This is a genomic window from Citrobacter sp. wls711 (genome assembly GCF_005281055.1).
Classification (GTDB): domain Bacteria; phylum Pseudomonadota; class Gammaproteobacteria; order Enterobacterales; family Enterobacteriaceae; genus Citrobacter; species Citrobacter gillenii.
Window position 1 is genome coordinate 1 of the sequence record NZ_SZXC01000029.1, and the last position, 48,423, is coordinate 48,423.

Annotated in this window: 38 protein-coding genes, 1 other RNA gene, 2 pseudogenes and 1 other annotated feature; of the genes and pseudogenes, 15 read left to right on the forward strand and 26 right to left on the reverse strand. The window is 53.7% G+C overall.

Going from position 1 to position 48,423, the window contains the following annotated elements:
- Positions 1-74: 74 nt before the first annotated feature.
- The 6 genes and pseudogenes from FDW98_RS13965 to FDW98_RS13990 all read right to left on the reverse strand — a co-directional run bounded on the left by FDW98_RS13965 (position 75) and on the right by FDW98_RS13990 (position 5,396).
- Positions 75-1,184, reverse strand: a complete 1,110-nt coding sequence (locus tag FDW98_RS13965) for a hypothetical protein (protein ID WP_137398868.1) — start codon at positions 1,182-1,184, stop codon at positions 75-77.
- A 512-nt stretch (positions 1,185-1,696) separates the two neighbouring features.
- Positions 1,697-4,023: pseudogene (locus tag FDW98_RS13970) on the reverse strand (primase-helicase zinc-binding domain-containing protein).
- An 11-nt stretch (positions 4,024-4,034) separates the two neighbouring features.
- Entirely contained in the window at positions 4,035-4,355 is a 321-nt protein-coding gene (locus tag FDW98_RS13975) for a DUF5375 domain-containing protein (RefSeq protein ID WP_004098169.1), read from the reverse strand.
- Entirely contained in the window at positions 4,352-4,579 is a 228-nt protein-coding gene (locus tag FDW98_RS13980; RefSeq protein WP_096756059.1) for a hypothetical protein, read from the reverse strand. Before FDW98_RS13980 ends, FDW98_RS13975 begins: the two co-directional genes overlap by 4 nt.
- Positions 4,576-5,133 (reverse strand): host cell division inhibitor Icd-like protein, encoded by a 558-nt coding sequence (locus FDW98_RS13985; protein WP_096756060.1) that lies wholly within the window; start codon positions 5,131-5,133, stop codon positions 4,576-4,578. The genes FDW98_RS13980 and FDW98_RS13985 overlap by 4 nt, the downstream gene beginning before the upstream one ends.
- The gene (locus FDW98_RS13990; RefSeq protein ID WP_023339334.1) at positions 5,130-5,396 is read right to left on the reverse strand and encodes an AlpA family transcriptional regulator; all 267 of its coding nucleotides are present in this window, start codon (positions 5,394-5,396) and stop codon (positions 5,130-5,132) included. Before FDW98_RS13990 ends, FDW98_RS13985 begins: the two co-directional genes overlap by 4 nt.
- A 560-nt stretch (positions 5,397-5,956) precedes the next feature.
- On the opposite strand from FDW98_RS13990, the gene FDW98_RS14000 reads away from it, so the two are divergent.
- The 3 genes from FDW98_RS14000 to FDW98_RS14010 are packed head-to-tail and all read left to right on the forward strand — an operon-like array spanning position 5,957 to position 7,520.
- Positions 5,957-6,694, forward strand: a complete 738-nt coding sequence (locus tag FDW98_RS14000; RefSeq protein ID WP_096756061.1) for a glycoprotein 3 — start codon at positions 5,957-5,959, stop codon at positions 6,692-6,694.
- Positions 6,691-6,936: an ogr/Delta-like zinc finger family protein gene (locus tag FDW98_RS14005; protein WP_004185270.1), complete on the forward strand. Its 246-nt coding sequence runs from the start codon at positions 6,691-6,693 to the stop codon at positions 6,934-6,936. Before FDW98_RS14000 ends, FDW98_RS14005 begins: the two co-directional genes overlap by 4 nt.
- 17 nt (positions 6,937-6,953) lie before the next feature.
- Positions 6,954-7,520, forward strand: a complete 567-nt coding sequence (locus tag FDW98_RS14010; RefSeq protein ID WP_096756062.1) for a phage polarity suppression protein — start codon at positions 6,954-6,956, stop codon at positions 7,518-7,520.
- Between the two features lie 525 nt (positions 7,521-8,045).
- Here FDW98_RS14010 and FDW98_RS14015 read toward each other — a convergent pair.
- The 8 genes from FDW98_RS14015 to smpB all read right to left on the reverse strand — a co-directional run bounded on the left by FDW98_RS14015 (position 8,046) and on the right by smpB (position 28,358).
- Complete coding sequence (locus tag FDW98_RS14015; RefSeq protein WP_096756064.1) at positions 8,046-9,389, reverse strand: hypothetical protein; 1,344 nt, start codon at positions 9,387-9,389, stop codon at positions 8,046-8,048.
- Positions 9,390-9,420: 31 nt separating this feature from the next.
- Positions 9,421-10,620 carry an integrase domain-containing protein gene (locus FDW98_RS14020; RefSeq protein WP_096756065.1) on the reverse strand — a complete coding sequence of 400 codons (1,200 nt, stop codon included), beginning with the start codon at positions 10,618-10,620 and terminating at the stop codon, positions 9,421-9,423.
- A gap of 184 nt (positions 10,621-10,804) precedes the next feature.
- Positions 10,805-11,167, reverse strand: a transfer-messenger RNA (tmRNA) gene (ssrA, locus tag FDW98_RS14025).
- Positions 11,168-11,238: 71 nt separating this feature from the next.
- Positions 11,239-12,402: an HlyD family efflux transporter periplasmic adaptor subunit gene (locus FDW98_RS14030; protein ID WP_096759346.1), complete on the reverse strand. Its 1,164-nt coding sequence runs from the start codon at positions 12,400-12,402 to the stop codon at positions 11,239-11,241.
- A gap of 7 nt (positions 12,403-12,409) precedes the next feature.
- On the reverse strand, positions 12,410-14,596 hold the full coding sequence (locus tag FDW98_RS14035) for a type I secretion system permease/ATPase (protein WP_096756085.1): 2,187 nt from the start codon (positions 14,594-14,596) through the stop codon (positions 12,410-12,412).
- Complete coding sequence (locus tag FDW98_RS14040) at positions 14,593-16,002, reverse strand: TolC family outer membrane protein (protein WP_096756086.1); 1,410 nt, start codon at positions 16,000-16,002, stop codon at positions 14,593-14,595. The genes FDW98_RS14035 and FDW98_RS14040 overlap by 4 nt, the downstream gene beginning before the upstream one ends.
- A gap of 93 nt (positions 16,003-16,095) precedes the next feature.
- Positions 16,096-27,294 (reverse strand): BapA/Bap/LapF family large adhesin, encoded by an 11,199-nt coding sequence (locus tag FDW98_RS14045; protein WP_096756087.1) that lies wholly within the window; start codon positions 27,292-27,294, stop codon positions 16,096-16,098.
- Positions 27,295-27,875: 581 nt separating this feature from the next.
- Positions 27,876-28,358: an SsrA-binding protein SmpB gene (gene smpB, locus FDW98_RS14050; RefSeq protein ID WP_096759347.1), complete on the reverse strand. Its 483-nt coding sequence runs from the start codon at positions 28,356-28,358 to the stop codon at positions 27,876-27,878.
- Between the two features lie 154 nt (positions 28,359-28,512).
- On the opposite strand from smpB, the gene ratA reads away from it, so the two are divergent.
- Together ratA and FDW98_RS14060 are read left to right on the forward strand one after the other, a co-directional pair.
- Positions 28,513-28,956, forward strand: a complete 444-nt coding sequence (ratA, locus tag FDW98_RS14055) for a type II toxin-antitoxin system toxin RatA (RefSeq protein ID WP_096756088.1) — start codon at positions 28,513-28,515, stop codon at positions 28,954-28,956.
- Position 28,957: 1 nt separating this feature from the next.
- On the forward strand, positions 28,958-29,236 hold the full coding sequence (locus tag FDW98_RS14060) for an RnfH family protein (RefSeq protein ID WP_217439082.1): 279 nt from the start codon (positions 28,958-28,960) through the stop codon (positions 29,234-29,236).
- Positions 29,237-29,290: 54 nt separating this feature from the next.
- Here FDW98_RS14060 and bamE read toward each other — a convergent pair whose 3' ends face one another.
- The 3 genes from bamE to nadK all read right to left on the reverse strand — a co-directional run bounded on the left by bamE (position 29,291) and on the right by nadK (position 32,410).
- On the reverse strand, positions 29,291-29,635 hold the full coding sequence (gene bamE, locus FDW98_RS14065; RefSeq protein WP_096756089.1) for an outer membrane protein assembly factor BamE: 345 nt from the start codon (positions 29,633-29,635) through the stop codon (positions 29,291-29,293).
- A gap of 149 nt (positions 29,636-29,784) precedes the next feature.
- Positions 29,785-31,446, reverse strand: coding sequence for a DNA repair protein RecN (gene recN / locus FDW98_RS14070; protein WP_096756090.1), 1,662 nt, complete (start codon positions 31,444-31,446; stop codon positions 29,785-29,787).
- Between the two features lie 85 nt (positions 31,447-31,531).
- On the reverse strand, positions 31,532-32,410 hold the full coding sequence (gene nadK / locus FDW98_RS14075; protein WP_096756091.1) for an NAD(+) kinase: 879 nt from the start codon (positions 32,408-32,410) through the stop codon (positions 31,532-31,534).
- 121 nt (positions 32,411-32,531) lie between these two features.
- Here nadK and grpE point away from each other — a divergent pair, with 121 nt between their 5' ends.
- Positions 32,532-33,125, forward strand: coding sequence for a nucleotide exchange factor GrpE (gene grpE, locus FDW98_RS14080; RefSeq protein WP_096756092.1), 594 nt, complete (start codon positions 32,532-32,534; stop codon positions 33,123-33,125).
- A gap of 49 nt (positions 33,126-33,174) precedes the next feature.
- On the opposite strand, the gene FDW98_RS14085 is transcribed toward grpE, so the two are convergent.
- A complete protein-coding gene (locus FDW98_RS14085; protein ID WP_135911576.1) occupies positions 33,175-34,467 on the reverse strand; it encodes an HlyC/CorC family transporter in 1,293 nt (430 codons plus the stop codon).
- Between the two features lie 18 nt (positions 34,468-34,485).
- Positions 34,486-35,277 carry an inner membrane protein YpjD gene (locus FDW98_RS14090; protein WP_096756093.1) on the reverse strand — a complete coding sequence of 264 codons (792 nt, stop codon included), beginning with the start codon at positions 35,275-35,277 and terminating at the stop codon, positions 34,486-34,488.
- A gap of 165 nt (positions 35,278-35,442) precedes the next feature.
- Between FDW98_RS14090 and ffh the strand changes: the two genes are divergently transcribed.
- From ffh to FDW98_RS14130, 7 genes are all read left to right on the forward strand, one after another.
- Positions 35,443-36,804, forward strand: a complete 1,362-nt coding sequence (ffh, locus tag FDW98_RS14100) for a signal recognition particle protein (protein WP_096756094.1) — start codon at positions 35,443-35,445, stop codon at positions 36,802-36,804.
- Between the two features lie 251 nt (positions 36,805-37,055).
- Positions 37,056-37,304, forward strand: a complete 249-nt coding sequence (gene rpsP / locus FDW98_RS14105; protein WP_003031228.1) for a 30S ribosomal protein S16 — start codon at positions 37,056-37,058, stop codon at positions 37,302-37,304.
- Between the two features lie 18 nt (positions 37,305-37,322).
- The gene (gene rimM / locus FDW98_RS14110) at positions 37,323-37,871 is read left to right on the forward strand and encodes a ribosome maturation factor RimM (protein ID WP_096756095.1); all 549 of its coding nucleotides are present in this window, start codon (positions 37,323-37,325) and stop codon (positions 37,869-37,871) included.
- Positions 37,872-37,915: 44 nt separating this feature from the next.
- Positions 37,916-38,695 (forward strand): tRNA (guanosine(37)-N1)-methyltransferase TrmD, encoded by a 780-nt coding sequence (gene trmD / locus FDW98_RS14115; RefSeq protein ID WP_096756096.1) that lies wholly within the window; start codon positions 37,916-37,918, stop codon positions 38,693-38,695.
- 152 nt (positions 38,696-38,847) lie between these two features.
- On the forward strand, positions 38,848-39,195 hold the full coding sequence (gene rplS / locus FDW98_RS14120) for a 50S ribosomal protein L19 (protein WP_002914145.1): 348 nt from the start codon (positions 38,848-38,850) through the stop codon (positions 39,193-39,195).
- Between the two features lie 141 nt (positions 39,196-39,336).
- Positions 39,337-39,741 carry a DUF2946 domain-containing protein gene (locus FDW98_RS14125; RefSeq protein ID WP_226794659.1) on the forward strand — a complete coding sequence of 135 codons (405 nt, stop codon included), beginning with the start codon at positions 39,337-39,339 and terminating at the stop codon, positions 39,739-39,741.
- Between the two features lie 63 nt (positions 39,742-39,804).
- On the forward strand, positions 39,805-41,166 hold the full coding sequence (locus tag FDW98_RS14130; RefSeq protein ID WP_096756097.1) for a PepSY domain-containing protein: 1,362 nt from the start codon (positions 39,805-39,807) through the stop codon (positions 41,164-41,166).
- A 4-nt stretch (positions 41,167-41,170) separates the two neighbouring features.
- Here the strand turns inward: FDW98_RS14130 and FDW98_RS14135 are convergent, their stop codons facing one another.
- The 4 genes from FDW98_RS14135 to FDW98_RS14150 form a co-directional block, all read right to left on the reverse strand.
- Positions 41,171-41,653 (reverse strand): OmpA family protein, encoded by a 483-nt coding sequence (locus FDW98_RS14135; protein WP_096756098.1) that lies wholly within the window; start codon positions 41,651-41,653, stop codon positions 41,171-41,173.
- 12 nt (positions 41,654-41,665) lie between these two features.
- A complete protein-coding gene (dgcN, locus tag FDW98_RS14140; protein WP_096756099.1) occupies positions 41,666-42,892 on the reverse strand; it encodes a diguanylate cyclase DgcN in 1,227 nt (408 codons plus the stop codon).
- Positions 42,885-43,403 (reverse strand): YfiR family protein, encoded by a 519-nt coding sequence (locus FDW98_RS14145; protein WP_096756100.1) that lies wholly within the window; start codon positions 43,401-43,403, stop codon positions 42,885-42,887. Before FDW98_RS14145 ends, dgcN begins: the two co-directional genes overlap by 8 nt.
- Before the next feature lie 158 nt (positions 43,404-43,561).
- Positions 43,562-43,936 carry a DUF2799 domain-containing protein gene (locus tag FDW98_RS14150; RefSeq protein ID WP_096756101.1) on the reverse strand — a complete coding sequence of 125 codons (375 nt, stop codon included), beginning with the start codon at positions 43,934-43,936 and terminating at the stop codon, positions 43,562-43,564.
- Positions 43,937-44,151: 215 nt separating this feature from the next.
- Here FDW98_RS14150 and aroF point away from each other — a divergent pair, with 215 nt between their 5' ends.
- Positions 44,152-45,222 (forward strand): 3-deoxy-7-phosphoheptulonate synthase AroF, encoded by a 1,071-nt coding sequence (aroF, locus tag FDW98_RS14155; RefSeq protein WP_096756102.1) that lies wholly within the window; start codon positions 44,152-44,154, stop codon positions 45,220-45,222.
- Positions 45,223-45,232: 10 nt separating this feature from the next.
- Positions 45,233-46,354 carry a bifunctional chorismate mutase/prephenate dehydrogenase gene (gene tyrA, locus FDW98_RS14160; protein ID WP_096756103.1) on the forward strand — a complete coding sequence of 374 codons (1,122 nt, stop codon included), beginning with the start codon at positions 45,233-45,235 and terminating at the stop codon, positions 46,352-46,354.
- A gap of 47 nt (positions 46,355-46,401) precedes the next feature.
- Here the strand turns inward: tyrA and pheA are convergent, their stop codons facing one another.
- From pheA to raiA, 3 genes and pseudogenes are all read right to left on the reverse strand, one after another.
- Entirely contained in the window at positions 46,402-47,562 is a 1,161-nt protein-coding gene (pheA, locus tag FDW98_RS14165) for a bifunctional chorismate mutase/prephenate dehydratase (RefSeq protein WP_096756104.1), read from the reverse strand.
- A 22-nt stretch (positions 47,563-47,584) separates the two neighbouring features.
- Positions 47,585-47,710 (reverse strand) — a sequence feature (Phe leader region).
- A pseudogene (pheL, locus tag FDW98_RS23665) lies at positions 47,665-47,709 on the reverse strand (pheA operon leader peptide PheL); the annotation flags it as partial. Its footprint overlaps the feature before it by 45 nt.
- Before the next feature lie 103 nt (positions 47,711-47,813).
- A complete protein-coding gene (raiA, locus tag FDW98_RS14170) occupies positions 47,814-48,152 on the reverse strand; it encodes a ribosome-associated translation inhibitor RaiA (protein WP_096756105.1) in 339 nt (112 codons plus the stop codon).
- Between the last annotated feature and the right edge of the window lie 271 nt (positions 48,153-48,423).

Here is a 48,423-nt window from a genome sequence, read left to right on the forward strand (position 1 = left end):
TTGTCGAATGTCTCAGGGCGTGAAGCGGAAATTAACGCCGCCGTCTACGGCAAATTTTCACCATCAGCTCCATGTTAGTCGCTGTATACTTGGTCATGAACATATTGTTTAATATTTTCTAAGCCCTGATAAAATCTAACCTCTTCCACTTCTTGAACCGAGTAAAGCGGGTAGTACTCTGGGGACGGGTGCGGTTCTCCGAAAAGCGGATAATTATAGTTAAAGTTCTCAATGAAACCTATAAAATCCAATGTTCGACTGCTATCGAAGTGCAGAGAATTACGGATGTGGATTACATAATTGGCAGCTTTCACAAGATTGTAAAAAAGAACCTTAAGGACTCCTTTTTTAAACTCAATGAACTCCCCTTGCTTATTATATGGATGACCTTTGGTATCAATCCAGTAAGTGTAAACATCAGACTCAATATCGTATCTATTTTCAAATTCATGGCACGATTTCAACACGTCAGTAGCAACATGGTTAAAATTAACAATAGCATCCCTAAGGTTTTGGCTTGCAGAGTTTGAAGGAAATGTTCTTAAATTGGTTTCAATTTTCATCAAATACGAATGAAGGGTGTTTAAAAAGCCACCAGTAAACCTGATATTAAAAAGCTGAAAGGGAATAATGTTGGAGTTTTTTTGCAGATTTTTTATATCGGCATCTCTATACCATGATTCAAAAAGCTTTTTGTTCGGATCGTTAGATGGTACAGCCCAAGAATAGTATTTATCCATAACTTCTGGATGTTCGGATAATTTTTCTACTATGTCAGCCCATCCAAATACATGAACCGTGAAACTGTCTTTCTTTCTATTTTCTTCAGTTATTTCTCTTGCCCTCATTTCAATGACAGCATCTTTTACTGACGTTGTAGCAATGATAAAGCACTCAATACTAGGCAGGAAATTTGAAGCTTTCTCTACTTCTGAGTTTAGTTCACTAATTGTAAGGATGCTTCCGCTGTAATTATCCTTTCCTTTACACTGAATTCCATAATATTTTCCATAAGCATTTGATGGACTACCAAAAATATCAACGCCATGTTGACTTTGGCCGCCCCTGCCATTTTTTTGAGTGTTTGGATCATTCCATACTCTCGCCCACAAGTCGCAGCATAAACTCTCAAAGTCTTGCCAGTTTCTTGGTGGCGGTATTTGAAATGGAGGAGTTTTTTTCACTTTCAATACCTGTAGGTTGAGATTGGATTGGGTAACAGTATTTTTCAAAAGCAAAACACACGCAAGAAGAAAATCATATTACCTTCATTCATGAATTTTACTCATAAGAAATTAACCTTTAACCTGCGCCCATTCAACCGCTTCCAGATATATTTACCAAAATAGGTGAGTGCTGGAACGGTTTCGAGCCCGCAAGACGGGGGTTAAAAGCTAAACGTTAAATCAGTTTTCACTGTTGATGAAAAGCTTAGGCATTTGGGATATTTATTCATGGATTATCTAAAAACTGCTATTCAGTCGTAGTCAATTTCCGCTTCTGGCACTGAGCGGTCTGATCACTTTGGAGGGTAAAAAGTTTTTTCTGGAAAAACTGTTCACACTGTTCACTCGGTGTTTTTGTTGTTTATTTTCATGATGTTAGTTAGTGAATACTCGGTGAACAGTGAACACTTTACTGTTCACTCGGGCCGGTATGCAGGTAAAAAAAGACCGGCAATGCCGGTCCGGGTAGGTTATGTTGCGGTGGGTTCATCGCACTTCGGCAGCCAGTCGGCGTTGCTTTCCTCCCTGAGGGCGAGATTGGTCTGCATGCCCTGATTTGTGCGGCGTTTATCGTAATTCAGACCGTACTCTTTCAGCATGGCTGAGAGCCCCTTGCCGAACATGGTCAGGCTGAGTGCGTTCCTGTAGCCATGGGCCTCCATGTACACCAGATAGGCGTGATACAGATACAGGCGCGGCTGGCGCGGAATAATGTTGGCGTTCCCCATATACATCCCATCCGGCTCCGGCAGTGCCTCCAGATAGCCGCAAAAATCAAACGTCGGGTCAGCATCACGCTTGATGCTCAGCGCCTCGTCGGAGTTCTGCTGCGCAGCGCGCGGGCACTCATCGGGTCGCTGAACTGCTGCATCAACTGGCGCACGATGACGGCCAGCTCGCGGGCGATTTTATCCCTGAGCTGCGGGTCGCGCTCCTCCGGGGCTATCTGCTCCGGGAAGTGGATAATCACCCGGCGACGTGACACGCCGCCGCTGCGGTCGGTGAAGCGCATCGGATTGTTGTTCACGGCCAGAATCACCGCCGGAATATGCGTCGAGTAGGGATTCTGGTATTTCGGGTCAACGGAGACCGCGTCACCGCCGGTGATGGCTTTGAGCCCGGCACCGTCACCACTCCATTTCTCCTGGTCAGGCAGACGAATGAGCGAGAAGCCAATCAGGGAAGCACGCTTGCGCGGGTCCTCCAGCGTGTCGATATCGGCTGATGTGGCGTTATCCTCTCCGGCCAGCATCGTGGCGATTTCGGCGAGAATACTTTTCCCGCTGCCGCCGGGGCCGGTCACTTCGAGAAAGAGCTGCCAGTCGTAGCGGTTCGCCAGCACCATAAACAGCGCGGCCAGAATCACGTCGCGTTTTGTCGGGTTGCTGCTGGCCGCCCGGTCGAGCCAGCGCCAGAAGTTCGGCGCATGGGTTTCCAGCGTTTCCCCCTCCACCGGCGGGGTAAAATCCACGTCGCACAGGGTGCGCAGCCAGTGCGATTTGCTGTGCGGGCTGAATATACCTGAGCTGGTATCGAGCACCCCGTTGCGAAAACCAATCAGACGGCGTGCCGGTGCATCCTGCTGCGGAATAATCAGTTTCAGGGTCTCCACCACCGACGCAATTCTCCCCGACGAGAACGGGGCGCGCAGGCGCTGGAACAGTCCGGCCACGTCGCGGGCAAAATCAGACGGCGGAATTACCTTCCAGATGCCGTTTTCATAGCGGGACAGGAGCTGGCCGTTCGCATCGACGGCCAGCGCTTCGCCGTAATGCTCATGCACCCGCATTGCCTTATCGCTGGCGCTCATGGCGGTAAATTCCGCCTCGCTCATGGTGTCGAAGGGGCTTTGTGCCGCTGGCCGGATGGCGGCATAAATGGCTTTCCGTGTGGCGTCCTCCCCTTTCAGCATCACCGCATCATTCCAGTCACCGAACACCGGCGGCAGGGCGACAATGCCCTCGCAGGCTGCTGCGGCCGCAGCGGCTTTTGTCTGGCCGTCGCCGTTCAGGTCACGGTCGGCGGCGAGGATAATCTGACAGGCCGGGTGCTTGCTGCGGGCCAGGCTCGCCAGAGAAAGAAGGTTCACGGACGACAGCGCCTCCATGACGGTTTCTCCGGTCAGGTGATGCACGGTAAGGGCCGTCGCATAGCCCTCCGCTATCCACAGGCGTTTTCCCGCCTGTTTTTTCCCTTCGATAGTGTGGCTCGCGCCTTTTACCGCGCCGCCTTTCAGGGTGCGCTTGAGCCCCTCAGCATTAATAAACTGGAGGTTAACCAGCGCGCCGGTCCCGTCATACAGCGGCACCACCACATCACCGGCGCGGTAAGCCACGCCGCCGGTTTTGTGCGACGTGGTCAGCGTCAGACACTCACGACCAGCAAAGCCCTTGCGGGTCAGGTAGGCGTTGCCGGTGGCCGGACGCGTTTTCTCCAGCAGTCTGACGGCCAGCGCGGCCGCTGCTTTGCGGTCGGCTTCAGTCTCAGCCTCTGCGGCTGCTGTCACCTCCGGGGCCACCGGTGGCAGGTGGCCGGTGACGGCGTTCACCTTCCCGGCAGCCTCGGATGCCGACACGCCGAACACCTTCTCAACCAGTTTCAGGCCGTCACCGGCGCCGCACTGGTTACAGAACCATGTGCCACGCCCCTCTTTATCGTCAAAGCGGAAACGGTCAGCGCCGCCACACACCGGGCAGGCCTGATGGCGGTTTTTTATCACTTTCATTCCCAGCGCCGGGAGAATGCGCGGCCAGTGGCCGCACGCCTGTTTTACGGTGTCCGTTACGTTCATTTTCATGGTTTTCTCCCTCAGTGCAGTACAGGCGATGTGATATGGCGGGCGCAGAGCTCATCCATCACGGCGAGCCCGAGGAAGGACAGCGACGGGGCGGCTTTCAGTGGCCCGGCCTCCATCAAATCTTCCAGTAATGCACAGGCAATCAGACGGCCTTTTTCCTCGCCGTGCTGGCGCAGGTAGAAGCCCTCCAGCTCGGCGGCGATGGCGCTTTCCAGTGCGTCGAGGGTGAGGTGAGGATAGCGGTGCTGACGTTCGCACAGGGTCAGCCAGGCACAGGCCACGGCGCGGCGATACAGGGCAGCACGCAATACAGGCGGCAGAGGCGTTTTCATACGTTGCCCTCCCCGGTGAACCAGCGCTGGTTGCAGCGTTCGACCACGCCGTCGAGCTGGGCGGTCATGAGGTAAATCACGGAGGTAAGCTGCGACTGTTGCGCCGGGTCGCGGCGCAGGGAGGTGCAGTCCTGCTCCTGCATCATCGCGCTGACAAAGTGGCCGACGTTGCGCAGGTGCTCAAGGCATTCGAGTTCTTTAATGCTGAGGGTGGTATGTTTCATGCGTGCACCTCCGCCATCGGCAGACGCCCGGCAAACGAGAGGACGAAATCGCGAACGAGGGAAAGGCGTGCGGCGTGTTCATCCCCGGCGACGGTACGAAGCATACAGATACGGGGCTGACGGTCTGCGCGACGAACAGCGGCAAACACGAAGACAAATTGCGGGTGAGACGGGGTGAGGATCGTAGCCATAAGGGCAACCTCCATTGAGTAGCGGTTATTGCCACCACCGGAGTTCCTACACTCATGGGTGGTGACCCGGACGGGGGTAGGAATACCGGCCTCAATGGGTACCGGCCAGCCCGAAGGCTGCCCCGCCCGGGCCACCATTATCTTGCCGGATCTGCGGTGTGTGCATAAACACCACAGCCCGAAAAATGGGTGTGCCTGAGCAACGACGTAAAAAAAGACGCATGGCGCGTCTGGTGTCGCCATTGAGTAACTCGGGTTCCTACGCCCGGCTGCCGATTTTGCGACAGCGAGAAAACTATACCTGGAAACGGCGAAGGGAAGCAAGCCAGAAAAAGGGGCTTTTTGCGGAACGGGCATCATCATGCGTCATAACCCCGGTTGCGTTCGGCAATACGGTCGGCCATCCACCCGGTGATTTCCGACTGCGCCCACGCCACGTTTTTCCCGCCGAGGGAGATTTGTTTCGGGAAAGCCTCGCGGCTGATGAGGTCGTAAATCGTGGAGCGGGACAGCCCGCACAGGTGCATCACTTCGGGCAGGCGGATAAAACGCTCCTGAACGGCGTCAGAGACCGGCATCAGCGGTGCGACAGGGGCAGAAGACGGGGAAGAAAAAGCGGTGTGCATCGGGCTACCTCATAAAGTCCATACAGTGCCGGTCGTGTCCGTCCGGCTTCAGGTAGCGCTCTATTTTCAGCATAAAACGGGGCATTGCAACAAGGCGGGATGTGCCTGTCACTCACACAACACAGGTCAAAAAACACCCACATAGTAAATAAAGGGCAATATAATGCAATATGGTGCATCCTCTCCCATCCTGAGAAAGTAAAATCATTAATATCAATGAATAACGGGGTAATTAACAGGAAGAAACATTTAATAAACCTTTTTTCTTCCCGTCCTGCCACAAAGAAAAGTGAACAGTAGTGAACAGTCGGTGAACACTTCCACCCTCAACTGTTCACCACTTAACTTACTGTATTACTTATTCTTTTATTTAAAGTGAACAGTAGTGAACAGTTATATGTAAAAAAACAAACGGTGAGTATGCTTTTCCTGAGACCTTTCTCTGGCAAGCCGGGTTTTGACGTCCTGTTTGTGCCAGAACTGCCACAACCGCAACAGGTCGTGTTGTTGTGTGTGCCCCGGCAGAATCACCTCATGTTGAAACCACGAGGAAATCTGCCATGACCGACACCACCTTTATCCCTGATTACCTGCAACCGGCGCTGGAGCGACTGGCCGCCGCCAGAGCGGCCCATCTTGAACAGGCCCGCCGGATGGAGGACACCCTGGCGGCCATCACCCGTGCGGAGGAGCAGAAAGCGGAGCTGGAGCAGGACAACGGCAGCGATACCCGCACATGGCGTGCCGCTTTCCGTGCCGGGGGCGCCATGCTGACCGATGAGCTGAAAAGCGGCCATATCGAACGCGTGGCCCGCCGTGAGCTGGCTCAGGAATGTGACAACCTGACCGAAGTGCTGGCCTTTGAACGTGACCTGCTGAAAGTCGCCTGCAACAGCACCGCGCGGGCATTCCGCCAGGCGCATCATGCCGTACTGTCTGAATATGCGAAGGAAGAGCTCGACCGCGCGCTGAACGACACCCTCGGGCCACTGGTCCGGGCGATGGTGCTGAAAGCGGATGTGATGGCAAACCCGCTCGCCAACACCATCGGCCATCAGGGCTACACCGAGCCGGAGAAAGAGGTCATGCATCAGGTGGTGACCTTCCTGACCAGGAAAGTGAGCGACTTCTCCGTCACGCCAGCGGATGAGCCGGTGCTCTCCCTGACCGGCTTTCCGGCCGTCGCGCTTGCGCATATGGACCACGACGCCGCCAGTACGCCCGGCGAGCGCAAGGTCTGGCAGGAGAAAATCCGTCAGCGCGAGGCTGACCTGAAAGCGCGGGGGCTGCTGCCATGATGCACTGTCCGTTCTGCAAAAAGTCGGCGCATGCCCGCACCTCCCGCTATCTGTCGGAGAACGTCAAACAGCGCTATCACCAGTGCACCAATATTGAGTGCTCGGCGACGTTCCGCACCACTGAAGCCATCGACGAGGTTATACGTCCTCCGGCGGAGAAAGCGCCGCCTGTCGCGGAGCCGGTCACACCCCCGGCACCCCGTAAAGTGCAGGGCTGTTACAGCTCGCCATACCGTCATTAATCAGGGGAGAACTGACCATGACCACCCTTACGCTACAGCAGGCTTTTGAAGCCTGTCAGAAGAACGAAACCGCCTGGCTGAACCGTAAAGCCGAACTGGCGGCCGCAGAGCAGGAATATCAGGAACAAGTGCTGGCCGGGGATGAGCGTATACCGGGCAGAATGCAGACACTGCGCGACATTATCGATGTCAAAAAATGGGAGATAAATCAGGCCGCCGGGCGCTATATCCGCGCCCATGAAGCGGTGCAGCGCATCAGTATCCGCAACCGGCTGAATGACTTTATGCAGGCGCACGGGACAGCGCTGGCCGCCACGCTTGCCCCGGAGCTGATGGGACTCAGCCAGCAGCCCGCACTCCTGACCGGCCATGCGCTCGACCGCTCGGCGCATTACCTGCGCGAAGCGCTGTCCGTGTGGCTGAGTACCGGTGAAGAAATTAATTATTCGGCAGAAGACAGCGATATTTTAACGGCCATCGGATTCAGGCCTGACGCGGCTTCGCGGGTCGATAATCAGGAAAAATACACCCCCGCACAGAGCCTGATTTATGCCCGCCGGCGCACGGAACTGGCCGGCAGGTAGCCCCGCAAGAAATCCCCGAAAATACCGCTATTTTTCCCGAATTAAGCCATGCATCCACAGAGTGCATGGTTTTGCATGCGCTTTCCCGTCCCGTCACTCCCTTCGCAGCCCTGTCCCGGCGCGGCCTGAGCCCTCCGATGCACCTGCATGAAAACCGACCCATGAAGCGTGCAGGCGAGGCGGGGAAAGCACTGCGCGCCAGCGGTAAAGTATTTATTTAATGATATTTAATTTCGCGGCCTGAGCGCGTCGTTGCGCTGCGCGGGTTCGCGGGAGTGTTGGTGGATGGTGCGTTGCTGTTCAAGGGCGTGGCGAGCCTCTGAGGCGCTGAGGAGAGGTGCAAGAAAAGGTCGCCCGGCGATGCAGGAAACGAGCATTCCGGCGTTCATTATGTCGTTTCTAAAGCTGCCATTTTCCTGACGTATTATTTGGGCCTTCGGCATCCTGAGCCTCGCCATGCACCTGCTTTAAAACCGACACACAAAGCGGGCAGGTGTGGCGGGAGAGCATTGAGAGTTAAGTGCATCATTTATTTTTCATCTGCCAAAGGAAATAAAAATCATTTGATCTAGCCTCACTTTTTCCTCTTATGGTTTTAGTATAGTCAACGGCAGTGCTAATAATTGCTGCTCCACCTCCTACTGCAGCCAGTAAGTGGCTAAGGTCATTTGGCAGAATTCCTGCGTACAAGCCGAAAGAAACAGCACCAGAACCAATAATAATTTTATCTCTTATCCCAGCTTTAGTTTTTTTCTTCCAGTCACTTACTTTTTTTTCAATAATATTGATCTCAGGGAGAATTTGGTCCCTAAATATTTCAGCAATCTCATTTTGTTCCCAGTATGTACTCTTTCTAATTAAATTATTGACTTTGTCTCTGTAAACCTTGAACGATTCCTCTTCTTTCTCTCTGATTTTTAATACATTTTCTAAATTTTTGCTTTGTATTGTTGGTAGGTAGTGTTCAATGGATGAGTTGAAACTTGTTGAGTTTGCTTTGTATATAGTTGGGTTTGTGCTTGTAGCTATTTTAATTTGCTGCTGGTTATCACATAAATATGACGTACCATAAAATTTCGTGTGCCACTCTTGTTCTGATAAATCTTCAATTATTGGTGATATGATTAAATCAAGGATCTGTTCTTGAGCTAATTCTTTCATTGGAAATCTATAGGGCAAAGTCTTATTGTAGAGTGATTCAATATATTCACCAACAGGCTCCAAGAGGTAGAAGTACATTACCCCATGCTCGACAAAACTATCTGGCCCTTTTATCTCAAAAAAAGGATTGCCGTCGGCAGTAATATCAAAGCTAACCGTGCATTTATGAATTAATTCCTCATGAAGTAATTCATATAACTTCTTCTCTTTTTTTATTAATTCTTCAGAAAGCTTGGTAGCTAGTGATAGACCGTGTTCTCGGCATAATGAGACTTTATTAAGTGCGTATTTTATTATGCCTCTTTTAATTAATGGTTTTAGATAAAGGTAGTTGTATATACCAGCAATAACATCTTGCTTTGACATGGTGTTGACATTTTCGACTCCGTCGGTGATTATTTTTTCAAATGGATTTTGAATATAGACTTCATCACTATAGAGTGCAGAGAATGATGCTACTTGTAATATTTTATTAATTCGGCATTCTGCAGAAGAACATGGGTGGCGACCACCACTTAATGATGTGTTTGCAATAAATGAAAAATTTTCATTTTTATGGTTGTTTATATTGAAATGATATCTGGTAACAAGATATAAACTTTCAGTAAACTCATAGAAAAATTCAGTATTCATGTCTAGAACTGAAGGTTCAATATTTCCTTGCGTCCCAAGAAAAATTATTTCATCAAATTCTGAAATAAAATCCATAATTACTATCCTTTTAAGTTTATGAGATAACTCAATGTAACAGTGATCTATTTACAAATAGTCCCCACCAGTCCATTAAATCATAGCGCGCAGCTAAGTAGGTAGACCTATTGTAAGCACGACGTACTTCATTTTTATCTGAATGGGCTAAAGCCGCCTCAATAACATCTGCATTGAATCCCTGCTCGTTGAGTGCAGTACTTGCAATTGAGCGTAGTCCATGAGCAACTAACTTACCATCATAGCCAATGCGTTTTAAAGCGGCGTTAGCAGTTTGGCTATTCATTGATTTTTTTGGATCATTCCTACTCGGGAAAACATGTTCCCTATGAGCGCTGATTGGCTTCATCACATCCAGAATCTCTAATGCCTGTGGTGATAAAGGAACTATGTGTTCCCGCTTAGCTTTCATCCGTTCGGCTGGAATAGTCCAGAGCTTTGCATCGAGATCGATCTCTGCCCATCGAGCACCTGAGGCCTCAGAAGGGCGCACAAGTGTCAGGAGTTGCCATTCAATGAGGCAGCGAGTCGAAACAGACAGATTTGACATAACTAAAGAACGCATCAGCTTCGGTAATTCTTCTGGCCGCAGCGTCGGCATGTTTTGTTTTTTGGGCTTCTCAAAGGCCATCCCAACACCTGATGCTGGATTGGCATCAATCAAACCAGTGTTTACGGCATAAATCATTATCTCGTTAATGCGCTGCACCAGTCGACGTACAGTCTCAAGCGCCCCACGAGCTTTGATTGGTTCCAGCGCTTCAACTAATGTTCGGGCTTTGATTTGCTGAACGGGGATCTCACCAATGGCAGGGAATACATCTTTCTCCAGTGAACGCCAAATGTCTTTTGCGTAATCAGGGGTAACGCTTTTGCTTTTGAGCTGGAACCAGTTTGTCGCAACAGTCGAAAAAATACTGTCTAGAGCTATCTGTTGCTGTTCTTCAACAACTTCGGCCTGAACTTGGGGATCGATGCCATTAGCTAACAAGGCAAGGTAATTCGCTCTCAACCCTCGGGCATCAGCAAGCGAAAGGGCGGGGAAGGCACCGAGCCCCATCATTGTTCGCTGTTTAGTTGCCGGACGTTGATAACGGAAACGCCAGAGTTTTTTGCCACTGCTTTTCACTATCAGGAAAAGCCCGTCGCCATCATGCAGCGTTAGATCCTTCTCTAGCGCCTTAGCGCGCAGAACTTCGGTGTTGGTCAGGGGGCGTGTTGTCCGTGCCACTGTGGCCGCTCCTTCATGAATTGGTATACGCTTTTAGGTATACATCCTACCGTATACCTAAACGTATACCAATAATCACCGGATTTAGCCGGATGTTCTCGGACAACAACAGATACAAAAAAGCCCGCAGGGCTTGTGCCATGCGGGCTTTCTGTACTTCACCGGACGTATCCGGATCATTATTTGGTGGAGCTGGCGGGAGTTGAACCCGCGTCCGAAATTCCTACATCCTCGGCACTACATGCTTAGTCAGTCTTTACATTCGCACGCCAGCTGCGGACAGACACGCCACTAACGAACTAGCCTGATTAGTTTTAGCACTTCAGCCCCAGGCAGGACATCCGCGCGATCTCTTTTGGGTTTGACCTCTCTTTATCCCCGTCTTAAGAGCGGAAGCTAGGGAGAGAGGGCTCTTAGCAGGTTATTAAGCTGCTAAAGCGTAGTTTTCGTCGTTTGCGACTATTTTTTTGCGGCTTTTTACGAGGCCAACCGCCCCTCGGCATGCACCTTGGGTTTCGCAAATCCCGTCGAATCCAGAATCAGCCCCAATGTGTTAAGGCAAGTATAACAGACTTGTGACACGCGTGACCAGCCCTTGCAACCCCTATCCTCAACGATTTAGCGCTCGCGTAGCGCTTCTTTTGCGCGATTAAACGGTTTGATTAAATAGTCGACGATGGTTTTTTCGCCGGTTTTGATATCCACGGTGGCAATCATGCCCGGAACGATCGAGAAATGACGCCCCAGTTTGTTCTGCAAATAGTCCTGATGGGTGCGGATAAACACGCGGTAGTAGAAGACTTCTGGCTTTACTTTGTCCTGAATGGTGTCCGGGGAGATAGTTTCGACCACGCCTTCCAGCCCGCCGTAGATGGCGTAGTCATAGGCGGTGATTTTCACCAATGCCCGCTGTCCGGGGTGAATAAAGGCGATATCGCGCGGTGACAGGCGCGTTTCTATCAGCAGGTGATCGTCGACCGGCACAATCTCCATCATCTCGCCGTTGGGCGGGATCACGCCGCCAATGGTGGTGACCTGGATGTTTTTCACGATGCCGCGCATCGGGGCGCGGACGGTCAGACGGGTGACGGAATCTTCACGCCCTTTCAAAATGGCCGCCAGCATATCCACTTCGGCGTTGGCTTTTGACAGTGCTTCCCGCGCCTGCACGTAATACTGCGAGCGCAGGTCGGTGATTTTTAGTCCGAGGTCGCTTTTTTGTCGCTGCAGGCGCAGCACTTCCACATGGCTGGCGGCGCCGCTTTTCTCCAGCCGCTGGGTGATTGCCAGCTCTTTATTTACCGAGACTAGCGCATCCTGGAGTTCGACCATCGCGTCGGCAAGCTGCGCCCGACGGCTTTTATACAGCCGGGTTTCGGAGGCGATAAGGTCGGGCCAGGCGTTCAGCGCATTGGGAAAGGTCAGCGGCAGATCGTTGACTTCGGCATTGAGTCGCGCGCTGGAGGCCAGCGAGGCGCGGTATCGGGCGGCGCTTTCGCCGACGTTAGATTCCGAGCGAGTCGGGTCGAGACGGGCCACTACCTGATTGGCCTGTACTTTGTCTCCTTCGCGCACCGTCAGTTCGGCGAGGATCCCGCCGTCAAGCGACTGCAACACCTGTTCGCGCGAGCTGGGGATCACTTTGCCGTTGCCGGTGGAGACTTCATCCAGCGTCCCGAAGTATGCCCAGATGCCCAGGATGGCAAACAGCAGCGTGCTGAGCAGGATAATACGGCTGGCACCGGAAAAGCGCTGTTCGTGGCGGATGTCGAGGTCGTCCATGGCGGCATCATGCGGATTGGTTTTCATTTTTCCACTCCCGACCGTGAGTCTGTGCAGGCGCGCGACTCGCGTTCAGCGCCTGTGCTTTCGGGGCATCCATCACCAGTTGACCTTCTTTTAACACCACCACGCGCTCGACCAGTTCCAGAACCGGTACGCGATGGGTGGCGACGATCAGCGTGCGGTTGCCGAGCCACTGGTTTAGCCGTTGAATAAACTCCCGTTCGGTATGTTCATCCAGCGAGGCGCTGGGTTCGTCGAGCAGCACAATATTGGGCGAGCGCAGCAGCATTCTTGCCAGCAGAATGGATTGCCGTTGCCCGCCGGAGAGGCCGTTGCCGCCTTCCATAATCGGGTGTCCCAGCCCTTTGGCGAGCTGTTTAACAAAGGTGGCTGCGCCGCTGACTTCCAGCGCGTCGAATATCTGCGCATCGCTGGCATGTGGCGCGCCGAGGGTCAGGTTCTCGCGCAGAGAGCCAAAAAACAGGCGCGCGTTTTGGCTGAGAAAGCCGATATTGCGGCGTAAATCGGCCATGTCGATCTGCGCCAGGCTCAGGTTATCGAGCCGGGCGTCGCCCTGAATCAGCTCCACGCCGCCCGCCATGGCCTGCAACAAGGTGGATTTCCCCGCGCCGTTACGCCCGAGGATGGCGATGCGTTCCCCTGGCTTCACCTCGAGGCGGGCGATGCGCAGCGGCACCTGTTGATCGTCGCTGTGATAGCGAAAGTGGGCGTTCTCAAACAGATAGTGCCCGCGAAAGATTTCCTGATGTACCCGGTTCTCATCGTGCTGGGTTTCGGTGGGGAGCTGCATAATGCTGTCCAGCCCCGTCTTCGCTGCCTTGACCTGCTGCCAGCGCGCCAACACGCCGCACAGATTTGCCATCGGGGCAATCATTCTTGAGCCGAGCATCGAGGCCGCCACGACCGCGCCGGTGGTCATGGTGCCTTCGATGACCATCGGCGCACCGAACATAATAATCGCAGCGTAGACCAGACTTTGTACCGACATGCCCCAGCCAATCAGCCCCTGAGTCAGCTTGCGCGTGCGCAGTCCGGACTCGCCGGTAATGCGGATGTAGCTGTTCCACTGCTGCAAAAAGCGGTTCTCCGCCTGCATCAGCTTGATGTCCTCCAGCCCCTGGACGCTTTCGACCAGCACCGCGTTACGCAGCGTGGACTCGTGTGCAGCCTGGTTGGCGAGCACAGCCAGCTTCTTCTGTAACAGCAGGCCAGGCAGGATCATCAGGATCGCAGCGACGGGCGCTATCCACGCCAGCTGCGGGGCGATGCAGGCCATCACGACGATAAACAAAAAGAAAAAGGGCAGATCGACAAGGGTCGACAGGGTTGAGGAGGTGATCATCTCCCGCACCTGCTCCAGTTCGCGGAGCTGGGAAATAAAGCTGCCGGTGGAGCGGGGGATGGCGCTGTTACGCAGGCGCAGGGCGTGGCTGAACACGCGATCGGAAATGCGCATGTCGGCGCGCTTGCCGAGCACATCCATGATATGGGTACGGGCTTCGCGCAGTAAAAAGCCGAACAGCACCGCCACCAGCACGCCGGTCGAGAGCACATACAGCGTGGGATACGATTGGGCGGGGATCACCCGGTCGTAAACCTGCATCGAGAAGATAATCCCGGCGAGCGACAGAACGTTAATCAGGAATGCGGCTACCATCACCGGCAGGTAAGGCCGGATGTCCTGTAGCACCAGGTCGCGCATCCAGTCGGGCTTAAAGCGCGAAACATAGCGGTCGACCCGGCTGTCTTTGAGCGCCGACAGCGGGCGCAGGGCGGTGATGGTGTGGATCTCCGGCAGCAGCTCGGCAATCGCCAGCCGGTTGCGCTGGCCTTCTTCGGCGATGATAAACACATCCAGCGCATCGTCACCGTTGAAGTGCTCTATTACCATAATTTGGCCGTCGCGTAGCTCCGCCACAACCGGTAAACGCCACTGGCTGAACAGCTGTTTTGTGGTATCCAGCGCATGAAACGACAGCCCCGCCTGGCGCGCGAGCTGCGTCAGGGCGAGGGGTTTATTTTTTCCGGCAAACCATGGGGCGTTGGCCTGAATCGCGCCGGGCGAGCAGGTGACGCGATAGTGGCTGGCAATGTGGCTAATGGCCTGCGCCCACAGGTTCAGGGCGGACTCGCTAATCGTCTCTTCTGCACCCTGCTCGACGTGGCTCATAGCTGGATCTCCACTGACTGGATGCTGCGATTGTTGAGGGCGAACGCCTGGCGTAGCGTGCCGGTATTATAGAGGCAGTTCAACTGGAGTTGACGAAGCTGGCTTTGGGTTTGCAGTTCGGCAAAGCGGGCCTGGTACACCTCCTGCTCGGCGTTAAGTACGTCAAGCAGCGGACGAGAACCGAGATCCAGATATTGCTGTTGATACAGCTCGCGTGTGCGTTCGCTCAGCCGTTGCTGGCGGCGCAGGATTTGCAGGGCGGTGGCAAGGTTCATCGCCTGGCTGCGGGATTCGAGGAGTTTCTGGCGCACGTCAAGGCGGGCGCGCTGGACGGAATACTGCGCCGAGTCTACCGCATGGCCAGCGGCGTTGCGGCGGGCGGTGAGTCCACCTCCCTGATACAGCGGCATCTCCACTTTTACCCACGTGGAATACTGCGTTTTGTCGAGCACCTCATGGCTGGGATATTTGTCATTGAGATAGTGCTGTACGGAAGGCTCAAGAGAAATAGTCGGCGTCATCTGCGCGTTGGCGTAATCCAGATTGGCCTGCGCGACATTGGCTTGCGCCCAGGCCGCCAGCACCGCGGGAACCAGCTTGTCGTCAGGTTTGGCAACGTCGCAACTGCTGTCCAGTTTCACCGGGAACGCGTTGCTGATGCCGTTGAGCGAGTTCCAGCCAAGAAGGCTCATCAGCGTTGCCTTGTTGCTGTCGAGGTTCGCCTGATACTGCGCCAGCTGGGAGCGTGCAGATTCGATACGTGCGTCGGTTTGTACAACGTCAGAGAGCGACGTGGCCCCTTCGTCGTTGCGTTGCCGGGTTAGCCTGCCAATGCCGTTCAGGGCGGAGAGTTGCGCTTCGGCGGCGTCGACCATTTGCTGCCAGGACTGTACCTGCACAATGGCGTTGGCGGTTTCGTGGGCGACGGTGTCAATGCTGAGTAAAACGTTGGCCTGCTGCTGGGCGGCTCCCGCGGTTTCGGCACGTACCTGACTGGCGACTTTGCCAAAGTCATACAGCATTTGCGAGACCGAGATAACCAGTGACGGGCTGAAACCATGATCGTTATAGGTATTGCTGTAGCCGTTGTTCACCCCGGCCGTGACCTGCGGATAGTATTTGGATTTCGCCACGTCGATCTGCTCATTTTGCGAGAGCAGTTTGCCGATCGATTCACGGATCGCAGGATGCCAGCTTACGGCGCGGCTTACCGCATCGTTAAGCGTCAGGTTGCCGGGCGCGGCGGCGCTCAGCGGGAGTTCGGCCACCGATCCATCCAGAGAGGGGAGCATCTGGCTGGTGGCCAGCCCTTCCGGCGTGATGACTTGCGGTTCATCTTCGGCATTAACCCGCAGCGAACAGAGCGTGAATGCCAGCAGTAAAGCGACAGAGGTGACATTTCTCATCGTTTATCCCTTACAAAATACGGCAGTGACGGCTGTTATTGCCCCGGACGTCGTGGCATCCGGGGCTGTTGTTATGGCGTTTTGGTGCTCACGTCAGGTCACAATATGATTTTGTTGGATCAGCTCATCGAGCGTGGTGTGGACGTTCTCCAGTGTCACAAGGCTGGTTGATTGATAGGTGGCGCCCGTACCGTCGCGGTCGATGGACACCACGGTGTTGTTACCGCTGGTGGACACGGTGAGATAATTGCCGAGCGTGGCGTTCTGCCCGTTCCAGCCCACCAGCAGGTCGCCGATATCGATTTTGTCACCCTGCGCCAGCGAGAAGTTGCTCCAGGTGTCCGCGGTTCCGTTGCCGCCGGTTGCATTATTGGCGCTGAGCAGGTGGTAAATCAGCGTATCGCCGTACGCGCTGCCGATAACCCGATCGGCCTCCGCGGTGCTGATCACCTGTGGATTCATATCGATGGTCAACGTGGCGCTATCGGTATGTCCTTTCTGGTCGTTAAGGGTGTAGCTGAATGTCTCTTTGGTCTTGATGGATTCCAGTGAGACATCGCTGTTGAGGATATAGGTGTAATGCCCATCAATACCCATTGTCAGTTTGCCGTACAGTCCATTGATAGTGGCGCTGGCGGTGCTGCTGCCCAGCGGATCCAGCGTGGCGGTACTGCCGCCCGCGCCGTTTACCGTCAGCAGGGTATGGACGCTGGCGATATGGTCGCCGTCATAGATGTTGCCGGTGACGCTATTGACGCCCGCGGTTTCGAAGTTATCGAGATCGACTATTGTCCCTTTCACGCTGGGGGTGATAGTGATGGTGCCTAGCCCCAGCGCACCAGCGTTGCCGGTATAGTCGAGGCGATAGTTCCCGGCATGTAGCACCAGTCCGTTCAGGGCAATATCAAGATTGCCGCCGATCAGGAGCCCGCCGTTGAAGGTATCCCCGGCAACTTTAACGCCATTGCTGTCGTACAGCGCCCAGGTTACGTTCAGCCCACCCAGCGTCAGCCCTGATGCCACGTTAAAATGCAGCACCACGTTTTGCACCGCTGTACCCGCTGCGACTTCAACTGTTCCGGTACCACTTTTCGAGCTGGGTCCCAGCACAGTGGTCCAACTGGCCGATCCCACACTGGTATCACTAAAGGGCTGAGACGTATCCTGCAACGTCGTGACCGCCATCTGGCTGCTGGTGTCGTTCACCGCGTCCAGCGCCAGCGGGGTTGGTTTGATGTTCAGCGACGCGCTGCCGGTATCGCCGTTTGGTGCCTTGACCGTGTACACAAAGCTGTCCGGCGTATTGATGCTGTCCGCGCCCAGTCCGCTTTTCAGCGTGTAGCTGTAGTTCCCCTTCGCATCGATAGTGAGTGTGCCGTACTGTCCCTCAATACGGGTTGTGCCTGTTAAATTGACTGCGACGCCGTTCACGTCGGTGATAACCGTACCGGCGGGTGCGGAATCATTGGCCAGAATATTGCCGTTGGTTGAGGCACTCAGACTGTCCACCGCATAGGTGTGATCGGCCTGAATATTCAGGGTGTAGCTGGTTAACAGTGCCAGACCGCCGCCGGCGTTCAGCAGGAACAGGTAGTCACCGCCCGGCAGCGTGATGGTGTAATCTTTTGATTTTCCGCCTAATACTGCCGTGACCCAGTTGGGTTGTACCCGATACTGCTCGTATTGCTGAATAGCGTCATTAAAACGGTAGACGTACAGATCGAAGCCGCCAAGCGTTACGCCGAGAACGTCGGCCTGAATTGTCAGCGTGCGGGTGGCGCCGTCTTCAACGTTGAATTTGATAGGGTTGGTCAAACCGTTTACCAGACTGACGTCCAGCACATTCCCCAGGCCCACGCTGGCGAGCGTAAAGCCGGTTTGTTTTGACGGCCCGTGGTCGACCGCGCTGACCTCGGTGCCGTAGGTCAGTGAAGCCACATCGTCTGCCGCCGTCACCGTGCTGGTCGTCGGACCCTGGCCCAGCGCCACCACCAGTTTTGCCGAAGAGTGGTCGTTGCCGTGCGTCAGCGTATAGGTGAAGCTTTCAGAGCGGCCGTATACCGAGGCGTTTTTATTGGTAAGGGTGTAGGTATAACTCCCGTCCTGATTAATATGCAGGGTGCCGTATTTACCCTGCACATCAGCCCCGCTCAGAGGAATATTCACCACGTTGCCGTTGCCATCGGTAATCGACGTCACCCGCGTGCCGGAAGGTGCGTTATCCTGCCCGTTAGTAGGATCGATATCGGTAATGATGTTGCCAGATTCGGTCATGCCACCGGTGATCGTTCCGGCGCTGGTTTTGACCACCGCCACGTCCAGACTGGTGAAGGCCCCTGTCGCCAGCAGGCTGGTGTTGTAGCTGACGACACGGTAGTCCCCACCGGTAAGCCCGCCATAGTTGAGCGTCACGCCGGAGGCGCTGAGCGTCAGCAGGTCGGCAAAATCGGCTTTACCAGTATCGACCACCGTCACCCAGGCGTTGCGCGTGGAGTCAAAGCGCTGGATAACAATCTCCATGGTACTCAGCAGCGACAGCACAATGCCGGTTGCTGCCGCGTTGATGGTGATGGTGCCGCTGCCGCCGGTCTGAATGTTGAAGTTGACGAGGGCGGTGTTGTCTCCCAGTACCTTCAGCACATTATCCACCGCACCGACCAGCAGGAAGCCATAATCGCTTTTGTGCTCGTTGGTGACCGTGAAGTCAGTTTGTAGCGCCAGACGAGTGACGTTGTCTTCAGCCAGCAGCGGTAAGACTGGCGCGAGGATGCTGGTCGGCGTTGAGGTGTTGCCTGCCGCGTCGGTCGCAGTAGCGGACAACGACTGGCCCTCAATCTGGCGTACCGGCAGGGTGATGCTGTAGACCCCACTGCTGTTGGCGACCGCCGTAATGCTGCCGCCGCCGGGCAGGGAGATAGTGACCGTACTGCCTGCTTCGGCGATGCCGCTGACCGTGCCGCCGTCGGCGCTGATCAGCACTGATGGCGGCGGCGGTGGCGTGGTATCGACAATGACGTTAAACGCGCCAGACAATACGCCGGAACCGTTGGCGTTAGCCGCACTGGCGGTAAACGCGTGGTTGCCTTCACTGAGCGCGCCGGAAGGGGTAAAGCTCCACAGTCCGTTGCCGTCCGCGGTTGTGGTGCCCATCAATGTTCCGTTGTTGTACAGGCTGACGACGGCGTTAGCCTGTGCCGTGCCGCTGAGCATCGGACGGGTGTCGTTGGTGGTTTTGCCTGCGGCGACGTTGCCGGTGACCGTACCAATGTCATCAAAAACGCTGGAAATAACCGGCGCGGGTGGCACCCCGGTAAACGGGGCCAGCGCATTGCCAGGCGTGCCGGTATTCCCGGCGGCATCCTGCGCGCTAACCAGCAGCGTTTGTCCGCTGATCTGCGGCGGGTTGAGGGTAAAGGTGAAGTTGCCGGCGGCGTTGGCCGTGGCGGTGCCGAGCACGGTGCCGCTGCTTGTCGTGACGATCACCGTGCTGTTGGCTTCCGCAACGCCGGTCAGCACAGTACCGTTGGCGTTCACCGCAAGAGCGGTGGGAATACCTGGAGCGACGGTATCGACCACAATCGACGCGGCAGCCGACATGCCGCTGGTATTGCCCGCGCTGTCCGTTGCGGTAATAGTAAATGAATGGGGGCCCTGACCCAGTGCGGTAGACGGGGTGTAGTTCCAGTTGCCGCTGCCATCCGCCGTTACGCTGGTGACAAAGTTGCCGTTGTCATAAATATCGATCCGGGCATTGGCTTCCGAGGTGCCGTTTAACGTGGGGAGCGCGTCATTGGTGGGCGGGTTGTTGCCAATCGACCCGGTATTGGGGCCGACATCATCAACAATGCTGCTAATCGACGGCAGTGTGGGGGCGATGGTGTCCACGTTAATCGTAAAGCCCGCCGTTGCACCGCTGGTGTTACCTGCAGGGTCGGTGGCGGTGACGGTAAAGGTGTGCGAACCATTCCCCAACGGTGTCGTTGGGGTAAACGACCAGCTGTTGTTACTTTGCACGAGAGCAGTGCCGAGCAGCGTGCTGCCGTCATAAATATTGACGGTGCTGCCCGCTTCGGCGGTACCGTTAAGCGTAGGGCGGGCGTCATTGGTCAGTTGCCCGTTGCTCAGTGCGGCATTAAACACGCCGCCAGTGATGTCATCCACCACCGAGGTCAGGATCGGTGTTGATGGCGCAACGGTATCAACGTTGAGAATAAATCCGCTTGACGCCGGGCCGACGTTTCCGGCCGCATCCGTGGCGATGGCGGTAAAGACATGCTGGCCGTTACCCAGCGTAGTGGACAGAAACTCCCAGGTACCGTCTATTGTTGCGGTAACTGTCGTTAGCAGCGTGCCGTTGTCGTAAATGGCAATCCGGGCGTTGGCCTCCGCAGAACCGCTCAGCACGGGGCGGGTATCGTTGGTCCAGGCACCGCTCGACAGCGTGCCGGTGCCCGGTTGTACGTCATCAAAGGCCTGGATAATGGTGGGTGCCAGCGGGGCGACGGTATCCACAATCAGGGCAAACCCGGCAGACGACACGCTGACGTTGCCGGCCGCGTCGGTGGATGTCACCGTCAACACGTGATTGCCGTTACCCAGCGCACTCCCCGGTGTAAAATTCCATACGCCGCTTCCGTCTGCAGAAACCGTGTCGATAAGCGTGCCGTTGTCATAGATTTTGACCGTCGAATTGGCCTCTGCCGTACCGTTAAGGGTAGGGCGCGCATCGTTTGTCGCCTGACCGTTGTTCAGATTTCCGGTCAGTGGACCGACATCATCGCTGACCTGGGTAATAACCGGCGTGTTCGGTGATACCGTATCAACCGTGAACGTAAAGCCGCTGGAGGCCGGGCTGGTATTGCCCGCGCTGTCGGTGGCTGTGGCGGTCAGCGTATGCGGACCGTTACTCAGAGCGTCCGTTGGCGTAAAGCTCCAGGTGCCGCCTGCACCGACGGTGGTGGTGCCAATGGGCAAACCGTCGCTCAGGATAGTAATCGTTACGCCGATTTCACCCGTTCCACTCAGCGCTGGACGGGTTTCGTTGGTCGTCTGACCGTTACCTATTGGCCCGGTGGTAGGGGCCGTGTTGTCCTGTACGTTACTGATGACCGGTGCCTGTGGGGCAACGGAATCCAGTTCAAGGGTAAAGGCGGAGGAGGCTCCACCCGTATTACCGGCTTGGTCTGTGGCTGTCGCGGTGAAGACATGCTGCCCCTGACCCAGCGCGTTTTCTGGTGTGAAGGTCCAGTTGCCGGATTCATCTACCCGCGCGGTACCTAATTCGACGCCCTTATCTTTTATCGTGATAGTCGCTCCGGCTTCCCCTTTGCCGTTCAGCGTTGGCAGTGCGTCGTTAGTCAGTTGCCCGTTCGTCAGTGAGGTATTTCCCGGTTGGTCGTCAATCACCGAGGTGATGATTGGCGCGGCTGGCGGCAGTGTATCGACAACCAGCAGGAACGGCGGCGTTGCCGGGCTGATGTTGCCCGCGCCATCGGTGACGGTAGCGGTTAGCGCGTGATTGCCTTCACCGAGCGCTGGGGCAGGTGTAAAGCTCCAGTTGCCGTCTGCGTCGCTGGTGGTGGTGCCGATTACCGTCCCTTTATCAAGAATAGTGACGACCGAATTCGCCTCGGTCACGCCTTCCAGTGTTGGGGTGTTGTCGTTGGTCGACTGCCCGGAGGTGAGCATCTGGTCCGTGCCGACGTTGTCCTTCACCGTCACAATGGACGGCGCGTCCGGGACTAAGGTATCGACAATAATGCGGAAACTGTCGGAGGCAGCGCCCTGGTTGCCTGCGGCATCCGTCGCGCGCACGGTGAAGTCATGCGGGCCTTCGCCCAGGGCATTGGTTGGGGTATAGCTCCAGAATCCGCTGCTGTTGACGGTGGTAGTGGCATAGACACCGTTGCCATCGTAGAGAGTGATGGTTGCGCCTGGTTCGCCGGTACCGTTAAAGGTTGGTCGGGAATCGTTGGTAAGTTGTCCTTTGTCTAACGTGCCCGTACCGGGCGTGACATCGTCAATAATGCTGGCGATGGTCGGAGCCAGCGGGGGGACGGTATCGATAGTGATGGTGTAATTAGGTGATTGACCGCTCTCTGCACCACCTACCGTTTGCGACACGGTGAAGTTATACGCGGTACCGTTTGTCAGTGGCGTGGACAGTTGATAGCTCCATGCGCCGGAGGTGGCGTCGGCGGTCACTGTGTCGAGTAGGGTCCCATTTTGGTAAATGTTTACCGTAGCCCCCGGAGTGGCGGTTCCTTGCAGCAGCGGTAAGGTGTCATTGGTAGTTTTACCACTGCCAATCACGCCCATGACTGGGGCGACGTCGTCCACAATTTCCAGCGTTGGCGGAATTGGCTGTCCTGAGTTCGATGCTAAAAATGACGTTTCATCGCTTTGATTTCCGGCGGGGTCCTGTGCGATAGCGGTCAGCGACGCCCCTGATGTCTGTGCCGGAGAAAGAGTAACGGTAAATTGTCCCGTTAAAGCATTGGCAGTTGCGCTGCCTAATATCGTCGACCCACTTGAAATAATAACGGTACTACCGGGTTCAGCTGTTCCGCTGACGCGCGTTCCATCTGCGTCAATGAGTGTAATTAATGGTGCATTTGGGGCCTGAGTATCAAGATTTAGCGTGATGGGGGATGCAATGGAAATACTGTTTCCGTTGCTGTCTTTGGCAACAAAAGTGAGCGTATTTCCACCTTCATTAAGCGGTACATTTATGCTCCATGAGCCGTCGACACCGACCTGAACGAACGCGATGGCATCAGGTAGCCCATTGCTATAGATGTAAACGGTACTGCCAGCAATACCGGTTCCACTGATAGCCGGAGAGCTATCGTCCGTTGCGCTACCGGTACTCAATAACCCGGTGATGACACCGTGATCGTCCTCAATACTGGTCACGATTAGTGGGGTGCTGTTCACCGTAAACGAGACGCTGTTTGAGGCGTCGCTGGCATTTCCTGCCGCATCGGTGGCGATGGCGGTCAGCGTGTAGCTGCCGTTGGTCAGCGCCGGGTTGGGCGTGATACTCCAGACGCCGCCTGCAACGGTAGCCGTGCCAATTACCGTACTGCCATTGTACAGGGTGATGATGTCACCGTTGGAGCCGGTTCCGCGGATGGTCGGCGTGGTGTCATCCGTTACCGCGTCGGCGGCGAGATCGCCTCTGACATCGCCGACGTCATCATTAACCGCGGTGATAACCGGCGGCGCGGACGGCGTCGTATCGATGCCCAGGGTGACGGCATCCGAACGCGGGCTGACGTTGCCCGCCGGATCGGTGGCGGTAAGGGTGACCTGATAGCTGTCCGGATTAATCGGGTCGGTTGGCGTAAAGCTCCAGGTGCCATCCGCCCCGACCGTCGCCGTGCCCAGCGGTTCGGTTCTGCCGTCAAGATAGATGGCGATAACATCTCCGGCACTCCCGGTTCCGCTGAAGGTTGGCGTGGTATCGTTGGTGATGCCGTTAGTGATAATGCCGGTTATCGGATTGACGTCATCGGTTATGGTTGGCGGCTCTGGCTTCGCGGGCGGCAGGTTATCTACCGTCAGCGTAAAGCCGGCGGACGGGATCCCCGTGTTGCCAGCCACGTCCGTCGCTGTGACGGTGAATTTGTGTGGACCGTCTGTAAGCAACGTTGGAGTAAAGGTCCAGGTGCCGTTTGGCTGCACGGTGGCCGTACCCAGACGGACGTCATTATCAAAAACGGTAATTGTCGCGCCCGGTTCACCGGTGCCTGACAGCTTGGGGTTGTCGCTTTTGGTGCTCCCGCCGTTAGCCAGCGGTTTTGTCTCACTGCCAATAAGTCCTTCCGCCGAGGTGATAACAGGGGCGGCTGGCGGGGTGGTATCAATCGTCAGCGTGAAATTACCGACACTGCTGGCGTTACCCGCTTTATCTGTCGCAATAGCTGACAGCGCGTGTGGACCCTCACTCAGCGGTTGAGTGACCTGAAAACTCCAGCTTCCTTCCGGCGTCACTGTGGCAGTGCCTATGGGGGTAGCCCCATCGTAAATTGTGATCGTGGAATCTGCGACTCCGGTGCCTTTCAGCAGCGGCAGGGTATCGTCTGAACGTCCGCCATTGGCCAGGTCGCTTTGCAAACTGCCTACGTCGTCCGTGGCGCTCGAAATAATGGGGGCATCGGGTGCTTTGGTGTCGACCGTTATGATGACAGGGGGGGCGGTGACGACGTTACCGGCGGCATCCGTTGCGGTCAGCGTAAAACGGTGGGTGCCTTCGCTAAGGGCCTCATTGGCTGGCACGCTATGGCTCCAGGTGCCTGTTCTGTCGATAAGAATTACCCTCATCTGCAGGCCATTATCATACAGCGTCACCAGCGAGCCGGGTTCACCGGTCCCTGAGAACGTGGGGGTTTTGTCATTGGTGACCCCGTTGTTCGCGACGTTGCCGGCGATGCTGCCGACGTCATCGTTGATAAGCGTAATGGCCGGTACGGTGGGGGCGATACTGTCGACAATGATTTTCCAGCTGGTGGCACTGCTGGTGTTACTGGCAGCATCGGTAGCCGTCACCGTAAAGACGTGCGCACCCTGCGCCAGCGCGGTGGTGGGGGTATAGCTCCAGTTGCCGTTGAGATCGGCGGTGACGGTCGCGAGCAGGTTACCGTTATCGTAAATCTTAACCTGAGAGTTGGCCTCGGCAGTGCCTTCAATTTTGGGTTTATCGTCGTTGGTCAATCCATTGTCATCAATGCGGCCAGTGTAATCCGCAACATCGTCTGTGACGGCGATAATAATCGGCTGTTCGGGTGCAGTGAGATCTGGTGCTATTGCTGAAGTTGGCAGACTTTCGTTGCCTTTGCCGTCCGTGGCGGTGACGGTAACCGTCTCACTGTTGATTTGCGCCGGTGCGATTGACACGGTGAAGTTGCCGCCGCTGTCCGCCTGGCCCTTGCCAATAATATGACCATCGCTGTCTTTGACGGTGACGGTACTTCCGGCCTCGGCGTGGCCGCTCACCGACCCTCCATTTCCAGCGACGATAACATCTGTCGGTGCATCCGGTGCCGTGGTATCCGGCGCGGTGACGGAGGCATTGCCCCCTTTGTTACCTGCTGCATCGGTCGCGTTTGCCGTCAGGATCTCACCATTCGTCTGCGGCGGTACCAGCGCTGCGGTGAAGTCCCCATCTGCAGTGGCTGTCGTTGTGCCAATGATATTGCCGCGTGGATCCAGAATATTGACCGTACTGTCAGGCTCGGCCTTGCCGGTGACCTCGTTGCCCGCGCCATTAATCACCAGGTTTGTGGGCGGTTGTGGGGCGGTGATGTCCGGCGCAACTGCCGTTTCTGGCGGACTTGAGTTTCCTGCGGGATCGGTCGAGATGGCTGTAAGCGTTTCGCCATTGGTCTGCGGCGGTTTGATGGTAATGGTAAATGAACCATCCGGCCCGGCGACGCCGCTGCCAATGGGGGTATTTTTACTGTCGGTGATCACCACGGTATTGCCGGGCTCGGTTTTCCCGGTCACGACAGCGCCATCTGCCGAGACGCTGAGATCGTCAGGCGCAGACGGCGGCAGAGTATCAATATTAATGTTGAATGCGGTCGACACTCCCCCGGTACCCGACTGGTTGGTTGCGGTGACGGTAAAGGCGTTCGGGCCATCATCCAGCGGTGAGCTTGATGTCCAGCTCCAGTTGCCGTTGCTGTCAGCCTGTACGCTGTCGACCGCTACGCCGTTGTCGTAAATATTCACCGTGCTGTTGGCGTCAGCGGTACCGGAAAGCGTGGGCTTGTTATCGTTAGTCGCCTGATTATTGCTCAACGGCCCGGTTGACGGGGCGACGTCATCCATCACGCTGACGATAACCGGTACGCCAGGATAGCCTGAGTTCTGAGCGTTGAATGGGGTGTCTGGCCCGACGTTGCCCGCTTCGTCATGAATTTTTGCGGTAAGTGATTCACCGTGGGTCTGCGACGGTGAAATCGCGATGCTGAAAGTGCCGTCCTGGCCTACAACGGCCGAACCCAGCAGCAGATTATTACTGCCGATAATACTGACCGTGCTGCCTGGCTCTGCGCTGCCGGTGACCGTTGTCCCTTCCGGGGTGACGTTGGTAATCGCTGCCGCCGGAGGCGGGGTGATATCGACAGTGAAGGTGGGCACGGTGGTTTCTGCACTCACGTTACCTGCAGGGTCGGTTTGCGTCAGCGTCAGATTGTGAACGCCTTCGCTCAACGGCGTATCCGGTGTGAATGTCCAGTTACCGTTCTCATCAACCTGCGTCATGCCAATCAGGATACCGTTGTCGTAGACGCTGATGAAATTGCCAGCAACACCGATACCGGAGAGCGTCGGCGTGTCATCGTCGATCACGGCGTTACTGGCGATAAAACCTTGAATGGATCCGACATCATCGAGTTCCTGAGAGAGAGCAGGTGCATCGGGGGCAAGGGTATCGACGATAATGACCCAACTGTCCGACATTCTGCTGCTGCCCGCGCTGTTCGACGCGCTGACTGTAAACTGGTGGGTACCATCCGCGAGAGGGGGAGATGGTGTAAATGACCAGTTACCGCTGGCATCGATGGTGACCTGGCCAATCTCTTTGCCATTATCGAAAATATGCAACGTGGTATTCGCCGTTCCCGCCCCTTGAAGCGTAGGGGTATTGTCGTTGGTGGACTCCTGTTGATTGACAATGCCAGTAATCAGCTCCTGGTTATCGACTACGCTGGTGATGACGGGAACGCCGGGGAGCGCTGGCGTTGTTGGTGGGGTTCCACCGTCGCCATCGCCATTTCCACCTCCAGGGTTATTACCGTTGCCGTTTCCCGGATTATTCCCGTTTCCATTCCCGTTCCCGGGATTATCACCACCGCCGCCACCACCTCCACCGCCACCACCCGCCGCGAGGGCAATTCCGCCCGCCGCCGCCACGCCGCCGAGAACCCAGGGCCAGACTGCGCCACCGTCATGACTGCCTTCAGCCGCCATCAGCGGTGTGAGATCGTCCAGATGCTGGAAGTGGAATGCGCCATCAGTATCCTGAACCCACCACAGTGCACCGTTGCTGTCTTCGAGAACGAGTTGGCTTTTATCACTGCCGTTTGCGACATAGAAGTTTTTAATCGTAATTACGTCACCTGAGCGGAGTGTGACCACCAGATCCTGGTTAATACGGGTCAGCTGGCTGATGTCTTCACGCGAAACGGATAATTTCACGATGGACGGTGTACTGAGCGTCACTTCAGAGGCTTCAACATTCGTAGATACACCAGTCAACTTTGATACAACGGCGAGATGACGCATATGTTCACTCCTGATGGCTTGCCGGGGGAATTAATCCGCAACAGCGTTCTGGGAAAATGAGCAGACAGGTGCCCCGTTCATCGTGAAGATGAATTTACACATGTAGTTTCATTGATTAGGTCACAGAGATGTCTGTTTGGTTAGTAAATAAAAATTGGCCTCGGCGTTGAATAGTTCTTTCGTATTAGATGATATAGTCAGAAAGAAAGTATTCCGCAACGTTTGCCTGTTAAAAATATACAGCGATATTTCAGGTGGGTTAGTGTAAAACGCCACACAAAATATATGTGTTTTATTATGTTATTGTATTTTAAGTGATTTGTTTTTAGCGTGCGGCATGGTTTTATGATAAACATCAGTGATAATAATGTTATTAAAACGAAGTGAAATAGATGGAGGAAATTCTTGAAGTTTTATTTTTATTGGACTACAGACATCATGAAATAACACGGTGATTTACTTGATATTTGAACGATCCAGCAGTATTGAATTATAAGTGTGGTGAATGTATTGAGGGGGGTTCAATAACTAAATAATAAGGACCAGTCCCATAATGAGAGACTGGTCACAAAACAAAGGTGTTATCTGCCAGCATTTTTCATAATACGTGCTTTATCCACCTGCCACTCACGCTCTTTCACATCGGAACGTTTATCGTGCTGTTTCTTACCTTTAGCGACGCCAATTTTCACTTTGCACCAGGCGTTTTTCCAGTACAGAGACAGCGCCACGACGGTGTAACCTTCGCGGTTCATTCGGCCGTACAGCGAATCGAGCTCGCGCTGGTTTAACAGCAGTTTACGGGTACGAGTGGGATCGCAGACCACGTGCGTTGAGGCAACTGCCATCGGGATAAAGTTGGCGCCAAACAGGTAAGCTTCACCGTCTTTAAGAATGACATAGCTGTCGCTGATGTTGGCTTTACCCGCGCGCAGGGATTTGACTTCCCAGCCTTGCAGAGCGAGTCCCGCTTCGAACTCTTCTTCAATAAAGTATTCGTGTCGTGCGCGCTTGTTAAGCGCGATTGTGGCTGAGCCAGGTTTGTGTGCTTTTTTCTTCGTCATAATGCCGCTCAGTATAGGTAATCTGGAATCGAAAAACACCCCATTTCATCCAGCGGGGCGCAAGGCGCTATCTTAGCACGAGTTGGGCTATAGCGTTTTTTTTAGCGGATGATAAATGGTATTATTTGCTCGATTGATATAGATGGAAATTGTTATGCCTCAGATTAGCCGGACCGCTTTAGTACCTTACAGTGCGGAACAGATGTATCAGCTAGTGAATGATGTGAAATCCTATCCCCAGTTTTTACCGGGTTGCACCGGAAGCCGCGTACTGGAGTCGACTCCTGGACAGATGACGGCAGCGGTGGATGTGTCTAAAGCAGGGATCAGCAAAACGTTCACCACGCGCAACCAGTTGACTAATAACCAGAGCATTCTGATGCATCTGGTCGATGGCCCCTTCAAAAAACTCATTGGCGGGTGGAAGTTTACGCCGCTCAGTCATGAAGCGTGCCGTATTGAGTTTCAGCTTGATTTTGAGTTCACTAACAAGCTCATTGAGCTGGCGTTTGGCCGTATCTTTAAAGAGCTGGCGTCGAACATGGTGCAAGCCTTCACGGTGCGTGCGAAAGAGGTTTACAGTGTCAGTGTCGGCTAAAATGGTCGTCGAAGTAGCGTATGCGCTACCCGAAAAGCAATATTTACAGCGCGTGACGCTGCAAGAGGGCGCGACGGTTGAAGAGGCCATTCGCGCGTCTGGATTACTGGAATTGCGCCCTGATATCGACCTCAGTAAAAACAAAGTGGGGATCTACAGCCGCCCGGTAAAACTTGCTGATGCTGTGCATGATGGGGATCGGGTAGAAATTTACCGGCCATTGATTGCCGATCCAAAAGAGTTGCGCAGGAAGCGGGCGGAGAAGTCTGCCAACAAATAGCAGGTAATAAAAAAGGTGCTCAGCGAGCACCTTTTTTGCTATCTGAAGACCTACTTATTGATTACCGGTCAATGAGGGCTTGTTATCAATATTGGTCAACACGCCATTGCTGTTAAAGGTCAGCGTCAGCGTTTGCTGCGTTACGCCTTCGTGTCCTGGTTGCTGACGGAACACATAGAACCAGGTGTTGGTGCCAAAAGGATCGGACATCATCGGTGTACCCAGAGCATAAGCAACCTGCTGTTGCGTCATACCGACACGAACTTTGGACACATCGTTAGCGGTCAGATAGTTTCCCTGGTTGATGTCAGGACGGTAAACCACTCGCTCCAGAGTGGAACAGCCTGCGGTCAACATCAGTAGTACTGCTGCAGCAGCAGTCAGCGTTTTACAGCGCATAGTGATTTGATTCCTTTTCGGGCCCGAGCAGTACGCGGCTCATATGTAATATGCCGATGATAATAGACCTTTCACCACTTTAAAACCTTTTGCTGTCGGGTCGGACGGCGATTTTATGTTGAACTCAGACCGTTACAAGAGAAAAAAGTTTATGCTGCCAGCAGTTCTTTTGCATTTGCGAGGGTATTGCGCGTCACTTCGCTACCGCCAAGTAAGCGGGCGAGCTCCTGCAGGCGCGCGCGTTTATCCAGTGGTTGCATATGTGTTTCGGTCATCGCGCCGTCGGTTTCTTTGCTGACGTAGAAGTGTTGATGTCCGCAACCGGCAACCTGCGGCAGGTGCGTGACGCACATAACCTGCGTGGATTCACCGAGCTGGCGCAGTAGTTTGCCGACGACCGCGGCTGTTGGACCGCTAATACCGACGTCAACCTCATCGAAAATCAGCGCCGGGGTTTCCATTTTACGCGCGGTGATCACCTGGATTGCCAGCGCAATACGCGACAGCTCCCCGCCGGATGCGACTTTAGCAATAGGCTGTAACGGCTGGCCCGGGTTGGTGGTGACCTTAAATTCAATGCGATCGGCACCGTCTACACTCAGATGGTGTTCATCAAACTTCACCTCAATGCAAAAGAGTCCGTGCGGCATAGAAAGTGCGTGCATGCTCTCTGTAATGAGTTGCCCTAACTCCTGAGCATAGTGCTGCCGCTGGTGATGCAGCGTCATTGCTGTTTCCAGTGCCAGCTTGTGATGAGTGTTCACCGCAAGGGTGAGGGTTTCGAGTGAGTCCGCCTGATCGTCAAGTTGCTGCTGTTCATCCAGCAGGGACTGATAGAACTGCGGGAGCGCTTCAGGTGCGACATGGTGTTTGCGCGCCAGAGAAATTTGTTTTGCGATGCGCTGCTCAAGCTCGAATAACCGGTTAGGGTCCAGATCCAGCCGGTCACAATAGTGGCGCAGCTCGTCGCTGGCTTCGCTGAGTTGAATGGTTGCCTCTTCAAGCATGTCCAGAATACCGGAAAGCTTATTGTCCATACCCGCCAGTTCGCAGACCAACTGCTTTGCCGTGTACAGCTGGCTTTGCAGATTAGCGTCTTCGCCATCTGCCATGATAGCCAGCGCCTGTTGGCTGGTGGTGAGCAACTGCCCGCTGTTAGCCAGGCGCTTGTACTCTTCATCGATCTGCTCAAACTCACCCGCCTGCGGGTTAAATTCGTTTAGCTCTTTCAACTGGTACTGCAACAGCTCTGCCCGGGCAGCGCGTTCCTGGCTTTGCTGCTGATGATGCGCCAGGTCGCGGCAGCTCTGATGCCACAGCTGATAGCGCGCCGCCATTTCCTGAATAAGGGACGATTCATTGGCATAGCCGTCCAGCAGGGATTTTTGGTGTTCAGATTTCGTCAGCAGTTGATGCGCGTGCTGGCCGTGGATTTGAATTAACAACTGGCCGAGCTCGCGAAGCTGCGACAACGGTACCGCGGTGCCGTTGATAAAGCCACGGGAACGCCCATCGCTACTGATAACGCGGCGTAGCAAGCATTCACGGCCTTCTTCAAGCTGGTTTTCTTCGAGCCATTGCAGCGCTGCTGGCGTGTCCTTCAGGGAGAAGCGGGCACACAAATCGGCACGCGTAGCGCCAGCGCGCACCATGTCGGCATCGGCACGTCCGCCAAGGCACAAACCGAGGGCATCAATGGCAATGGACTTACCCGCCCCGGTCTCACCGGTGATGACGGTCATTCCGCTCTGAAAATCGATCTCAAGTTCACGAACGATAGCAAAATTGCTGATGGTCAGTTGTGCCAACATAGCTGTTTTCCTGTATGAAAAACCATGACTGTAATTACATACAGTATAAACTGGTTTTTTATACAGTAAAGAGGCTGGGGGTAAATTAAAATAATTTTTTTGACCAGCCGAGCTTGGTGCTTAATGTATTGAAATAGCTGTAGTCTTTAGGGTGAATCAGGTTTAAATGATAATCACAGCGGCGAATCAACACGTCTTCACCTTCCTGTATAGGCAGGGCAATCTGGCTGTCGCAGCTAATTTCAAGATCGCTACGGCGGTGTGAGAAGCGCAGGCGAATGGTGCTGCTACTGTTGATCACCAGCGGTCGCGCTGAGAGCGTGTGCGGGAACATTGGTACTAGCGTAATGGCATCCAGAGAAGGCGTCAGGATTGGGCCGCCGGCAGAGAGCGAGTAGGCAGTAGAACCGGTTGGCGTGGAAATAATCAGTCCGTCTGAACGCTGGGAAAACGCAAAGACCTCATCAATATAGACTTCAAATTCAATCATGTGCGCGACTTTACCCGGGTGCAGCACCACTTCATTGATCGCGGTACTGATACGCTTCTGGCAATCTTGCTGGCACACCTGAGCTTCAAGTAAAAAGCGCTTTTCACTGATGTAGTGGCCTTCCAGCACATCGGCTAACTGCTGATGGGCATTGTCCGGGTCAAGGTCGGTGAGAAAGCCCAGGTTGCCACGGTTGATCCCGATGACCTTAATGTCATAGCGTGCCAGAGTGCGCGCAGCACCGAGCATGTTGCCATCTCCGCCCACCACTACCGCGAGGTCCGCCTGCTGACCAATTTCTGCCAGCGTGCCGGTTTGCACATTTTTCAGCTGCAGTTCGCGGGCGATTTGTTGCTCCACGATAACCTGATACCCTTTTGTGCACAGCCAGCGGTAAAGCATTTCATGTGTGGTCAGTGCAGTGGGGTGGCGTGGATGCCCCACAATGCCAATACACTTGAAATGTTTATTCATTTTCTCGAGGTCCTTGTAGCGAAGATGAGTGACAATGTGAGTACTTCCCTTGAATCCCTGAATCTTATCCCCATAATAAGCCAAGTTAGCGAGATGAATGCGAAAAAACGCGGAGAAATTCATGAGTAGTAAAGAACAGAAAACGCCTGAGGGGCAAGCCCCGGAAGAAATTATCATGGATCAGCACGAAGAAGTTGAGGCGGTTGAACCAGACGCTTCTGCTGAGCAGGTGGATCCGCGCGATGAAAAAATTGCGAATCTGGAAGCTCAGCTTACTGAAGCCGAAACGCGCGAGCGTGACAGCGTGTTGCGCATGAAAGCTGAAATGGAAAACCTGCGTCGTCGTACCGAACTGGACGTAGAAAAGGCGCATAAGTTCGCGCTGGAAAAATTCGTTAACGAACTGCTGCCGGTGCTCGATAGCCTGGACCGTGCGCTGGAAGTAGCGGACAAAGACAACGATGCCATGTCGGCGATGATCGAGGGTATCGAACTGACCCGTAAATCGATGCTGGATGTGGTGGCGAAGTTTGGCGTGCAGGTGGTTGCGGATATCGATGTGCCGATGGACCCGAACGTGCATCAGGCGATTGCCATGGTTGAGTCTGACGACGTTGCGGCCGGTAACGTACTGATGGTAATGCAGAAAGGTTATACCCTGAACGGACGTACCATCCGCGCGGCGATGGTGTCTGTGGCGAAAGCCAAGGGCTAATCAGCCTGTCGCGGCGGGTAATGCAGATGCGTTACCCGCCGCGATATTATCATCCCTGGTCCGCCACGCTCTCCCGCAGCGGTTTTACCGGCAAGACCTGCACCTGTTTAATCATATTATCCTGTACGTCGAGAATATCGATATCGTACTGGCCAATGCGCACCCGCGTACCGGCCACCGGGATCTCTTCCAGCGCTTCAAGAATAATCCCGTTTACGGTTCGCGCATCGTCTTCCGGCAGGTGCCAGTTAAAGGCTTTGTTGATTTCGCGCACGTTGGCGCTGCCGTCAATTATCACTGAACCGTCATTTTGCGGGGTGACTTCCTCGGCAAGCGTAGGTGACATGGAGGTGGTGAAGTCGCCGACAATCTCTTCCAGGATATCTTCGACCGTCACCAGGCCCTGAACGTCGCCATATTCGTTAACCACCAGGCCGACTTTCTTTTTGTTGCGCTGAAATTTGATTAGCTGGGTGCTGAGCGGCGTGCCTTCCGGGACGTAATAGATCTCATCAGCGGCGCGCAGCATGGTCTCTTTGGTGAATTCTTTTTTCTCTGCCATCAGGCGCCAGGCTTCGCGTACGCGCAGCATACTAATGGTATCGTCCAGCGAGTCGCGGTAAAGCACAATGCGGCCGTGCGGGGAGTGCGACAGTTGACGCACGATTGATTTCCAGTCGTCGTTGATATCAATCCCGATGATTTCGTTTCTCGGCACCATGATGTCGTCGACGCTGATTTTTTCCAGATCCAACACCGACAGCAGCATATCCTGATTACGGCGCGAGATTTGCGAGCGCGATTCATTCACCAGCGTTCGCAGTTCGTCTTTACTCAGGGAACTGCTTATCACGATATCCGTTTTGATGCCCATCATACGCATCAGCAGACGGGTAATGGTGTTCAGTAACCACACCAGCGGCATCATCAGAATTTGGAGTGGTGCCAGTAAGAAACTGCTGGGATAGGCGACTTTTTCGGGATACAGCGCGGCGATGGTTTTTGGCAGTACTTCAGCAAAAACCAGCACCACAAAGGTCAGCACCCCGGTGGCTATCGCTACGCCCGCATCGCCATACAGACGCATACCGACGATGGTGCCAAGCGCGGAGGCGAGAATGTTGACCAGGTTATTGCCGATGAGCACCAGGCTTATCAGGCGGTCCGGCTTGCGCAGGAGTTTTTCAACGCGCTTTGCCTGACGATTACCCTGCTTGGCCCGGTGGCGCAGGCGGTAGCGGTTCAGGGTCATCATTCCGGTTTCGGAACCGGAAAAATAGGCTGAAATAACCACCATGATGAGAAGCGTAACAATGAGCGTGGTGGTGGAGATGTGTTCCACGTAGGGTTCCTTAAAGACTTAACTCACAAGCTGTTGCAGTATGCGACTACCGAAATAGGCCAGTGTCAGAATGCCTGCACCTGCGACGTTAAACCAGACGACACGACGTCCGCGCCAGCCCTCATGATAATGCCCCCACAGCAGAACGATATAGACAAACCATGCCACGATAGAGAGCACGGCTTTATCAATATTTTCGGTACTGAACAGGTTGTGCATGTAAAACAGGCCAGTGCACAGGGTCAGCGTCAGCAGAACCACGCCTATCTGAGTGATGTGAAACATTTTTCGTTCAATGCTCATCAGCGGCGGCATTTCATTGTTGAACGCCAGTTTTTTGTTTTTCAGCTGATAATCGATCCACGCCAGCTGCAGTGCGTACAGGGCGGCAATGATCAGCGTGGCATAGGACAACAACGAGAGCCCGATGTGGATCATCATGCCCGGAGTGGCTTCAAGGTGGGTGATGTACTCGTTGGGCATAAACGTGGCGCAGGCCAGATTGATTAATGCAAACGCATACACGATCGGCAGCAGCAGCCAGCCGCGATTGCGCGAGGCCACAATGGTCATTACCGTACAGATCATCAGGCTAACCAGAGAACCGACGTTCAGCAGGCTCAGGTTTTGTCCATTCTCGCCACCGGGCAAAATACGTGCTTCCAGGGCAAAAGCGTGGCACACCAGCGCGATAACCGCAGAAAGGATAGCCATACGCCGCCAGCCGCTGTTTTTTTGCAGCAGAGCGGGAACGATCAGCGCAAGGCTGACGGAATAGGCGACAAGGGCGAACAAAGCAAAAACGGGCATATAGGTGTCGACAGTTGACCAGTGATAAAGAAAAGCAGTATAGCGTTACGTGACCGCTGCTCCAACCGTTGCATAACAACAAAGGCGGCTTCATGTTATACTGCGACAAAATTCTGTTGATGTGTCGTGCAAGCGACCGACCGTTTCCACCCCAGGCGAGAGACAATGTTTGATAATTTAACCGATCGTTTGTCGCGCACGCTGCGCAATATCAGTGGCCGTGGACGCCTTACTGAAGACAACGTTAAAGAAACGCTGCGCGAAGTGCGCATGGCGCTGCTGGAAGCTGACGTTGCGCTGCCGGTAGTGCGTGAGTTTATCAATCGCGTAAAAGAGAAAGCGGTTGGTCATGAAGTTAACAAAAGCCTGACCCCGGGTCAGGAATTCGTCAAAATCGTTCGCAGTGAACTGGTTGCGGCGATGGGCGAAGAGAACCAGACCCTGAATCTGGCCGCTCAGCCACCGGCCGTAGTGCTGATGGCGGGTCTGCAGGGTGCCGGTAAAACGACCAGCGTGGCGAAACTGGGTAAGTTCCTGCGCGAGAAGCACAAGAAGAAAGTGCTGGTCGTCTCTGCCGACGTTTATCGCCCGGCGGCGATCAAACAGCTGGAAACGCTGGCTGAGCAGGTTGAAGTCGACTTCTTCCCGTCTGACGTCGGCCAAAAGCCGGTCGATATCGTTAACGCTGCGCTGAAAGAGGCGAAGCTGAAATTCTACGACGTGCTGCTGGTGGATACCGCTGGTCGTCTGCACGTTGACGAAGCGATGATGGACGAAATCAAACAGGTCCACGCGTCTATCAATCCGGTAGAAACGCTGTTTGTTGTCGATGCCATGACCGGTCAGGATGCCGCGAATACCGCAAAAGCCTTCAACGAAGCGCTGCCGTTAACCGGTGTCGTGCTGACGAAAGTCGACGGTGACGCCCGCGGCGGTGCCGCACTCTCTATTCGTCATATCACTGGTAAGCCGATTAAGTTCCTCGGTGTTGGCGAGAAAACCGAAGCGCTGGAGCCATTCCATCCGGACAGGATTGCTTCGCGTATCCTCGGCATGGGCGACGTACTGTCGCTGATCGAAGATATCGAAAGCAAGGTTGACCGCGCGCAGGCTGAGAAGTTGGCGACCAAGCTGAAGAAGGGCGATGGTTTTGACCTGAACGACTTCTTAGAACAGCTTAATCAGATGAAAAACATGGGCGGCATGGCAAGCCTGATGGGCAAGCTGCCGGGCATGGGTCAGATCCCTGACAACGTGAAATCGCAGATGGATGACAAAGTGCTGGTGCGTATGGAAGCGATCATCAATTCGATGACGTTGAAAGAACGTGCCAAGCCGGAAATCATCAAAGGTTCGCGTAAGCGCCGTATCGCTCAGGGCTGCGGTATGCAGGTACAGGACGTTAACCGCCTTCTGAAACAGTTCGACGACATGCAGCGCATGATGAAGAAAATGAAGAAGGGTGGGATGGCCAAGATGATGCGCAATATGAAGGGCATGATGCCGCCAGGATTCCCTGGTAGATAAATATATCGGGCTACCTTATTTGCCATTTTGACGCCGGAGTGTGCTCGAAATGCTCACGTACTGCGTGTACGCTCCGCTTTCTGCGCGCACGCCGACGCCAAACTGGCTGCAACGGTAACGCCCTGGTATCAAGCTTCATCACATGTTGATTGCTTTTTTCTCAGAAATCAGTAAAATTTTCGGGCTTTTAATATGACACCGGGTCCCTTCCCTCGATGGGGCCCGGTGTTTTATTCACACAAGAGGATGTTATGGTTACTATTCGTTTAGCACGTCACGGCGCTAAAAAGCGTCCGTTCTACCAGGTTGTTGTTACTGACAGCCGTAATGCACGCAACGGTCGCTTCATCGAGCGCGTTGGCTTCTTTAACCCAATCGCTAGCGAAAAAGAAGAAGGCACTCGCCTGGATCTGGATCGCATCGCTCACTGGGTTGGCCAGGGCGCGACTATTTCTGATCGCGTAGCTACGCTGATCAAAGCAGCAAACAAAGCAGCTTAATCTGTCACGGTGGTCATGATGAGCAAGCAACTCGCCGCACAGGCGCCCGTAGAACCCATAGTTCTGGGGAAAATGGGGTCTCCTTACGGTATCCGTGGTTGGCTCAGAGTGTTTTCTTCCACTGAAGACGCCGAAAGCATTTTTGACTATCAGCCCTGGTTTATCCAGAAGGCGGGTCAGTGGCAGCAAGTACAGCTGGAAAGCTGGAAGCACCACAATCAGGATCTGATCATCAAGCTGAAAGGTATTGAGGATCGGGATGCGGCGAATGTACTGACGAATTGTGAAATTGTCGTAGATTCCTCGCAGTTGCCAGCGCTGGATGATGGCACTTACTACTGGAAAGACCTTATGGGTTGCCAGGTAGTGACCACTGAAGGCTACGAACTCGGTAAAGTCGTCGATATGATGGAAACCGGATCGAATGACGTCATCGTCATCAAGGCAAACCTGAAAGATGCGTTTGGTATCAAGGAACGTTTAGTACCGTTCCTCGATGGGCAGGTTATCAAGAAAGTCGATCTCACTACTCGTACTATCGAAGTAGATTGGGATCCTGGTTTTTAAACCACCGGATAAACGGTAAAAGTCGGCGTTATGGGGATTGGCTTGTGTTTATAGGTATCGTTAGCCTGTTTCCAGAAATGTTCCGCGCAATTACCGATTACGGGGTAACTGGCCGGGCAGTAAAAAATGGCCTGCTGAACATCCAGAGCTGGAGTCCTCGTGACTTTGCTCATGACCGGCACCGTACCGTGGACGATCGTCCTTACGGCGGCGGACCGGGGATGTTAATGATGGTGCAACCTTTACGGGATGCCATTCATGCAGCAAAAGACGCGGCAGGTGAAGGCGCGAAGGTGATTTATCTGTCACCTCAGGGACGCAAGCTTGATCAAGCGGGCGTGAGCGAACTGGCAACGAATCAAAAGCTGATTCTGGTGTGTGGTCGCTATGAAGGCGTAGATGAGCGCGTAATTCAAACCGAAATTGATGAAGAATGGTCAATCGGCGATTACGTTCTCAGCGGTGGAGAATTAGCAGCGATGACGCTGATTGATTCCGTCTCCCGGTTTATTCCGGGGGTACTGGGTCATGAAGCATCGGCAACGGAGGATTCCTTTGCCGATGGGTTGCTGGACTGCCCGCACTATACCCGACCTGAAGTGTTAGAGCAGATGGAAGTACCGGCAGTTTTGCTGTCGGGGAACCACGCTGAGATACGTCGCTGGCGTTTGAAGCAGTCGCTGGGCCGTACCTGGCTTAGAAGACCTGAACTTCTGGAAAACCTGGCTCTGACTGAAGAGCAAGCAAGGTTGCTGGCGGAGTTCAAAAAGGAACACGCACAACAGCAACATATACACGAGAGCATTCAGGAAGCATCAAGGTAGCAACTGAATGAATCCTCAGGAGCTTACAAAAGTAAGTGACTGAGGTGAATGAAGGCGGCTAACGATGAGGCAGTCTGAAGAGCGAAGTGTATAAACATGATGGGAAGGCGTAAGCCCCTAATATCAGTTTACCCAGGATAAGAGATTAAATTATGAGCAACATTATTAAGCAACTTGAACAAGAACAGATGAAGCAGGACGTACCTTCCTTCCGTCCGGGTGATACCGTGGAAGTGAAAGTATGGGTTGTTGAAGGTTCCAAAAAACGTCTGCAGGCATTCGAGGGCGTGGTTATCGCTATTCGTAACCGCGGTCTGCACTCTGCATTCACTGTTCGTAAAATCTCCAACGGCGAAGGCGTTGAGCGTGTCTTCCAGACTCACTCTCCGGTAGTTGACAGCATTGCTGTTAAACGTCGTGGTGCTGTTCGTAAAGCTAAACTGTACTACCTGCGTGAGCGCACTGGTAAGTCTGCTCGTATCAAAGAGCGTCTTAACTAAGATATCGCTCAGGCGACATCCTGTCAGAAGGGGCTGGCCAATAAGGCTGGCCCCTTTTTTTATCGCCATAAAACTCACATCATTAACTATTAATTCATAAATCATTTACAATGCCCTGTCGTTATTGGAGGGGCAGTGGTTATTGGTGCAATTTTTCGGTTTGGTCATCAGCGCTGCGCGGCATGGTTCGCGTTGTTTGCGATCCTGCTGATCGTCATTGCGCCGCTTATCTCTGTTTCTTTGCAACACGATCCTATGAATGCGATGCCGGGCATGCATCATGATATGGGCATGATGGTGGAACATGCTGAACAACATGGTGACGGCGCCTCGATGACGATGCCCGTCGATCACGGCGAAGCATGCGGCTACTGTGTGCTGCTGGCGCACGTCCCCGGGCTGATACTGACTCTGGTTATTCTGTTGTGCGGCGTGCTGCGGCTACAGAAAAAAACGCCACTACATCCTACGCTGACGTTCTGGCTCTACTTCCCCTGGCTGTATCCCAATACCCGTGCACCACCGTACCGGTCTGCTTTTTCCTGATCCTAAAAATACGTCTGTACGCGTTAGCGTGATGACGCTCTTTGGCTTTTTCTAAGGAAAAGTATGACCACCTGCACCCCGCGTGCGGCATGGGTAACCCTGCTGCGACGCCTTCATTTCTCTATCGGCCTGTTCGTGGGTCCCTTTATTTTTGTCGCGGCACTGACCGGTACGCTCTACGTTGCCACACCGCAACTGGAAGAGGCGCTTTACTCTGAGGCGCTACAGGGAACCGAACAGGGAGAACCACAATCGCTGGCTGCTCAAATTGCGCTCGCGCAGCAGGTCGTCGGCAATCATTTGCCGGTGTATGCAGTACGCCCTGCGCTTGAGCCAGGAGAGGCGACCCGGGTAATGTTTGCAGACCCTGTACTGGCCCCGTCTGAACATCGGGCGATTTTTATCGACCCGGTTGCGCTTACGGTAACAGGCGATATGACTGTCTATGGCACCAGCGGGATCTTACCTCTGCGCCAGTGGATCGACTATGCGCACCGTTCCTTGCTGTTGGGGGATATTGGGCGGCTTTATAGCGAACTGGCGGCGTCCTGGATGTGGGTAGCGGCTCTGGGCGGTATTGTGCTTTGGTTTTTCACTCGACCCAGGCGTCGTCTGAATAATCGACTGCAAAAAAACCGTCGTCTGCACGTTACGCTGGGCTGGATTCTGCTAGGCGGGATGTTACTTTTTTCCGCAACCGGTTTAACCTGGTCGCAATGGGCAGGGGGCAATGTGGATAGCATGCGGGCAGCCTTTGGCTGGCTGACGCCGCAGGTAAATACACAGCTCGATGGCGTCCAGCAAATTCATGATGAGCATGCCGGACATCACGCTGGCATGGTAATGCCATCGGCAAGCGTGGTTGACGGCGGGCTTTTTGATGCGGTATTACGCACGGCGCAGGCGGCGGGGATTGATGCCAGGAAGCTGGAGATCCGCCCGGCGAAAGATGCGCAGCATGGCTGGACCGTCACCGAGATTGACCGCCGCTGGCCAACCCAGGTGGATGCGGTGTCTGTTGATACAACCACGATGCGGATTATTGACCAGACGCGCTTTGTCGATTTCCCACTGATGGCGAAATTGACGCGTTGGGGCGTTGATTTCCATATGGGGATTCTGTTTGGCGTACTCAATCAGGGGCTGCTGATCGTCTTTGGTGTAGGCCTGTGCCTGATGATCGTGCTGGGCTATCGGCTATGGTGGATACGCCGACCCGCCGGACCGGCGGTGAATCCGGCACAAACGCTGGTGCAGTGTTGGCTGATGCTCAACGGGAAGGGGCGATGTGCGGTGCTGGTAGTGGCTGGCGTGCTGGGGATGGCGATGCCGGTAGCGGGCGTAAGCCTGCTGCTGTTTATGATGATTGACTGGCTGCGCTGGTACAAAATGTCGCAAAATCTGTTGGCGCAGTCAGCCGAGTAAGACATTAAGGCGTGCTGATGACGACCGCAACGCGGCGGTTTTCGGCACGGCCTTTTGAGCTCTGGTTACTGGCAATCGGGTATTTTTTGCCTAATCCCTGAGTTGTCAGATTGGTGCGTGGGATGTTGGCACCCTGAGCCCAGGCATCTGCCACGACGTTAGCTCGCTTAAGCGACAGTGCTTCGTTATAGCTGTCTTCGCCGTAGTTATCGGTGTGACCATCCAGACGCGCATGATTCAGGCCGGTAGCCGCCAGTTTAGCTGCCATTTCCTGGATCTGTTTTTCACTTTCAGGACGCAGCTTATAGTCATTTTTATCAAACAAAATGGTATCAGACAGACCCAGCGACCAGTCGCCTGATGCTTCGGTAAAGCCGTATGATTTCATGGCTGCAACTTGCTCAGGGGTGAATTTACCCTGAGGGGCCTGACAGCCAGCCAGAATCAGTATGATAAGAATAAATGGCGATAATAGACGTTTCAGCATGTGTGTAATTCCTTATTTTTTAATAATGCGTTCAGAACGCAAATGTTTAGCCTGATACATATTGTGATCGGCGAGTTCTTGTAATTTCTCGGCAGAGGCATGTTCCCACGTCAGCGCAAACCCAATGCTTAGCGTCATGCTTGCCAGATGACCATTGTGAAGGTCAAATGGATGGTTAAACTCTTGCGATAGTGCCGTGCAGATGCGCTGAACTTCATTCTCCGAATGCACGCTGTATAGCACCATCGCAAACTCATCGCCTCCGAGCCGGTATGGTTGATGGTGATTACCACCAAACTCGGCCAGCCTTTTAGCAACTTCAATCAATACCCGGTCTCCTGCTGCATGCCCCCAGGTATCATTAATAAATTTAAAATTATCGCCATCAAGGAATAACAACGCCGAGCTGCTGTGAGCGGATTCGTCGTTCATCAACGCGTTAATGCTGCTACGAAATGCGGCGCGATTAGCAAGTCCGGTCAGGGGATCGTGCAGCGCGGTGCGCAACAACTGAGCATTTTTGGCTTGCAGGCGCAGTTGCCACTCTTCCATCTCATCCAGCAGACTATTAAAGTCCTGGGCAAACAGATGAAACTCTTCAATGCGTTCTTCAGACACGCGGCGTGAGAAGTTGCGGTTGGTGCGAACGTCGTGCACCACCTCGGTAATATTTTGCAGCGCTTCAACAACGCCATTGTGCAAATAGCGGGTGAGCATTAATGCAATACCTGAGGCCAGCAAAATGCATCCGGTAAGCACAGCCAGTGACAGATAGATGAAATGGCTAATGACGCTGTCGCGGGCAGTCAGGCGCACTTCCCCAATGACGTTGCCATTGTGCAAAATAGGCTTTGTCACCGGCTGTGGGAATAGCCAGTGACTGATCAGACCGCTAATCTTTTCTGTTGTATCCTGGGCGTCATAGCGCCAGGTGGCGATCACCTTTTGATTTTTATTGCGTACTTCGGCAACGGAGAATTGCCCCTGTTGCCCTAGCGCAGCCAACGTTTCGTTTGCTGCAACGCTATCAGAAAACACCAGCGAGGCTTCAAGCGATCGAGTCATGGTCGCGGCGGTCAGATCGAGGTTTTTTTGCGCATATTGTTTGAGTGCCAGCACGGAAGAAATGCTCAGCAGCAGCCAGATCAGCGTCATAGTGACCAGAACGCTGACGATGCTGATACGCCGTAGTGTCCGTTTGAACGTTGGGCGTGTTATGGGAGAAATACCCTTATCCATCCTTATTATTCCGTGCAAGCATCAATACGTCTGGACTGACCCTTACACCACTGCGTGACAGGGAATCCATATTTACCGAAAACCTCACTTCTTCATTATTTATGATGAGGCAAAAAGCGCTACCAATAACGCATTCGGTATTCTGTTCGGCAATTAATAACAATGCCTTAGTTGGAAATTGACTCTTTAATTCCACCTGAAATGTCGGGGATTCAGTGCCAAAATAAAAACCGTCACACTGAGCTACGACACTGTCTTGTTGCGTATGAACGATGACGGGAAGATAGGGTAACGCTCCGGCATGGGTATCCTGCAGCACACTGGTAAAACGTGATGAAGAGAAGATACACAGTTTGGGCGGACCGGAAAGCGCTGGCCAGCGCGTATAGCTGACGATGCCGGAAACCATAGCGCGTACGGATTTCGCCTCTTCCGTAGCGTTTTGGGCATACAGCGGTAATCCGGACAATAGCAGTGCCAGTAGAAGTATGAGTCGATAAGAAAAGCTCATGAAAAGGTACCTACCAGCGTTAGCCGTAATACGTCGAAATACACTCACGATTGTTCGCAACAAAGTAACATTATTTTACCAGAGCGTCATTATATCTGGATGAATAACATTATCGATTTAAGTTAAATCTTATTGATTTATCTGGGATAACTTCTTGTTTAATTTAATCTTATAGAGGCTGCGCCTTCATTTGAACCTTTTTGCCAGGCACTGTGTAATTGGTCGACATTTTCAACGGTATCACAGCTTGGAGGGAAGGTTTTCCCGGCCAGTCCCCTGGCGTAAACAAAATCCTGCTGGCAGGTTTTACGTTGTCCTTCAGCGTAACCCTTAAGATACTCCGTACGATCGATTTCGGGGTCATTGTAGTTGTCGGCAAGAGTTTCATTATCTTTAATGACATACCCTGAAATAGCATCCTGGATCCCGGCATCGTACCAGTCGGTGCCGGTCCAGGTGGGGGCATGGGTATAGGGATCTATCTGACATCCGCTTAGCAGTAACACCAGTACCGTGTTGATAAGTCGCTTCATTGCTGATACTCCCTGGTTTTTTTAAAGCATAGCGGATCTCTTAAATGGCGTGTGTAAATTTAAATTTACGACATTCCGCGCCTGTTAGGCCTATTTATACTAGCTGTAAATAAAAATTTACGTAACGTGGATTGAAATCTTTACCCATTGTGTTATCGTAATTACCTCCTCGCTGAGGAACAACTATCGCAAACGAGCTAAACAGGATCACCACCATGCAAAAAGACGCGCTGAACAACGTACACATTACTGATGAACAGGTTCTGATGACTCCGGAACAACTTAAAATGCAATTCCCGTTGAGTCTGGCGCAAGAGGCGCAAATTGCGCAGTCGCGCAAAACCATTTCTGACATCATCGCCGGTCGCGATCCGCGTTTGCTGGTAGTGTGTGGTCCTTGCTCTATTCATGATCCTGAAATGGCGCTGGAATATGCCCGTCGATTTAAAACCCTTGCCGCAGAGGTCAGCGATAGCCTCTATCTGGTGATGCGTGTCTATTTTGAAAAACCCCGTACCACCGTCGGCTGGAAAGGGTTAATTAACGATCCTCATATGGATGGCTCTTTTGATGTTGAAGCCGGTCTGAAAATTGCGCGTCAGCTGTTGCTTGAACTGGTGAATATGGGGCTGCCGCTGGCGACCGAAGCATTGGATCCCAACAGCCCGCAGTACCTGGGCGATCTGTTTAGCTGGTCCGCTATCGGTGCGCGTACGACTGAATCGCAGACTCACCGTGAAATGGCGTCGGGTCTGTCGATGCCGGTTGGTTTTAAAAATGGCACTGACGGCAGCCTGGCGACAGCGATTAACGCTATGCGCGCAGCCGCTCAGTCTCACCGCTTTGTGGGTATTAACCAGGCAGGACAGGTGGCACTGTTGCAAACGCAGGGTAATCCGGACGGTCATGTGATCCTGCGCGGCGGTAAAGCACCGAATTACAGTCCGGCAGATGTCGCTCAGTGCGAAAAAGAAATGGAGCAGGCGGGACTGCGACCGTCACTGATGGTAGATTGCAGTCATGGTAACTCCAACAAAGATTACCGTCGCCAGCCTGCCGTGGCAGAGTCAGTGGTTGCACAAATTAAAGATGGCAACCGTTCAATCATCGGCCTGATGATTGAAAGCAATATTCACGAAGGCAACCAGTCTTCCGAGCAGCCGCGCAGTGCAATGAAATACGGCGTGTCCGTAACAGATGCCTGCATTAGCTGGGAAATGACGGATGCGTTGTTGCGTGAAATTAATAAAGACTTGAACGGCCAGCTGGCGACGCGCCTGGCTTAAGAGGTGGGTTATGGTGGCTGAATTGACCGCATTACGCGATCAAATTGATGAAGTGGATAAGGCGTTGCTGGATTTGCTGGCGCGCCGTCTTGAACTGGTTGCCGAGGTTGGTGAAGTAAAAAGCCGCTTTGGGTTACCGATTTACGTGCCTGAGCGGGAGGCGTCTATGCTGGCTTCTCGCCGTGCAGAGGCGGAAGCACTCGGCGTACCGCCGGATCTGATTGAAGATGTATTACGTCGGGTAATGCGTGAGTCGTACTCTAGCGAGAATGACAAAGGATTTAAAACGCTCTGTCCAACGTTACGCCCGGTGGTGATTGTCGGTGGTGGCGGTCAGATGGGACGGCTATTCGAGAAGATGCTTACGCTGTCAGGTTATCAGGTGCGTATTCTTGAACAGCAGGACTGGGATCGTGCCGAGGAGATCGTGGCGGATGCCGGAATGGTGATCGTTAGCGTGCCGATTCACGTTACCGAGCAGGTGATCGCGAAATTACCGCGCTTGCCTGCTGACTGTATCCTGGTCGATCTGGCCTCGGTGAAAAACGGCCCATTACAGGCGATGCTGGCGGCGCACGATGGCCCGGTAGTTGGATTGCATCCGATGTTTGGTCCGGATAGCGGCAGTCTGGCAAAGCAGGTGGTGGTCTGGTGCGATGGACGCCAGCCGGAAGCCTATCAATGGTTTCTGGAACAGATTCAGGTCTGGGGGGCGCGGCTGCATCGGATCAGCGCCGTCGAGCACGATCAGAATATGGCGTTTATCCAGGCATTACGTCACTTCGCGACTTTTGCGTACGGGTTGCACTTAGCAGAAGAGAATGTCCAACTTGAACAGTTACTGGCGCTCTCTTCGCCGATATACCGTCTTGAGCTGGCCATGGTCGGACGCCTGTTTGCCCAGGATCCGCAGCTGTATGCCGACATTATTATGTCGTCAGAAAGTAATCTCGCGTTGATCAAACGGTATTATCAGCGTTTTGGTGACGCGATTGGTTTACTGGAGCAGGGCGATAAGCAGGCGTTTATCGACAGCTTCCGTAAGGTTGAGCACTGGTTTGGCGATTATGCCAAACGCTTCCAGAGCGAAAGCCGTACGCTACTGCGTCAGGCCAACGATAGCCGCCAGTAGCGTCGATACCGGATGGCGATGCATACGCCATCCGGTATTGTCATACGTTAGCTCGGATCGACCGGCACCACGTTCTCACTTGGGTAACATCCCAGTACCTTCATCGAACGCGTAATTTCACCCAACTCCTTCAATGCTTTTTGCATTTCCGGCGATTCCAGGTTGGCCTGGATATCGAGATAAAACATCTCTTCCCACGGATTGCCGTGAATCGGGCGCGATTCCAGCTTGGTCATAATCAAATTATGGTTGCGTAGCACCAGCAGCGCTTCAACCAGCGCACCCGCCTGTTGCCCTGTCGCTATCAACAGCGTGGTTTTCGCCGGAACCTGGTCGGAAACATTGATAGCCTTGCGTGCAAGCACGACAAAACGGGTAATGTTTTGCGTCTGATTCGCTTCAATATGTTCAAGTACCTGCAGACCGTGCAGCACGCCACCGGCTTCGCTGCCCAAGGCTGCCACGTGCGGTGAGTTCGCCTGGGCAACCTTTTCCATTGCCGCCGAGGTGCTTTCGGTATATTCGATCTTCCAGTGCGGATAACGATTGAGGAATTTGCTGCATTGCTGGAACGGTTGCGGATGGCTGTACACGGTTTCGATGCTATTCAGGTCCGTAGTACCGGAAACCAGCACGCAGTGGTCGATAATAATGGTCATCTCGCCGACGATGGAGAGGCTGGTGTGCTGCAGCAAGTCGTAAACATCGTTGATCGCGCCAGAGCTGGTGTTCTCAATCGGCACGACCGCGTAGTCCGCCTGTCCGGTTTCGACCTGATTAAAGATATCGGCAAACTTGGCGCAACCGCTTTCAATAAATTGCTCAAAATGGCGAGCAGCATACTGACGCGCAGCGAGGTGCGAATACGAACCTTTTGGCCCCAGAAACGCGACGCGTGCGGAGTGCGGATTGATTTTATTCAGATGCTGCTGCAGGAGCGCCTGCTGGGTGAGAACGGAATCTTCGATAATGAGCTGGAACAGGCGTGTGATGTAGTGGGCATCGAGGTGATGCACTTTACCCAACTGGATCAGTCGGTCCAGCAGATCGCGCTCGCGGTCAATATCGCGCACCGGACGATGAGAAAGCAGTTTTGCTTTACCGACTTCGACGGCCAGACCACGACGCTCAGCCAGCAGGGCCAGTAATTTTTCATCCAGCGAGCTTATCTTATCGCGCAGCGCCAGTAATGGGTTTTCCGATGTCATAGTGTTGCCTTTTTTATTATCAATAAAAAAGGCCCCCCGTTGTGGGAGGCCTTATTGTTCGTCTTCGCATTATTTATCACACGACGAAACGCCTCCCATTAAGGGGAAGGTAAAAAAGAATGCGAAGAAAAACGGAATAAGTTTCATGTCAATTTCCTTTGGCTACGTCAGTTAAAGTACCTGTACTGTTTTCACCCTGTCAACAAAAAACGCGCCCGAAGGCGCGTTGGCGATACACTCAATGTAAGGGACTACTCTTCTTCTGCTTCGACGAAGTTGGCGTCTTTTACTGAAGTTGTTGCACGACGGGCTTCGCCTTTGTGCTGCACTTTATTGAGCTGCCGTTCCAGCTTGTTGATCAAATCGTTAATAGCGGTGTACATATCTTCGTGCTTAGCGCTGGCAACCAAATGTCCGTTCGGTGTATTGATGGTGGCGTCAGCAGTGAAACCCTGTGGCTCCTTGGACAGAATGATATGTGGATTAATCAGATGAGTTTGCCATTTTTCAAGTTTGGCGAGACGGTCTGCGACATGCTGGCGAATTGCCGGAGTAATTTCCATTTGTTTACTGGTAATGTTCATTGTCATAAATTTTACCTCTTGTCTTTCCCGTCTTGGTGATTCCAGCATACCTTTCCTAATGTCAAAATGTGTGATCTAAATCACATTATTTTGTCGCTTTTTGTCAAGAAAACCTTTTTGTGAGGCACCGCAGGAACAGGCGATCTTTTACTTGAGGAATACCTGAAAGCAGGCCATATTTGATAGGATGCGTTGCAGCTAAACCGCTTCAGTTACGGCGTAAACGGATAAAAAAACGGCAGCCCGAGGGCTGTAATGCCAGTCAGTTAAGCAACTG

What these genes read in the sequence shown, in the direction of transcription:
- FDW98_RS13975 (WP_004098169.1), bottom strand. Translation starts at nt 4,355, where the DNA reads ATGAAAACGCCTCTGCCGCCTGTATTGCGTGCTGCCCTGTATCGCCGC.
- FDW98_RS13980 (WP_096756059.1), bottom strand. Translation starts at nt 4,579, where the DNA reads ATGAAACATACCACCCTCAGCATTAAAGAACTCGAATGCCTTGAGCAC.
- FDW98_RS13985 (WP_096756060.1), bottom strand. Translation starts at nt 5,133, where the DNA reads ATGATGATGCCCGTTCCGCAAAAAGCCCCTTTTTCTGGCTTGCTTCCC.
- FDW98_RS13990 (WP_023339334.1), bottom strand. Translation starts at nt 5,396, where the DNA reads ATGCACACCGCTTTTTCTTCCCCGTCTTCTGCCCCTGTCGCACCGCTG.
- FDW98_RS14000 (WP_096756061.1), top strand. Translation starts at nt 5,957, where the DNA reads ATGACCGACACCACCTTTATCCCTGATTACCTGCAACCGGCGCTGGAG.
- FDW98_RS14005 (WP_004185270.1), top strand. Translation starts at nt 6,691, where the DNA reads ATGATGCACTGTCCGTTCTGCAAAAAGTCGGCGCATGCCCGCACCTCC.
- FDW98_RS14010 (WP_096756062.1), top strand. Translation starts at nt 6,954, where the DNA reads ATGACCACCCTTACGCTACAGCAGGCTTTTGAAGCCTGTCAGAAGAAC.
- FDW98_RS14015 (WP_096756064.1), bottom strand. Translation starts at nt 9,389, where the DNA reads ATGGATTTTATTTCAGAATTTGATGAAATAATTTTTCTTGGGACGCAA.
- FDW98_RS14030 (WP_096759346.1), bottom strand. Translation starts at nt 12,402, where the DNA reads ATGGACGACCTCGACATCCGCCACGAACAGCGCTTTTCCGGTGCCAGC.
- FDW98_RS14035 (WP_096756085.1), bottom strand. Translation starts at nt 14,596, where the DNA reads ATGAGCCACGTCGAGCAGGGTGCAGAAGAGACGATTAGCGAGTCCGCC.
- FDW98_RS14040 (WP_096756086.1), bottom strand. Translation starts at nt 16,002, where the DNA reads ATGAGAAATGTCACCTCTGTCGCTTTACTGCTGGCATTCACGCTCTGT.
- FDW98_RS14045 (WP_096756087.1), bottom strand. Translation starts at nt 27,294, where the DNA reads ATGCGTCATCTCGCCGTTGTATCAAAGTTGACTGGTGTATCTACGAAT.
- smpB (WP_096759347.1), bottom strand. Translation starts at nt 28,358, where the DNA reads ATGACGAAGAAAAAAGCACACAAACCTGGCTCAGCCACAATCGCGCTT.
- ratA (WP_096756088.1), top strand. Translation starts at nt 28,513, where the DNA reads ATGCCTCAGATTAGCCGGACCGCTTTAGTACCTTACAGTGCGGAACAG.
- FDW98_RS14060 (WP_217439082.1), top strand. Translation starts at nt 28,958, where the DNA reads ATGGTCGTCGAAGTAGCGTATGCGCTACCCGAAAAGCAATATTTACAG.
- bamE (WP_096756089.1), bottom strand. Translation starts at nt 29,635, where the DNA reads ATGCGCTGTAAAACGCTGACTGCTGCTGCAGCAGTACTACTGATGTTG.
- recN (WP_096756090.1), bottom strand. Translation starts at nt 31,446, where the DNA reads ATGTTGGCACAACTGACCATCAGCAATTTTGCTATCGTTCGTGAACTT.
- nadK (WP_096756091.1), bottom strand. Translation starts at nt 32,410, where the DNA reads ATGAATAAACATTTCAAGTGTATTGGCATTGTGGGGCATCCACGCCAC.
- grpE (WP_096756092.1), top strand. Translation starts at nt 32,532, where the DNA reads ATGAGTAGTAAAGAACAGAAAACGCCTGAGGGGCAAGCCCCGGAAGAA.
- FDW98_RS14090 (WP_096756093.1), bottom strand. Translation starts at nt 35,277, where the DNA reads ATGCCCGTTTTTGCTTTGTTCGCCCTTGTCGCCTATTCCGTCAGCCTT.
- ffh (WP_096756094.1), top strand. Translation starts at nt 35,443, where the DNA reads ATGTTTGATAATTTAACCGATCGTTTGTCGCGCACGCTGCGCAATATC.
- rpsP (WP_003031228.1), top strand. Translation starts at nt 37,056, where the DNA reads ATGGTTACTATTCGTTTAGCACGTCACGGCGCTAAAAAGCGTCCGTTC.
- rimM (WP_096756095.1), top strand. Translation starts at nt 37,323, where the DNA reads ATGAGCAAGCAACTCGCCGCACAGGCGCCCGTAGAACCCATAGTTCTG.
- rplS (WP_002914145.1), top strand. Translation starts at nt 38,848, where the DNA reads ATGAGCAACATTATTAAGCAACTTGAACAAGAACAGATGAAGCAGGAC.
- FDW98_RS14130 (WP_096756097.1), top strand. Translation starts at nt 39,805, where the DNA reads ATGACCACCTGCACCCCGCGTGCGGCATGGGTAACCCTGCTGCGACGC.
- FDW98_RS14135 (WP_096756098.1), bottom strand. Translation starts at nt 41,653, where the DNA reads ATGCTGAAACGTCTATTATCGCCATTTATTCTTATCATACTGATTCTG.
- dgcN (WP_096756099.1), bottom strand. Translation starts at nt 42,892, where the DNA reads ATGGATAAGGGTATTTCTCCCATAACACGCCCAACGTTCAAACGGACA.
- FDW98_RS14145 (WP_096756100.1), bottom strand. Translation starts at nt 43,403, where the DNA reads ATGAGCTTTTCTTATCGACTCATACTTCTACTGGCACTGCTATTGTCC.
- FDW98_RS14150 (WP_096756101.1), bottom strand. Translation starts at nt 43,936, where the DNA reads ATGAAGCGACTTATCAACACGGTACTGGTGTTACTGCTAAGCGGATGT.
- aroF (WP_096756102.1), top strand. Translation starts at nt 44,152, where the DNA reads ATGCAAAAAGACGCGCTGAACAACGTACACATTACTGATGAACAGGTT.
- tyrA (WP_096756103.1), top strand. Translation starts at nt 45,233, where the DNA reads ATGGTGGCTGAATTGACCGCATTACGCGATCAAATTGATGAAGTGGAT.
- pheA (WP_096756104.1), bottom strand. Translation starts at nt 47,562, where the DNA reads ATGACATCGGAAAACCCATTACTGGCGCTGCGCGATAAGATAAGCTCG.
- raiA (WP_096756105.1), bottom strand. Translation starts at nt 48,152, where the DNA reads ATGACAATGAACATTACCAGTAAACAAATGGAAATTACTCCGGCAATT.